Annotated in this window: 51 protein-coding genes and 1 pseudogene (1 of these 52 running past the window's edge); 25 read left to right on the forward strand and 27 right to left on the reverse strand. The window is 70.1% G+C overall.

Translation table 11 applies throughout. The annotated features are described in order from the left end of the window. On the forward strand, positions 1–700 hold a 700-nt coding region (locus IPI43_17660), incomplete at its 5' end, for a hypothetical protein (protein MBK7775927.1). A gap of 90 nt (positions 701–790) precedes the next feature. On the opposite strand, the gene IPI43_17665 is transcribed toward IPI43_17660, so the two are convergent. From IPI43_17665 to IPI43_17680, 4 genes are read right to left on the reverse strand one after another with little or no spacing between them, the layout of a single operon-like run. Beyond that, positions 791–1249 carry an SRPBCC family protein gene (locus IPI43_17665; protein ID MBK7775928.1) on the reverse strand — a complete coding sequence of 153 codons (459 nt, stop codon included), beginning with the start codon at positions 1247–1249 and terminating at the stop codon, positions 791–793. 6 nt (positions 1250–1255) lie between these two features. Further along, positions 1256–2068, reverse strand: coding sequence for a hypothetical protein (locus tag IPI43_17670; GenBank protein ID MBK7775929.1), 813 nt, complete (start codon positions 2066–2068; stop codon positions 1256–1258). Then, positions 2065–2394 (reverse strand): hypothetical protein, encoded by a 330-nt coding sequence (locus IPI43_17675; protein ID MBK7775930.1) that lies wholly within the window; start codon positions 2392–2394, stop codon positions 2065–2067. Before IPI43_17675 ends, IPI43_17670 begins: the two co-directional genes overlap by 4 nt. Positions 2395–2412: 18 nt before the next feature. Continuing rightward, on the reverse strand, positions 2413–2988 hold the full coding sequence (locus IPI43_17680; GenBank protein ID MBK7775931.1) for a hypothetical protein: 576 nt from the start codon (positions 2986–2988) through the stop codon (positions 2413–2415). A gap of 71 nt (positions 2989–3059) precedes the next feature. Here IPI43_17680 and IPI43_17685 point away from each other — a divergent pair, with 71 nt between their 5' ends. Further along, positions 3060–3755 (forward strand): SDR family oxidoreductase, encoded by a 696-nt coding sequence (locus tag IPI43_17685; protein ID MBK7775932.1) that lies wholly within the window; start codon positions 3060–3062, stop codon positions 3753–3755. Between the two features lie 21 nt (positions 3756–3776). Here the strand turns inward: IPI43_17685 and IPI43_17690 are convergent, their stop codons facing one another. Together IPI43_17690 and maiA are read right to left on the reverse strand one after the other, a co-directional pair. Continuing rightward, complete coding sequence (locus tag IPI43_17690) at positions 3777–5570, reverse strand: long-chain-acyl-CoA synthetase (protein ID MBK7775933.1); 1794 nt, start codon at positions 5568–5570, stop codon at positions 3777–3779. Positions 5571–5995: 425 nt separating this feature from the next. After that, positions 5996–6634 (reverse strand): maleylacetoacetate isomerase, encoded by a 639-nt coding sequence (gene maiA, locus IPI43_17695; GenBank protein ID MBK7775934.1) that lies wholly within the window; start codon positions 6632–6634, stop codon positions 5996–5998. A gap of 23 nt (positions 6635–6657) precedes the next feature. Between maiA and IPI43_17700 the strand changes: the two genes are divergently transcribed. Next, positions 6658–7506, forward strand: a complete 849-nt coding sequence (locus IPI43_17700; protein ID MBK7775935.1) for a hypothetical protein — start codon at positions 6658–6660, stop codon at positions 7504–7506. Between the two features lie 12 nt (positions 7507–7518). Here IPI43_17700 and IPI43_17705 read toward each other — a convergent pair whose 3' ends face one another. Then, positions 7519–8154, reverse strand: coding sequence for a hypothetical protein (locus tag IPI43_17705; GenBank protein ID MBK7775936.1), 636 nt, complete (start codon positions 8152–8154; stop codon positions 7519–7521). A gap of 100 nt (positions 8155–8254) precedes the next feature. Here IPI43_17705 and IPI43_17710 point away from each other — a divergent pair, with 100 nt between their 5' ends. Beyond that, positions 8255–9373: a hypothetical protein gene (locus IPI43_17710; protein MBK7775937.1), complete on the forward strand. Its 1119-nt coding sequence runs from the start codon at positions 8255–8257 to the stop codon at positions 9371–9373. Between the two features lie 19 nt (positions 9374–9392). Here the strand turns inward: IPI43_17710 and IPI43_17715 are convergent, their stop codons facing one another. From IPI43_17715 to IPI43_17725, 3 genes are read right to left on the reverse strand one after another with little or no spacing between them, the layout of a single operon-like run. Next, positions 9393–10154 carry a glutathione S-transferase N-terminal domain-containing protein gene (locus tag IPI43_17715; protein MBK7775938.1) on the reverse strand — a complete coding sequence of 254 codons (762 nt, stop codon included), beginning with the start codon at positions 10152–10154 and terminating at the stop codon, positions 9393–9395. Continuing rightward, positions 10151–11059 (reverse strand): alpha/beta fold hydrolase, encoded by a 909-nt coding sequence (locus IPI43_17720; protein ID MBK7775939.1) that lies wholly within the window; start codon positions 11057–11059, stop codon positions 10151–10153. The genes IPI43_17715 and IPI43_17720 overlap by 4 nt, the downstream gene beginning before the upstream one ends. A 45-nt stretch (positions 11060–11104) precedes the next feature. Next, the gene (locus IPI43_17725; GenBank protein MBK7775940.1) at positions 11105–11686 is read right to left on the reverse strand and encodes a Crp/Fnr family transcriptional regulator; all 582 of its coding nucleotides are present in this window, start codon (positions 11684–11686) and stop codon (positions 11105–11107) included. Positions 11687–11731: 45 nt separating this feature from the next. Between IPI43_17725 and IPI43_17730 the strand changes: the two genes are divergently transcribed. Further along, complete coding sequence (locus IPI43_17730; protein ID MBK7775941.1) at positions 11732–12913, forward strand: hypothetical protein; 1182 nt, start codon at positions 11732–11734, stop codon at positions 12911–12913. Here the strand turns inward: IPI43_17730 and IPI43_17735 are convergent. Beyond that, entirely contained in the window at positions 12882–13244 is a 363-nt protein-coding gene (locus IPI43_17735; GenBank protein ID MBK7775942.1) for a hypothetical protein, read from the reverse strand. The genes IPI43_17730 and IPI43_17735 overlap by 32 nt on opposite strands. Before the next feature lie 151 nt (positions 13245–13395). Here IPI43_17735 and IPI43_17740 point away from each other — a divergent pair, with 151 nt between their 5' ends. Both IPI43_17740 and IPI43_17745 read left to right on the forward strand, forming a co-directional pair. After that, positions 13396–14640: an ammonium transporter gene (locus IPI43_17740; GenBank protein ID MBK7775943.1), complete on the forward strand. Its 1245-nt coding sequence runs from the start codon at positions 13396–13398 to the stop codon at positions 14638–14640. A gap of 167 nt (positions 14641–14807) precedes the next feature. Next, on the forward strand, positions 14808–20270 hold the full coding sequence (locus tag IPI43_17745; GenBank protein ID MBK7775944.1) for an AAA family ATPase: 5463 nt from the start codon (positions 14808–14810) through the stop codon (positions 20268–20270). Positions 20271–20283: 13 nt separating this feature from the next. On the opposite strand, the gene IPI43_17750 is transcribed toward IPI43_17745, so the two are convergent. From IPI43_17750 to IPI43_17760, 3 genes are all read right to left on the reverse strand, one after another. Beyond that, positions 20284–22125 (reverse strand): hypothetical protein, encoded by a 1842-nt coding sequence (locus IPI43_17750; GenBank protein ID MBK7775945.1) that lies wholly within the window; start codon positions 22123–22125, stop codon positions 20284–20286. A gap of 24 nt (positions 22126–22149) precedes the next feature. Continuing rightward, positions 22150–23883: a lipoxygenase gene (locus tag IPI43_17755; GenBank protein MBK7775946.1), complete on the reverse strand. Its 1734-nt coding sequence runs from the start codon at positions 23881–23883 to the stop codon at positions 22150–22152. Positions 23884–23989: 106 nt separating this feature from the next. Beyond that, positions 23990–24877 carry a hypothetical protein gene (locus tag IPI43_17760; protein MBK7775947.1) on the reverse strand — a complete coding sequence of 296 codons (888 nt, stop codon included), beginning with the start codon at positions 24875–24877 and terminating at the stop codon, positions 23990–23992. A gap of 231 nt (positions 24878–25108) precedes the next feature. Between IPI43_17760 and IPI43_17765 the strand changes: the two genes are divergently transcribed. The 8 genes from IPI43_17765 (at position 25109) to IPI43_17800 (ending at position 31788) form a co-directional block, all read left to right on the forward strand. Beyond that, positions 25109–26086: a hypothetical protein gene (locus IPI43_17765; protein ID MBK7775948.1), complete on the forward strand. Its 978-nt coding sequence runs from the start codon at positions 25109–25111 to the stop codon at positions 26084–26086. Positions 26087–26091: 5 nt separating this feature from the next. Next, entirely contained in the window at positions 26092–26595 is a 504-nt protein-coding gene (locus IPI43_17770) for a hypothetical protein (protein MBK7775949.1), read from the forward strand. An 89-nt stretch (positions 26596–26684) separates the two neighbouring features. Next, positions 26685–27179, forward strand: a complete 495-nt coding sequence (locus IPI43_17775) for an SRPBCC family protein (protein MBK7775950.1) — start codon at positions 26685–26687, stop codon at positions 27177–27179. 471 nt (positions 27180–27650) lie between these two features. After that, positions 27651–28160: a single-stranded DNA-binding protein gene (gene ssb / locus IPI43_17780; protein MBK7775951.1), complete on the forward strand. Its 510-nt coding sequence runs from the start codon at positions 27651–27653 to the stop codon at positions 28158–28160. 187 nt (positions 28161–28347) lie between these two features. Further along, complete coding sequence (cyoE, locus tag IPI43_17785) at positions 28348–29229, forward strand: protoheme IX farnesyltransferase (GenBank protein ID MBK7775952.1); 882 nt, start codon at positions 28348–28350, stop codon at positions 29227–29229. Positions 29230–29297: 68 nt separating this feature from the next. Further along, positions 29298–29885: an SCO family protein gene (locus IPI43_17790; protein MBK7775953.1), complete on the forward strand. Its 588-nt coding sequence runs from the start codon at positions 29298–29300 to the stop codon at positions 29883–29885. 107 nt (positions 29886–29992) lie between these two features. Beyond that, on the forward strand, positions 29993–31195 hold the full coding sequence (locus tag IPI43_17795; GenBank protein ID MBK7775954.1) for a pyridoxal phosphate-dependent aminotransferase: 1203 nt from the start codon (positions 29993–29995) through the stop codon (positions 31193–31195). A gap of 35 nt (positions 31196–31230) precedes the next feature. After that, entirely contained in the window at positions 31231–31788 is a 558-nt protein-coding gene (locus IPI43_17800) for a hypothetical protein (protein MBK7775955.1), read from the forward strand. 19 nt (positions 31789–31807) lie between these two features. On the opposite strand, the gene IPI43_17805 is transcribed toward IPI43_17800, so the two are convergent. Then, on the reverse strand, positions 31808–33283 hold the full coding sequence (locus IPI43_17805) for a hypothetical protein (GenBank protein MBK7775956.1): 1476 nt from the start codon (positions 33281–33283) through the stop codon (positions 31808–31810). 104 nt (positions 33284–33387) lie between these two features. Here IPI43_17805 and IPI43_17810 point away from each other — a divergent pair, with 104 nt between their 5' ends. Continuing rightward, complete coding sequence (locus IPI43_17810) at positions 33388–34416, forward strand: hypothetical protein (GenBank protein ID MBK7775957.1); 1029 nt, start codon at positions 33388–33390, stop codon at positions 34414–34416. Positions 34417–34444: 28 nt separating this feature from the next. Continuing rightward, a complete protein-coding gene (locus tag IPI43_17815) occupies positions 34445–35545 on the forward strand; it encodes a hypothetical protein (protein ID MBK7775958.1) in 1101 nt (366 codons plus the stop codon). 10 nt (positions 35546–35555) lie between these two features. On the opposite strand, the gene IPI43_17820 is transcribed toward IPI43_17815, so the two are convergent. Beyond that, on the reverse strand, positions 35556–36581 hold the full coding sequence (locus IPI43_17820; protein MBK7775959.1) for a hypothetical protein: 1026 nt from the start codon (positions 36579–36581) through the stop codon (positions 35556–35558). Positions 36582–36742: 161 nt separating this feature from the next. On the opposite strand from IPI43_17820, the pseudogene bioB reads away from it, so the two are divergent. Further along, positions 36743–37817: pseudogene (gene bioB, locus IPI43_17825) on the forward strand (biotin synthase BioB). Between the two features lie 19 nt (positions 37818–37836). Here bioB and IPI43_17830 read toward each other — a convergent pair. Beyond that, entirely contained in the window at positions 37837–38877 is a 1041-nt protein-coding gene (locus IPI43_17830; GenBank protein ID MBK7775960.1) for an NAD-dependent epimerase/dehydratase family protein, read from the reverse strand. A gap of 58 nt (positions 38878–38935) precedes the next feature. On the opposite strand from IPI43_17830, the gene IPI43_17835 reads away from it, so the two are divergent. Continuing rightward, a complete protein-coding gene (locus IPI43_17835) occupies positions 38936–39619 on the forward strand; it encodes a hypothetical protein (protein MBK7775961.1) in 684 nt (227 codons plus the stop codon). Here the strand turns inward: IPI43_17835 and IPI43_17840 are convergent. Genes IPI43_17840 through IPI43_17855 form a run of 4 tightly spaced genes read right to left on the reverse strand, consistent with a single transcriptional unit; the run spans position 39616 to position 45897 of the window. Then, positions 39616–40749: a hypothetical protein gene (locus tag IPI43_17840; GenBank protein MBK7775962.1), complete on the reverse strand. Its 1134-nt coding sequence runs from the start codon at positions 40747–40749 to the stop codon at positions 39616–39618. The genes IPI43_17835 and IPI43_17840 overlap by 4 nt on opposite strands. Before the next feature lie 14 nt (positions 40750–40763). Beyond that, a complete protein-coding gene (locus tag IPI43_17845) occupies positions 40764–42227 on the reverse strand; it encodes a cytochrome P450 (protein MBK7775963.1) in 1464 nt (487 codons plus the stop codon). A 23-nt stretch (positions 42228–42250) separates the two neighbouring features. Beyond that, a complete protein-coding gene (locus tag IPI43_17850; GenBank protein ID MBK7775964.1) occupies positions 42251–42922 on the reverse strand; it encodes a DUF3261 domain-containing protein in 672 nt (223 codons plus the stop codon). Beyond that, on the reverse strand, positions 42919–45897 hold the full coding sequence (locus IPI43_17855) for a hypothetical protein (GenBank protein MBK7775965.1): 2979 nt from the start codon (positions 45895–45897) through the stop codon (positions 42919–42921). Before IPI43_17855 ends, IPI43_17850 begins: the two co-directional genes overlap by 4 nt. Before the next feature lie 422 nt (positions 45898–46319). On the opposite strand from IPI43_17855, the gene IPI43_17860 reads away from it, so the two are divergent. Continuing rightward, positions 46320–46667 carry a hypothetical protein gene (locus tag IPI43_17860; protein MBK7775966.1) on the forward strand — a complete coding sequence of 116 codons (348 nt, stop codon included), beginning with the start codon at positions 46320–46322 and terminating at the stop codon, positions 46665–46667. Positions 46668–46688: 21 nt separating this feature from the next. Here IPI43_17860 and IPI43_17865 read toward each other — a convergent pair whose 3' ends face one another. The 6 genes from IPI43_17865 to IPI43_17890 form a co-directional block, all read right to left on the reverse strand. Then, entirely contained in the window at positions 46689–47603 is a 915-nt protein-coding gene (locus tag IPI43_17865; GenBank protein MBK7775967.1) for a 1-acyl-sn-glycerol-3-phosphate acyltransferase, read from the reverse strand. Beyond that, positions 47600–48868, reverse strand: a complete 1269-nt coding sequence (locus IPI43_17870; GenBank protein MBK7775968.1) for a beta-ketoacyl-ACP synthase — start codon at positions 48866–48868, stop codon at positions 47600–47602. Before IPI43_17870 ends, IPI43_17865 begins: the two co-directional genes overlap by 4 nt. Further along, the gene (locus IPI43_17875) at positions 48865–50463 is read right to left on the reverse strand and encodes a tryptophan 7-halogenase (GenBank protein ID MBK7775969.1); all 1599 of its coding nucleotides are present in this window, start codon (positions 50461–50463) and stop codon (positions 48865–48867) included. The genes IPI43_17870 and IPI43_17875 overlap by 4 nt, the downstream gene beginning before the upstream one ends. Positions 50464–50606: 143 nt before the next feature. Then, positions 50607–51350, reverse strand: coding sequence for a methyltransferase domain-containing protein (locus IPI43_17880; GenBank protein ID MBK7775970.1), 744 nt, complete (start codon positions 51348–51350; stop codon positions 50607–50609). A 63-nt stretch (positions 51351–51413) separates the two neighbouring features. After that, a complete protein-coding gene (locus IPI43_17885; GenBank protein ID MBK7775971.1) occupies positions 51414–52052 on the reverse strand; it encodes a response regulator transcription factor in 639 nt (212 codons plus the stop codon). Further along, the gene (locus IPI43_17890; GenBank protein ID MBK7775972.1) at positions 52045–53280 is read right to left on the reverse strand and encodes a sensor histidine kinase; all 1236 of its coding nucleotides are present in this window, start codon (positions 53278–53280) and stop codon (positions 52045–52047) included. Before IPI43_17890 ends, IPI43_17885 begins: the two co-directional genes overlap by 8 nt. Positions 53281–53441: 161 nt before the next feature. On the opposite strand from IPI43_17890, the gene IPI43_17895 reads away from it, so the two are divergent. From IPI43_17895 to IPI43_17915, 5 genes are all read left to right on the forward strand, one after another. Further along, positions 53442–53948 carry a hypothetical protein gene (locus IPI43_17895; GenBank protein MBK7775973.1) on the forward strand — a complete coding sequence of 169 codons (507 nt, stop codon included), beginning with the start codon at positions 53442–53444 and terminating at the stop codon, positions 53946–53948. 116 nt (positions 53949–54064) lie between these two features. Next, positions 54065–55084 carry a hypothetical protein gene (locus tag IPI43_17900; GenBank protein ID MBK7775974.1) on the forward strand — a complete coding sequence of 340 codons (1020 nt, stop codon included), beginning with the start codon at positions 54065–54067 and terminating at the stop codon, positions 55082–55084. A 161-nt stretch (positions 55085–55245) separates the two neighbouring features. Next, positions 55246–56328 carry a ferredoxin reductase gene (locus IPI43_17905; protein ID MBK7775975.1) on the forward strand — a complete coding sequence of 361 codons (1083 nt, stop codon included), beginning with the start codon at positions 55246–55248 and terminating at the stop codon, positions 56326–56328. Between the two features lie 18 nt (positions 56329–56346). Continuing rightward, positions 56347–57549, forward strand: a complete 1203-nt coding sequence (locus IPI43_17910) for an acyl-CoA desaturase (protein MBK7775976.1) — start codon at positions 56347–56349, stop codon at positions 57547–57549. Positions 57550–57645: 96 nt separating this feature from the next. After that, on the forward strand, positions 57646–57671 hold the start of the coding sequence (locus IPI43_17915) for a tryptophan 7-halogenase (GenBank protein ID MBK7775977.1). The gene runs 388 nt beyond the window's last position; the window shows 26 of its 414 coding nt (coding positions 1–26); it begins with the start codon at positions 57646–57648; its stop codon lies off the right edge, out of view.

Consider the following 57671-nt stretch of genomic DNA (forward strand, 5'->3'; position numbering starts at 1 on the left):
CGCAGTGGACTCGGGACTCGACGCGGGTCAGCCGGCCTGTCAGCAGGACTTCGTGGTGCGCACCCTGAGCCTCCCGGACGATGTCTCGGGCGTGGGCTTCGATCTCGACGGAGGAGGCGCGGAGGTCGGGTGCGGCATGGATGGGCCGGGTGGCGTGGACAACGCCTTCGGACGGCTGGCAGGGCTCGTGCAACTCGTCGGCGTGGACATCGACCAGCTGCTCACCGCCGCCATCACGCTCCGCCTCGTGCGTCTGCGCGTGCGGCTCGACCGCTGCGGCGACACGCCCACGCTGGTGATGGTGGACGACGACGGCGCGGCCATCGGAAGTCCACGCGCCGCCGTGGTGGAGACCGGTACCGACGGGAGCATCACCTTCGAGGGCAGCGTGGAGCTCGTTCCCATCGTGCTCATGGTCCCCTTCGGACCGGGCATCCAGATCGACATCAGCCTCGACAACGTGCAGCTGGCGGGCACCTTCGCGGACACGAACTTGAGCCGATTGGTGCTTGGCGGTGAGCTGCCGCGGGAGCGCATCGTGGCGCTGGCGGAGGCCTTCGCGGGCCCCGCCGGGATGAACCCCGAGACCATCGAAGCGCTGCTGGTGACCTTGCTGGACCTGCACGTCGACGAGAATACGGGGAGCTGCACGGCCATGTCGGGTGCGTTCCTGGCCACGGGAAGAGTGCTTCGGCCGTAGCCCTCGTCCTTGGCGCCACAGCGGGAGCGCGCGGCGGGCGAAGGCCGTCGGGACTCGCAGCGGGGCCGCTGAGCCCATGGGTCCCCCGAATCACAGCGTCGGGTCTTCGGACTCCAGAATGGCCTTCAGTCGCTCCATCTCCTTCGGAACGTCTTGGGCAATCCACTTCCTCAGGAATGGCTCGGCCACGAGGCGCCACGGGGCATGGAACCGAAACCGCTCCGTGTGAACGACCTGGGTCCCCCCTGCCACTTCGGCGAGCTCGAACCCACCGTCGAACGTCAGAAACCACTTGGCGGGCCAGCTCGGGACGCTTCGATAACGCACGGAGGTCCGCCCTTCGATGGTCATCTCCAGGGACACCGGCGGGCCGGGAATGCCCCGCAGCTTCCCGTCGTGCCTCATGAAGATGCGGTTGCCTTCACGCCGTGACTCGAGCACCCGACCGATCTTCCAGTCGGCCTTCTTGTAGCGCTCGAGATCCGTGACGAAGGCGATGATCGCCTCGGGGGGCCTGCGGACGAGCGCCTCGCCAATGCCCTCGATCATGGGACTTCAGTGCCTCCGCTCGCCACGCACCATGAGCCCGCGCGCCCGCAGCGGCGCCACCACCTGCGCCTCGAGCGAGTGCTCGGCCAGCTTCAAATAGGCATCGGTCCGCATCCACCCGAGCGCGTGCACGCTGCTCTCGGGGCCCGCAGGCCGCTGCGCGATGTCGTCCCACAGCCGGTGGATGCCCTCGATGGCCGTGCGCGCCGTGCGCGCCAGGTGCGCCCTGTCCGCGTCGCTCAGCAGCGGCGCCGCCCAGTCCAGGAACGTGAAGCCGAACACGCCGTGCGCGGCCTCGTCCTTCACGATGCGCCCCAGGATGGCGCGCGGCAGCGGGTGCACCGAGGCCTGCCAGGTGCCGCGGATGAGCGGGATGGAGAGCGCCTCGCCCACGCAGAAGTTGTAGACCACCAGCTCGGCGGCGCGCAGCAGCGGCGAGAGGTTCGGGTTGGCGCGCAGGATCATCTCGTCGGGGTCGTGCAAGATCTCGGTGCCGCCTCCCAGCTCCATGGCCATGCGCGCGCACAGCTCCACGTGCACCATCTCGTCGAGCGGGAAGCGGCTGGCCACGGCGATGAGGTCGAGCGGCGCGCGCGCCTCGATCAGGCAGCGCAGCGTCTCGGCGCACGCAGCCCCGGTGCGGTGCTCTTGGAACGCGGCGCCGGTCCAGCTCTTGCGGGCGGCCAGCACCAGCTCGGGCGGGTGCTCGCTCGGGTTCAGCGTGCCCCACGGCATGGCCTCCACCTCGGGGCGCAGCTTGCGGTAGCGGCGCTCCCAGCTCCCGCCGAGCATCTCCAGCTCGAAGACCTCGTAGCTCATGGGGTGGGCGACGTGGGCGGCGGCGGGGGCGGCATCAGGTTGCCAGGCGGCGGAGGCGGCGGCGGAGGCATGAGGTTACCGGGCGGCGGTGGCGGGTTCTCCGGTTGGGGCGGCGGCGGCTCGGGCGGCATCAAGTTGCCGGGCGGCGGCGGCGGGTTCTCGGGCGGAACCGGCTCCTGCTGTGGCTCGGGCGGCGGCGGGTCCTGCGGCTGCGGCGGCATGAGGTTGCCCGTGGGCGTGGTGGGCTCGTCGGTCTTGCAGCCCGGGATCATGAGCGTGGCCACGCCCGCAGAGGCGATCAACAGCTTGCGGCGGGTGAGCTTCATGCCCACAGCCTACACCGCTCAGCGCCGCGTGTGGCAGTGGAAGCAGGTGTAGTCGTCCATGCCCAGCAGGGTGCCCATGGTGGGGGTCACCTCGTCGCGCATGAAGCGCACGGCCTCCGCCTGCGCGGCCTCCATGGCGCGCCAGCCGCTCGAGCCCGGCTCGGGCAGGCGGTAGATGGTGGCCACGGGCATGGCGTAGCTCACCTCGCGCATGTTGCTGCCGTGGCACGACTCGCAGCTGAAGCCGCTGTACTCCTGCGCATCATGCCGCGCGAAGAGCTCGTGCATGATGGGGAGCACCTTGCCGATCATGTAGAACTCGCGGTCCTCGGCGCTCATCTCGGCCCACGGCGTGTCCGGGCCGGAGATGCCCAGCTGCTCGATGGCGCTGCCGGTGTACTCGGTGCCCGCGGTCTCGGGCTCGTCCCCCCAGTCGTCTTCCAGCTCGGCGCTGCTTTCGCTCTCGGTGGTGGTCGTGTCGGCTTCGGGCTCCTCGGGCTCGGGGCCGCTGCCAGCGCAGCCCACCAGCGAGGAGGTCAGCGCCAGGGTCAGCAGGAGGAGCGCACGTACAGCGAGGGCGAGTCGCAGAGTCATCGCCCGCACTTTCGCACGAGACGCACAGCCATGGGTAGCCGCCACGTGCGCGCGGGTGGCATGCTCGCCCCATGACGAGTCCGAACGAGTTCGAAGGCAAGCCGGTGGTGGTCACGGGAGGCACGGGCGCGCTCGGCCGCTCGGTGGTGGGCGGCCTCTTGGCCCGCGGCGCGAGCGTCCACATCCCCGTCATGCACGCGCGCGAGCTGGACGGCTTTCCGTACGCGGGCCAGGTGCGCTGCCGAGAGGGCGTGGACCTGCGCGACGAGGCCAGCTGCGCGGCGTTCTACGGCAGCGTCCCGGGCGCGCTCTACGGCTCCATCCACCTGGCGGGCGGCTTCTCCATGGGGCCCTTCACGGACACGTCGCTGGCCGAGTACCAGAAGCTGGTGGATCTGAACGTGACCACCTGCTTCCTCAGCTGCCGCGAGGCGCTCAAGCGCATGAGCGGCGAGGGGCGCATCGTGAACGTGGCCGCGAAGCCCGCGCTCGTGCCCACGGGCGGCCTCGTGGCGTATGCCCTCACCAAGGCCGCCGTGGCCGGGCTCACGTTGGCGCTCGCCGAAGAGGCCGGCCCGCGCGGCGTCTGGGTCAACGCCGTGGTGCCCTCCATCATGAACACGCCCGCCAACGTGGCCGCCATGCCGGACGCCGACCACAGCGCGTGGCCCACCACCGACGACGTGGCGGCCACCATCTGCTTCCTCGCGTCGCCACTCAACCGCGTCACGCGCGGCGCGCTGGTGCCGGTCTACGGGCGCAGCTGATCGCCCGCAGCCCGTTGCCTCTCACAGGCGAATGGCGCCGGACACCAGCTGCTCGTGCAGCACCGTGGTGAGCGGCTCGTAGGCGCGCCCGTTCCAGAAAAAGAGCGGGTCGCCCTTCACGTTGGCCGGGTCGAAGCCCTGCTCCTTCAGGTCGGTCTTCACGTACTTGAAGCTGGCGGTGAGCTGCATCTCGCGCTGCACGCGAATGAACAGCGGCCGCGCATAGCCGGGCAGGTTCTTCTCCACGTGCGCGGAGAGGCCGGGCAGGTCCAGCTCGCCGTCCAGCACCACGGCGGCCATGCCCGCGCGCCCGTCGCAGCCGGGCACCTCCACGCCATACACGTTGGCCTCGCCGATGGACGGCGCGTGCGTGAGCACCAGCGCCACTTCGCTGGTGGCCACGTTCTCGCCCTTCCAGCGGTACGTGTCCCCGAGGCGGTCTTGGAACGACACGTACTTGTGCGGGTGCATGCGCACCAGGTCGCCCGTGTTGAAGTAGTTCTTCCCGTCGCCGAAGGGGTTCTCGAGGATCTTGCCCGCGTTCTTCCCCTTGTCCACGTAGCCGTCGAAGCTGTTCACTTTGTTGATCTGGCCCAGCAGGATGCCGTCCTGGCCCGGGTGCGCCTTCTCGCACAGACCCGTGTGCGCGTTGCGCCACACGTCGGCGGTGCCCTCTTCGGCGCGCGCCACCACCTGCCCGGGCATCAGGCGCCCCAGCATGCCGGGCTTCCCGTCGAAGTTCACGATGCCCACGTTGCCCTCGGTGGCGCCGTAGAACTCGCGCACTTCGGGGATGTTGAAGCGCTTCACGAACGCCTCCCAGATGTCGGGGCGCAGGCCCGCGCCCACCACCATGCGCAGCTTGTGGCGCTTCTCGGCGGGCTTCACCTCGCTGGCCAGCAGGTAGCGGCACAGCTCGCCGATGTACGCGAACACCGTGGCGCCCGTGCGCTCGCAGTCTTCGAAGTGCTGGCTGGACGAGAACTTGCGGCGCAGCGCGCACGTGGCGCCGCCCACCAGGGCCATGCCGTAGCCCAGGATGAAGCCGCTCGAGTGATAGAAGGGCAGGCCCGAGGTGTAGACCACGTCGCTCGGCGTGATGTGCGCCACGGGGCCGGCGAACACGTGCATGGCCTTCATGACCCGCTGGTTCTTCATCATGGCCGCCTTGGGCAGGCCGGTGGTGCCCGAGGTGTAGATGTAGACGAACGGGTCGTGGATGCTCTGTTGCTTGGTCTGCTCGGGGTTGTGCGCCGGCGCCGCGTCGATCACCGCGTCGAAGTCCACGGCGCCCGGGAGCTGCGCGCGGTTGTCGCCGTCACGCATCATGAGCACGCGTCCGGGCGGGACCGGCAGCTCGTCGCCCAGGCTGCGCACGTTGTCGATGTGCTCGGAGCCCAGCAGGATGAACGACGGCTCGCAGATGCGCAGCGCGTGGGAGAGCTGGATGCCCGCCACGTGCGTGTTGATCAGCGCGCTCACCACGCCGATCTTGTTGGCGCCCATGCAGGCCACCAGGTACTCGACGCGGTTGTCCATCAACACCGCCACGACCTGGCCCTTCTTGGCGCCCAGCCGCTCGAGCGCGTGGGCGTACTGGTTGGCGCGCGCGTTCAGCTCTTGGTAGCTGAGCGTGCGGTCCTCGAAGAGGAGCGCCGGGTGGTTGGGCTGCCGCGCGGCGTGGCGCTCCAGCAAGAGCGCGGGGCAGAGGTTCTGGTTGTCGCGCAGCTTGTACGCCGCGAGCCAGATGCCGTAGCCAATGGTGCGCGCCATGCGCGCGTTGCTGCGGAGCAGCTCGGTGTCGATTCGTGCCATGCGCGGGAGTGTGCGCTGGTGTGGAACGCGTTTCAATTACAGGCGGCGCCTGTGGGCGCGGCTCACCGTAGTCTGTTTGGCCGGGGATGGCGGGGTGATCGTGAGGAGGGCGAGGGGCACCCTGGTCTGCGGGGGCGGTCGCGCAGGCGCTCCCTCTGGTTGACCTCCCCCATTTCGGCGCGTCCTGCGGACGCTTGAAATAGGGCCCCCCCAAGCCCCGCTGCCCAGGGTGCCCCTCGCCCTCCGCGGTGACGTGTCGCACCGCGCGTCTGAGCGGCTGGACGACGGGCGGAGCCGCTGGGCGCCCGGGGCTCGACTGGCTCTTCCCGAACGCGCTGGGGCCTTCCCGTCTCATCGCTGGGAAGTGAGCTCACCTGGTCCCTGGTTTGTCCTTCATTCGGTGGAGCGCCGCTGCGGTACTCCCCTCAGCTCGGCGGCGCGTCCGGCTGCGCGCTCGGGTGCGCGTCGGACCAGCGCGGCAGGGCTTGGCAGCGCGCGTCGATCTCCACCAGCGAACTCAGGTCGTCGAGAGGCAGGCCCAGCAGGCGCGCGTTGAACATCTGCGGGACCAGGCACACGTCCGCCAGCGTGGGCTGGTCGCCGAAGAGGAAGGCGCCGCGTGTGGTGTGGGCGCGTTGTTCGAGTGCCAGGAGGCCGTTCAGCACGAAGTGGCGGGCCCACGCCTGCGCGTCGGCGCCGAGCGAGCTGACGTGCAGCAGCACAGACAGGTTCTGGAGCGGCTGGATGCCGGAGTTCACCAGCTCCACCAGCTCGCGCACGCGGGCGCGGGCGATGGGCTCACGCGGCAGGAGCGCGGGCTCTGGGAACACCTCTTCGAGGTACTCGAGGATGGCCACGGATTGTGCGAGCAGCACGGGCTGTTCGCCGCCCAGCAGCTCCAGCACCGGCACCTGGCCGATGGGGTTGCGCGCGCGGTGCTCGGGTGCGCGTTGCTCGCCGGTCATGAGCGCGATGGGCACGAGCTCGTGGGCGATGTCCTTGTGGGCGAGGCCGAGGCGTACGCGGTAGCTCGCGCTGCTGCGGTAGAAGGCATAGAGGCGCATGGCCCGCAGGGTACACTGTCGCGATGCGTCACCCCGTCGACGGGTTCCGGATCCCCGCGCCCATCGTGCGGCTGTTCGACTACCTGGCCGGGCTCGAGGAGGCCGAGTACCTCGAGTCGTGGGAGCTGCAGCTGCGCTTTGCGCCGCTGCTCTACGACTTCTCGCCGGACTTGCTGGCCGCGCGGAGCTGGGAGCTGCCGGACCTGCCGCGTGAGAAGTGCCAGGAGCTGGACTACCTCACCACGCCCTTCGAGCTGTCACCCGTGTCGTGGAGTGGCCTCGATGGGCTCCACTACGATTGGGTGGTCCATGCTCCGGAGCTCGATTTGCCCGACTTCCCCATGGTGTCGTACGCGCCCTCCGAGGACGCGGTGGTGTGGCTGGGCGACGACACAACGCAGGGGCTCGCTCACCTCATGGTGGCCCAGCGCAAGGCCCGGCTGAAGAGCCGCATGGAAGATCCGCTGCAGAGCCCCCAGTGGGAGCTGCTGGTCGGGCTGGTGGGGCATCGTCCGAACCCCGATGACCCGCGCATCACGCCCGGCGCGCGCAGCCGGCTCGCGTGCGTGCCGCACGTGCCCGAGGGGTACCGCTTCGAGCCCGCCTGCGATGGAGTGGGGGTGCTGGCGCCCGCGCACTTCTTCGGTGACCTCGACGTGGCGGCGCTCTCGCGCGATGAGCTGGGGCTCGACCGCGAAGCGCGCGCCCACGCCAGCGCGGGCCAGCACGGAACGGCGCTGCTGGCGCTCAAGCAGTGGCGGCCGCTTCGTCCGGAGGACCCCGGCATCATCGAGCGCATGCGCGACGCGTACGAGGCGCTCGGTCGTCCCATGCATGCGGCGCGCGCGGCGATGTCGCTCACCCGGCGCTGACCGCGCGTGCGCTCACCCCTCGGCGGCGAACAGCGCCGGCAGGAAGTGCTCGAAGTTGCCCACCTCCTCCACGTTGTGGAGCAGCCAGGCGCGCGCGTGCGCCTCGTCGAAGGCCACCGACCGGATGGCCCGCTGCACGAACGCCATGCTGCTCGGCAGCGCGGGCCCGATGGTGATGGAGTTCTCGTAGTGCGTGCCGCCCGGGACGCGCCGCCACGTGTAGTCCATGGCCGCCATGCCCGAGATGCCACCAAAGCGCGGGCGGTGCGCGAAGCCGCCTTCGTCGAGGCGCACCACGTCGGTCAGCACGTTCACGCGGTGCTTCGGGTCGCGCCCCAGCACCTCGTGGATGGCGAAGACCGAGCCCACTCCGTCACCCCCCGGGGGCGTCTTCTCGTAGCGGTGCTCCACGTGGTCGCGCGGGTGCCACACGCGGTAGCGCGGGTAGGGGCGGCCCTCGATCTCGAGCGTGCCGCGCATGTTGCGGAACCACCACACCAGCATCTCCGGGGTCACGCCGTGCAGCACGTCGTGCACGATGGACGCGCGCAGCCGGCCACGCTCGTCGAAGTCGAGGGAGGTCTCCGCCGAGCCGAGCGGCTTCATGGTCCAGGGCACGGGGATGGGCTCGGGCAGCGGCGTGGTCATGGGCCCGCATTCTACCGCCGTCGGCCACCGTGTGTGTTCCGTCTGGTATCGCGCGCTCGGCCCGTGGCACCCTCGCGCCTCCGACGTGAAGGAGGACGCCGTGCGAACACCGACCGAGACCAGCCCCGCCTCTTGGCCATGGATACGAACCGCCCCCCGGGGCAGCGCGCTCGCGCTCCTGCTGTGCCTGCTCGCCGGCTGCGGCGGCGCCTCCGCGCGCGTGGTCTACCCCGCCGAGCTGTCGGCGCGCTCGTATCCGCGCATCATCGTGGTGCACGGCAGCGAGCCCGAGGGCATCGAGTTCGCCAACCGCCTGGCGCGGCACCTCGCCACGCCGCGGGCGGGCATCCGGCCGAGCGAGGTGTTCCTCATGCACCGCATCCAGGCCACGCAGGCCGTGGCGGAGCGCACGTTCCCGCAGTCCGCGGTGATCGTAGATCTGGACTTCCAGATCACGCACACCGGGCTCATCTACGAGACACGAGACGGCTGCTACACGACGGGCTGCGCGGGGCGGCCGGCCACCACGACCACGCACTTGCTCCGGGAGGTCTCGCTGACCCTCACGCTCACCATCCGTGAGAGCACCACGGGGCGCGTGCTCGAGGTGGTCACGCAGGCCGAGCACGAAGACGGTGGCCGCCGGGACCGGAACGTGGAAGTCGTCCTTCGTCGCCTGCAGCAACGCATCTTCCCCATGTTCGACTCCCACACGCGCGGCGTGCGCCTGCGTGTGTTCGACGTGGAGCACCCGGCCGTGATCCCCGGCCTCGAGCTGCTGCGCGCGGGTCAGTGGACGGAGGCCAGCGCCAGCCTCGAAGCCGCGCTCGCGGACGAGAGCGTGCTGGCCCTGCCACCCGAGCAGCTCGCGCGCGTCTACTACAACCTCTCGGTGGCGCGGCGCTTCGACCCGGCCACCATGGACGACCTGGCGACACACTACGCCAACGCCCGCATCCTCCTGGACGGCGCCATCCAGCTGGACCCCAGCAACGAGTACTACGTGCGCGTGCGCGACCACCTGGACGCCGACGCCCAGCGCGCCGCGGCGCTGCGGGTGCAAGAAGGCGCGGCCGCCATGCACTACGGGGACGTCCCGGCTCCCGCACCGGCAGAGACGCAGCCCGTGCCATCCGGGGCTCCGCCAACGGTGGCGCCCCAGCCGCAGCCTGCCCCCGACCCCGGCGCCGTTCCCCAGCAGCCCGCGTTCGCTCCCTAGGTCTGGCGTGCGGCAGACCCTAGGCCGCGGCCTTCGTGCGCTCGCCCCGCGCGCTCGCGTAGAGCGCGTCGCGCCAGGCCAAGAGGTCCGCGAACTCGCCCACGAGCGGGGCCGCCGTCCACGCGCGCCGAAGCGCCGGCAGCAGCACGATGCGCGGGTGCTGCACGGGCTCCACCATCTGGAGGAACGTGGCCGCCATCAGGTCGACGGCGCCGAGTGAGCTCCCCTCGAAGAGGGCGCGACCGCCCAGCGCGTCCCGCAGCGCGAGGCACACGCCCCGCTGGGTGTCCACGTGGCGGTCCACCGGCGCGAGGTCGGCGCCGTACTTCTTCGCCACGAAGCGCGCGCCCTGTGCAGCCACGGGACGCAGCAGCCCGGCCAGCGGCGCCGGGCTCACCGGCAGCATGCTCTCGCGCAGCGCCTCCGGGTCCGCCAAGATCGCAGCCGTCAGGCGCGCACGCCCTGCGGCGAGGCCCTGCTCGATGCGCTCGGCCCACGCGCGGGCGCCGTCGGAGTCACTCCGCAGGCTGGGGCCGCGTCCGCACGCGTCGGCGTAGCGCATGATCGCGAGTGAGTCGTCGATGGCCCCGCCCGCGTGCACCAGCAGCGGGGCCGTGGCCTTCACGCGCAGGGTGCCGTGCGCTCGCAGGCGCAGCAGCGGCTCGCCCACCATGGGGATGTGCTCGCGGTAGCGGTACGGAATGCGGTGGTGGTCGAGCGCCCAGCGGGCGCGCTCGGTCCAGGGGGAGTAGCCCACGCCGTGCAGGGTGAGGTCACTCATGCGCTGGCCCTCCCCATCATGCTGGCCTGCCGCTCGCTGCGGGCAGGGGTGGTGGCGAGCGTGGCGCGCACGAACGCCGTGACGCGCTCTGCCGCGGGCTCCGGCGTGCGCGGCCAGCGGTTGTGTACGTTCTTCGTGGCGAGCCCACGCCAGACCTCGCGCTCGACGGTGCGCTGCCCCAGCTTGCCGAGCGTGTGCTCCACGGCCGCCTCGGGCGCCAGGTCGTCGCCCAGAACGCGCAGGGCCAGCACGGGCGCACGCCCCGCGGCCAGCAGCGCTTCACCGTCGAAGGCGCCGAAGCGGTAGGCTCCCGTGCGCGCGAGCCGCGCCCACTGCTGCATCACGCTGCGCGCTTCGCGCCCCGCGAAGCCGGCCTGCTCACCGGGGAAGTGCCCCACCACGCCCGCGAGCGCGGCGCTGAAACGTGTGCCCAGCGCGATCTTCAGCGCCGCCAGCCCGCGCCACGCGCGGTAGTACGGCGAGCCGGAAGCCACCAGGGCCACCCCCGCCGCGCCGCTCGGGTGCAGCCCGGACTCCAGCAACGCGATCTGACCGCCGATGGAGTGCCCCAGCCAAAAGACCGGCACTCCCGGCAACGCTCGCGAGGCGGCGTCACGTGCGGCGGCGGCGTGCGTCACCAGCTCGGGGTAGCCCCAGTCCACACGACGCGACGCGCGCACGGGGCTCGCGCCGTGCCCGGGGAGATCGATGGCCGCCGCATGCACTCCCTCGACCGCCAGCCGCGCCACGAGGGGAGCGTAGTACTCCGCTCGCAGCCCCAGCGCCGGCAGCACCAGCACGATGGGCGCGCGAACGGAGCGCGAGAGCGTCAGCACCGCCGACTGGGTGCCGCCGATCGTGGGAAAGTCGAAGCCTTGCGTAGAGCGATCGTCGGGTGAGTCCATGCACAGCACCCTAGCGACGGCCCCCCTGGCCTGCCTTGACATCCGTCAAGAACGACGAGCGCGCCCGCGCGCAGCACGCACCCGGCTGAGGGACTCGGGCGCCACGCCCAGGTACGACGCCACGTGGTAACCCGGCATGCCCTGCACGATGTCCGCATCCATGTGCGCCACGAAGTACTCGTAGCGCTCGGCGGCGGACTTCCACTGCAGCATGCGCAGGCGCCGCTCCATCGACAGGTAGTGCTGCTCGGCCAGCACGCGGCGCATGCGCTCCGCCAGCTCGCCCGGGTGGTCGTCCTGGAAGTCCGCGAGCCGCGAGCGATAGCCCGTCACTTCGGTCACGGCCTCGAGCGTCTCTTCGGCGGGCGTCCCACGGATGAAGCTGGCGAGCGCCAGCACCACGGACGGAGCGTTCAGGAAGCGTAGGTTCACCTCGCGGTCGTCGTGGTGGTAGTAGGCGCGCACCAGCCCCCCGGCCAGCACCACCACCTCCCGGCACACGCTGCCCTCGTTGAAGATGGCCTCGCCGGGCGCGTAGCGCACCGGGCGGCGGTATGGCGCCAAGAGGGCCTGCTCCTCGGCGCTGAGCAGCAGGTGGGGTGCGACGAGTGCGGCGACGTCGGTCATCGTGGTGCTATGCTCCGCGGCCTCTTGACGATATAGGAGCGTGCGATGGCTGGCGGCGGCGGCGGAACCACTTGGGTAAAGATTCTGGGCCTCGGGCTCGCGCTCCTCACGCTCGCGCACGGGCTGGTGGTCGCCCAGGTCGAGCTCGGCTTCGGGCACCCCGCGCTCCTCGCCGTCGGTGGCCTGATGGTGGTGTTCGGCTCCTGCGAGGCCATGATCCTGTGTGTGGAGGGTATCGCACAGCGCATGCGCTGGAACCCCTTCGTGGCCGGCACCATGGCGGGGCTCGCCGCCAATGTCCCGGAGCTCATCATGCTGGGCTTCGTGTTGGCTGCGAAGCCGCGCTTGGGCTTCATCGTGGTGGCCATGACGCTGCACGTGGGGGCCATGGCCTTCGGCCTCTACAGCGGTCTCCTGCCACGTGACGCCTCGGGCCACGCGCGGCTCCCCGAGCCCCTGGTCAAGCTCTCCACGGACCAGTTCGCGGGCGCGGGCGGCGCCTACCTGGCCACCGGGCTCATCATGCTCATGCTGCACACCTTCTCGGCTGGCAGCCACGGCGGTCAGGGCCTCGGCCCGGTGGACCTCTACACCATCGGTGGGCTGCTGCTGCTGGTGCAGGTGGTGGGCATCGTGGAGCTGGTGCGGCGCTTCGGCGGCACGGCCAAGGACGAAGAGTGGGTCGGCTCGGTGGCCGAAGCCGAGGTCGCGGCCGAGGCCCCGGTCCCCCTCGGGCGCATCCTCGGCTTCGGGGCGCTGGGCCTCACCACGTCGGTCATCGGCGGCCACGCCGTGGGCGACTTCGCCGACGCGCTGGTGGTCCGGCTCGCAGAGGCCGGCTACTCCGAGATGGTGGGCGCGCTGGTGCTGTCGGTGTTCGCATGCGCCGGCGGCTACATCATGATCGCCTCGGCCCACGTGCGCGGCATGTACGACCTCGCGCTCGCCAACGTGTCGGGCGCCATCACCCAGAACGCGGTCATGGTCATGCCCGTGGCGCTCATCCTCCTGGCCATCTTCGGTCAGCTGGGCGTCATCCCCCTGCTGCCCAGCGGCGCCATCCTGCCCATCGACCTCGAGACCACCTCGGTGGTCCTGCTCATGTTCCCGCCGCTGCTCATCCTCTGGAAGGCGGTCAAGGACGACGGGCGCGTCAGCTGGGTGGAGACTGCCTCCATGGTGGCCGTCTTCGGCCTCACGCTGTACTTCCTGGCCGAGCACGGCTGACCGCGCGCCCCGCGGGCCACCCTTGCCTCGGTCGCCTCAGTCGCCGCTGGGGGGGCAGCTGCGCAGCGGGGAGGGGGGGCTGCTCGCGGTCGGGCACCAGCAGGCAGACGCCCACCCACACGACGCTCAAGACGGCCGCGGGTACGCCGAGCGGCCAGGGGTACCCCTTGCCTCTCAGGTACGTGCAGCAGCCATAGGCGAGCGCGACGGACGCCACGACACCCACGCCGTACTGCACGACCAGGATGTCACGGCCGAAGTAGGCCAGGGCATGCAGGGCCACGCCCGCCGCCATCCACTTGTGCCCGAGGGCTTCCGTACCGGCAATCACGCCGCTGCCTATAGCACGGCGGCCCGACCGTGCGCTTTCTCCAGCGAAGCAACGATTCCGAAATCTGCCCGAAACACCGCCCCGCCAATCTCACCTTCGAACGCTAGAAACCAACGCCACCGCTCTGGTGCGCGGTGCAGGAGAAATTTGGATGACTGAGATCAACGGGGCGGATACCGCCTGGGTGCTCGTTTCGTGTGCGCTCGTGCTCTTGATGACGCCGGGGCTCGCGCTGTTCTACGGCGGCATGGTCAACAGCCGCAACGTGCTCTCGACCTTCATGCACAGCTTCATCGCGCTCGGCGTGATGACCATCCAGTGGGTCGTCATCGGCTACTCCATCTCCTTCGCACCCGACATCGGCAACGGCCTCACGGGCGGCCTCGACCACGTCTTCCTCATGGGCGTGGCGCATGACGAGGTCCGCAGCGGGCTCACCATCCCGCACATCCTGTTCATGGGCTTCCAGATGATGTTCGCCATCATCACGCCCGCCCTGATCTCGGGCGCCATCGCCGAGCGCATGAAGTTCAGCGCCTACCTGCTCTTCATCGTGCTCTGGGGCACCCTGGTCTATGACCCGCTCTGCCACTGGGTCTGGGGCGGCGGCTGGCTCGGGACCCGCGGCGCGCTCGACTTCGCTGGCGGCACGGTCGTGCACCTCAGCGCCGGCGCTGGCGCTCTCGTCGCCGCCATCGTGGTGGGCAAGCGCAAGCGCCCCTCCCCGCCGCACAACCTCACCATGACCCTCACGGGCGCGGGCCTGCTGTGGTTCGGCTGGTTCGGCTTCAACGCCGGCAGCGCCCTGATGGCCAATGGCCAGGCCTCCCTCGCGCTCGTGAACACGCACATCGCGGCAGCCGCAGCGGCCTGCTCGTGGGTCCTCGCGGAGCGTATCAAGCACGGCCGCGTCACCGCGCTCGGCGTGGCGTCCGGTCTGGTCGCCGGCCTGGTGGTCATCACCCCCGCGGCGGGCTTCGTGACGCCCACCAGCGCCCTCATCATGGGCCTCGTCGCGGGCCCCGTGTGCTACGGCGCGGTGCTCGCGAAGAACAAGCTCGGCTATGACGACTCGCTCGACGCCTTCGGCGTGCACGGCGTGGGCGGCTTCCTCGGCGCCGTGCTGACGGGTGTCTTCGCCATCTCCGCGCTCACCCCCGGCGGCGCCAAGGGCCTGCTCGAGGGCGACACACACCTCTTCATCGAGAACATCATCGGTGTGGTCGTGGCTGCCATCTTCTCGGCCGTGGTGACCTACGTCATCCTCAAGGTCATCGACAAGACCATCGGTCTGCGCGTCGACGAGGAGCAAGAGGCCGAGGGTCTCGACACGGCGACCCATGGCGAGAAGGGCTACCTCTTCGGCGGCGCTGGCGCCATGGCCACCGAGGAGTGAGCCACACGTGAGAGCGGCGGGACACGTGTTCCGCCACACCAAACACCGGGGCGCGACACCAGTCGTTGCCCCGGTTTTTCGTTGACCCCCACGCCCGCGCCCGCGCACTCTAGCGATGCTGCTGCGAGCAGGCCCAATCGTCCTGGGTTCCCGGCAGGCTGCCTCCTATGCACCTCGACTTCGCCGAGCTCGACAAGATCTACGATGCTGGCCGAACGACCGTATACGGAGGCCTGACGCTCCCCGGTGGTCGCAGGGCGGTCGTCAAGACCATCCGTGACGCCTTCCCGTCGCGGCGCCTCATCCGCGGCTTGCGCCAAGAGCAGCGCCTCCTCGAGTCGCTCAACGCCCCGGGCATCATCAAGAGCTACGGGCTGGTCAGCCAGGACGGCTGGCTCGCGCTGCTCATCGAGGACTTCGGCGGCGTGTCGCTGGCCACGGCCTGTCGGGGGCGGCGGCTCAACCTGGACACCTTCCTCGAGGTGGCCATCGGCGTGGCCGACGCGCTCGCCAGCGTCCACGAGGCTGGCATCATCCACAAGGACGTCAGCCCCGGGAACATCGTGTGGAACGTGGACACCGGCGTGGTGAAGCTGGTGGACTTCGGCATCTCGGTGCGCGCCTCTCACGACCGCGCGCTGCGCGACGTCAGCGAGCTCGAGGGCACGCTGGCCTACATCGCGCCCGAGCAGACGGGGCGCACGCACCGCCGCATCGACTGGCGCACGGACCTCTACTCGTTGGGCTGCACGCTCTACGACGCGCTGCTCGGGCGGCCGCCGTTCGACTCCACCGACATCCTCGAGCTGGTGCACGCGCACCTGGCCGTGGCCCCGCGTCCTGCGCACGAGGTGGACTCGTCCGTGCCCGTGGCGCTCTCCAACGTGCTCGCGCGGCTGCTCGAGAAGAACGGCGAAGACCGCTACCAGAGCGCCTTCGGGCTGGCCACGGACCTGCGCCGCATCCGAGCCGCGCTCGCCAAGACCGGTCACTGTGAGCCCTTCGAGCTGACCACGGCGGCGGCGCCCAATCGCCTCGAGGCGCCCGACAAGCTCTACGGCCGTGAGCGCGAGCTCGCCTGGCTGCGCGAGCGCTTCCGTGACGCGGCGGGTGAGGGCGCCAACCTGTGCCTCATCTCGGGCTACTCGGGCATCGGCAAGACCGCCCTGGTGGAGCACGCCGAGGCCGAGAACGTGGCGCAGCAGGGCACCTACGTGGCCGGCAAGTTCGACCAGTTCAAGCGCGGGGTGCCGTATGCCTCGCTCATCAGCGCCTTCGAGCAGCTGGTGGGGCAGCTGGTCGCGCAGCCGGCCGAGGTCACGCGCGTCTACCGCGAGCGCATCCTCGAGGCGGTCGAGCCCAACGCGCAGGTGCTCATCGACGTCATCCCCGACTTGCGCCTGCTGTTGGGTGACCAGCCCGCCGTGGCCGACCTGCCTGCCGCCGAAGCCGAGAACCGCCTGAACGTGGTGCTCGGCCGCTTCGTCCGCGCGCTGCCCGATCCGGGGCGGCCCTTCGTCATCTTCTTGGATGACCTCCAGTGGGCGGACCTGCCTTCGTTGCACGCCATCGGGCGCTTCGTGACCGACCCGCAGGCGCGCCACCTGCTCATCGTGGGGGCCTACCGCGAGAACGAGGTGGGCGCCGCGCATCCTCTGCGCGCGCTGATCGAGCGCGTGCGCGACGCCGGTCGCTTGAGCGACCTCCAGCTGGGGCCGCTCACCCGTGAGGACACGCACGCCCTGGTGCGCGACGCGTTCGGCGGTGCCCCGGACGCCGCCGCGGTGGCCGACATCTGCCACGAGAAGACGGCGGGCAACCCGTTCTTCCTGAACCAGTTCCTGCAGGGCCTCTACGAGCGGCAGTTGGTGCGCTTCGACTACGAAGCGGGCATTTGGCGGGCCGATCTCGCGCGGCTGCGCGAGCAGGACTTCACCGACAACGTGGTGGAGTTCATGAGCCAGAAGGTGGGGACGCTCGAGGGCCCTGCGCAGCGCGCGCTCTCGGTGGCGTCCGTGATCGGCAACCAGTTCCGCCTCGACCAGCTGGGCGCGCTCCTGGGCGACGCCGATGCCGCGGCAGACGGAGCGACCCAGGCCGAAGACCGCGCGCTCGCGGCCCTCGACCCCGCGCGCGCGCTGGGGCTCATCTACGTGGAGTCGGGCGACGTGGTGACGGGCCGCTTCTCGCACGACCGCGTGCAGCAAGCGGCCTACGAGCGCCTCGCGAAAGACGAGCGCGACGCCATCCACCACCAGCTCGGCAAGGGCCTCCTGGCTGCGTACCACGGCGGGGACGAGACCCAGCTCTTCGACGCCACCAACCACCTCAACCACGTGCCGGTCGCGGACCTGCCGCCCAGCGAGCGTCGGCCCCTGGCCGAGCTCAACCTGCGCGCGGCTCGCCAAGCGCGGGCATCCAGCGCCTATCACGTGGCCTACGCGTTCGCGCAGGCGGGCCTCGCGCGCCAGCCGCAAGACGGCTTCGAGCGCGACTACCGCCTCACCGCCGACCTGCACCTCGAGGCGGCCGAGTCAGCCTTCCTGACGGGTGACTACGCCGCCATGGAGCGCGAGCTCGACACCCTGCTCAAGGGGGCGCGCGACGTGTTCGACGAGGTGCGCGCCTACGAGATCCGCGTGGTGGCGCAGAACGCCCGCAACGACCTCGTGGGGGCCATGCAGGCGTGCCTCGACGCGCTGGCCAAGCTGGGCATCGTGCTGGACGTGAAGCCCACGCAGGGTGCCGTGGTGAGTCACCTGCTGCGCACCAAGCTGGCGCTGCGTGGCAAGTCCGTGGAGGAGCTGTCCGCCCTCCCCGCGTCCCGCGGGCGCCACGAGCAAGCCGCGTCGCGCCTGCTCATGTCGCTCATCGGGCCGGCCTACTATGCGTCGCCCAACCTGCTGCCCATCGCCGCCTTCACGGTGGTGCGCCTGGCGCTCGACAAGGGCGTGTGCGCCGAGTCCGCCACCGGCTTCGCGCTCTACGGTCTCGTGCTCTGCACGCTGTCCGACTTCGAGGGTGCCTACCGCTACGGGCAGGTGGGCATGGCCATCGCCGAACGCTTCGAGGGCACCCGCCACGCCAACCGCGCGCGCCACCTCTACAACACGCACGTGCGCCTGTGGAAGGAGCCGTGGATCCGCTCGGCCGACGCGCTCGAGCTCACCCACGAGCGGGCCTACGCCAACGGCGACTTCGAGTACGCGGCGTTCAGCGGCTTCATGCGCGGCGCGCTGCTGGGGGCCACCGGGCGCGACCTGCAGGACGTCACCGAGATCATGGCCAAGGCCGCTGCGGCGCTGGCCGAGATGCAGCAGAACACCAGCGGCCTCACGCTGGGCATCGTGCGGCAGGCCGCGCTCAACCTCCGTAAGCTCGCGCCAGGCGCGCTCCCGTACGTGCTGCAGGGCGAGGCCTACGACGAGCGCGTCTCCGTGGCGCAGCACCGCGAGGCCAGCGACACCACCAACCTCTACTGCTACCTGACCACCCGCATGCGGCTCGCGTATCTCTTCGGAGAAGACACGGTGGCCTACGCCGCAGCGCTCGAGTCGGCGCCCCTCGAGGCGGGCGCAGCGGCCACGTTCTTCGTGCCCGACGCGTACTTCTACGAGTGCCTGACGCGCCTCAAGGTGGAGCCCACGCTCGGGCCCGTGGAGCGCGCGAAGAGCCGCGCGCGCCTCCTCATGCTCCAGCGCAAGCTGGCCAAGCTGGCCGCGGCCGGGCCCATGAACATCCGGCCGCGCATCGACATGATCGCGGGTGAGCTGGCACGCCTGCGCGGCCAGTCGGGCGAGGCGCTCGAGGCCTTCGACCGCGCCGTGCGCGGCGCGCGCGAGCAGGGCTACACGGACATCGAGGCCCTCGCGCTCGAGCTGGCCGGGCGCCTGCAGCTGGAGCGCAACAACGCGCTGCTGGGCCACACCTATCTGCGCGCCGCGCGGGCCGCGTACGAGCGCTGGGGCGCGCTCGAGAAGGTCACCCGGCTGGTGGAGCAGTACCCCTTCACCGCGCACGGTCCCGGCTCCGGCTCCGAGAGCCGCACGGCCTCCACCGTCACCACGTCCAACGATCACGGCGCCGTGCTGGACCTCGAGACCGCCACGCGCGCTTCACGCGCCATCTCCGAAGAGATCGTGCTCTCGCGCCTGGTCGAGCGCCTCATGCGCGTGGTGGTCGAAAACGCGGGCGCCGAGCGCGGCGTGCTCGTGCTCTCGTCCGCAGCCGGTCCGCACGTCGTCGCCGTGCTCAGCTTCGTGGACGGTGAGCCCGTGGTGCGCCACGCCGCCGGCGACCCGCTCGAGACCTCCATGGAGCTGTCGCTGGGCATCGCGCGCTGGGTCCTCGCGGCGGGCCGAGCCGTGGTGCTGGAAGACGCCGCTCGGCGCGGTGACTTCGTGCAAGACCCCTATGTCCGCGCGCGCCAGCCGCGCTCCATCCTGTGCGCGCCCATCGAGTACCAGGGCACGTTGCGCGGGCTCATCTATCTCGAGAACAACCTGGCGCGCGGCGCGTTCACCAGCGACCGCATCCAGATGCTGCAGCTGCTCACCGCGCAGGCCGCCGTCTCCATCGAGAACGCGCAGCTCTACGACAGCCTCGAGCTCAAGGTGGCCGAGCGCACGCGCCAGCTCGAGCTGCGCAACGAGTTCATCCGCAAGACCTTCGGGCGCTACCTGAGCGACGACGTGGTGGACTCCATCCTGGACGAGCCGCGCGGCCTCGAGCTGGGTGGCGAGCTGCGCCGCGTGTCGGTGGTCATGGCCGACCTGCGCGGCTTCTCCACGGCGGCCAGCGCGCTCCCGCCCGAAGACGTCTTGCGCGTCATCAACCACTTCCTCGCGGGCATGACCGAGGTCATCTTCCAGTACGGGGGTACCATCGACGAGGTGCTCGGTGACGGGCTCTTGGTGCTCTTCGGGGCGCCCGTCTCGCGCCCCGACGACGCCGACCGTGCCGTGGCGTGTGCCATCGCGATGCAGTCCGCCATGGCCGCCGTGAACGCGCGCAACGCCGCGCTCGGCCTCCCGCAGCTCGAGATGGGCATCGGCATCCACACCGGGGACGCCGTCGTGGGCAACCTGGGCAGCGACAAGCGCGCCAAGTACGGCGTGGTCGGCACCGTGGTCAACCTCGCGGCGCGCATCGAGGGCCTCACCACCGGCGGCCAGGTGCTCATCTCCAGCGAGACCAGCGCGTTCGTGAGCGCCCCGCTCGAGCTGCGCGCCAGCACCACCTTTCAGCCCAAGGGCGCCAGCACGCCCCTCTCGGTCTTCGAGGTCACCGCCATCGGCGCGCCCTTCGACCAGCGCCTCGCGCGCGCCGAGCATCCGCTCATCGACGTCACGCCCTTCGAGGTGGAGTACGCCGTGGTCACCGACGTGGACGCCGGGGAGCGGCGCACCGGTCAGGTGGTAGCGCTCTCCGACGTGGACGTCATGGTGGTGGGCAGCGTCTGTCCCGAGCTGCTGCGCGACGTCTGTCTCGACCTCCCGGGCCTCGGCGCCGACGCCCGCATCTACGGCAAGGTCGTGTCGTGGCCCGAGCCCGGCCGCTTCGTGGTTCGCCTCACGGCCGTGCCCAGCGTCGCCGCGGTGCAGCTCGCCGAGCGTCGCGCCTCCCGCTGAGACGGGCCCTTCGCTACACCGTGATGCTCTGCGCCGTGCGGCTGGGCATCACCTGCTCGTAGGCCAGCGGACGCGTCGCGTTGCGCGCGACGATCTCGCGCTCGACCTGACGCAGACGCTCGGCGAAGCGCGCCGCCAGGTCGCGCGCCACGGGGTCCTCGAAGTAGCCCTTGCCGTAGTCTCCGAGGCGGTTCACCAACAGCCCGCTGATGGTCCAGTAGTCGGCCATCTGCCCGAGCGCCAAGTGCTGAGGCGGCAGCATGGCCAGGAAGTCTGCGTCGGTGGCCGGGCGCGCGGTGGGCGCGGGCGCGTAGGCGCCGAGCGGCATGCCCGCCACGAAGCCCATGTAGGGGAACACCGAGTAGTTGATGGCGTTGTGGTAGGTGGTGGGGCGCTCGATGATGCTGGCCACGAAACGCCCGAGCGCCTCGCGCGTGTCCACCACCGGCAGCCCCCGCACGCGGCCACCGTCCTGTGCACCCAGCTCGCGCACGAAGGCCTGCAGCTCTCGGTCGGTGCGCACCGCTTCGTCGGTGGCATACACGTGCATGACGTACCCGCGCGCGAACTCGAGGATGGCCTCCCAGCAGCTCAGCTCGTCGTCACGGAACGGGTGCACCGGCAGCGCCTCACGGTCGGCGAGGCCCAGCGCCGCGTAGCGCCGGTCGGGCGTCTCCTGGTCCCAGTCGAACCCGTCCAGCGCGCGGTGCAGGATCATGAACGTGCCCGCGAACGTGTTGGACTGGAACGTCACGGTCACGCCGCCCGGGTTGATGGTGGAGTCCTCCGTGACCTCGTTGGTGGCCAGCGTGAACGCGATGTGCGGCTCGAGCAGCACGCGCAGCGGGTGCGTCGGCGCCAGGTTGCGGAACAGGCACACCGTGACCGCCTCCATGATGATGTGGCAGAGGCCCAGGTGCCGCACGATGCCGTGGTCGTGCGTGTCGGCCACTTGCAGCACCATCTTGGCCATCTGCCACTTCACGCCGTCGAACGGCCCGAAGAGCGGCGCCTCCACCGCGTCGTGGTGTTGGAAGCACTGCACCGCGATGGGCATGAGGCCCGCCGGACGTGAGCCGTGCGCGGGCAGCCAGGCAAAGAGCCCGAGCGGTGCCCACAGGTACTTGCGGCGGCGCCCCTGGTCCCACGTGCCTGCGGGGACCCCCTCGAGGATGCGGTAGTCCGCCAGGAACAGCTGGCCCGCAGCGGCCAGGTTCGCGAGCGTGGTCTCGGGCGCGCCGAACCAGCGCAGCACGCGCGACAGGAACATGTCGTCCACCGGGAAGCGCGGCCCGAGATCGTCGAGCGACGCGCGCCGCATCACCACCGGGTTGCAGCCCGCCACGCGCTGGTAGGCGAAGAACCAGTCTTCGGCCCACACCTTCGACGCGGGCGTCTCGGCGGTGGTCACGAACAGCCGGTGGTAGTCCTCGAGCGTCATGGGCCAGCGCTGGCTGGACGGCAGGTCGGACGGCGCGCTCACCTCCGTGGCCAGCTCCGCGGCCAGCCCCGTGAGCCCTGGGCACAGCTTGTTCGCCACTTCGTACACGGCCCCTTGCGCCGACCCGGGCACCACCGCGCGAAACGCGTCGAGACCGAGCGTGGTCACGGCAGACGCCCCGTCCACCGCGCGCATGCGCGCCTCGGCCAGCGCCTGGTTCACGCCCGACTGAAGCTTCAGCTCCATGACCTTCGCGAGGATCTCGAGCGAGAACCCATCCCGCACAGGAACCTCGGCCGCGAAGGGCAGGTTCTGGAACGAGTAGTCGAAGCGGTACGTCTCGCGGGCCGCCGCGAGTGCGGCCAGGCGGCGAGCGGGCGCGGGATCGTCATCGGGAAGGGTGGGTTGCGTCACGAGGCAGGCTCCACGCAGCGGTGCTCAGATGTGAACGCTCTGAGCCACGTTGGAAGGGAAGAGGTAGGGGTACGTCACCGGCCGGCTCTGGTCGCGCCCTCGGCTGTCGGTCTCCACCTTGGCTAGCCGCTCCTTGAAGCGGCGCAGCACCGGCACCACGCGCAGGTCGCGGAAGTGGCACGGCAGGTACTCCCCCAAGTGGTTGTAGCGAATGCCCGACAGCAGATAGAGCAGGTTGATCTGCCCCGCGGCCTGCGCGTACGTGGGCAGCATCGCGATGTACTCGCGGTCGAAGTCCGCCACGCGCCGCGAGTGCGCCTGGTCCGGCAGCGGCGCGTAGGCCGCCGCCGGCATGGAGGGCACGTAGCCCATGAAGGGCCACTGCGTGTAGTTCAGCGCCGAGTGCTGCGCGCTGGCCGTGAAGATGAAGAACGTGAGCAGGTCCACCAGCTCGGTGGGCGTCTCGGGCGGCTTGATGACGCCCAAGCGCGCGCCGTCTTGCGAGCCGAGCTCCGTGGCCCAGGCCAGCAGCTCCACGTCGTCGGCCACCGCGTCCGCGTCCCGGTAGTAGAGCGCCACGTAGTCGCCCACGAAGCGCTCGATGGCGTCCCACAGGTCGAGCGCGTCATCGCGGTAGGGATACACCGGCAGGCGCGTCACGTCGTCCACGCCGCGCGCGGCGAGGTCACTCCGGAGGGCCACGTCCTTCCACGCGAAGGCGCCCAGCGTCTTGGCCACCACGCCCAGGAAGCCATTGATGGCGGGCGCGATGTATTGCTCCACCTGACCACCCGGCACGATCAGGTGGTGCTTCGCGAAGTCGTTGATGGCCAGGGTGAAGCGGCAGTGCGGCGTGAGCAGGATGTGCAGCGGGTGCCGCTCCGAGAGCTGCCGCTGCGTGGCGAGGGTGACCCCCTCCATCACCAGGTGCGTGAGCCCCAGGTGTGCGCGCGCCTCGTGCCACACCAGGTCCGCCACCTGCACGGCCGTCTTCGCCAGGATCCACTCCGACGGCTGCGAAGGGTCCACCACGCGGGCGTCGCCGGCCTGCGTCTCCTGGATGCCCACCGGCATCAAGCGCGCCGGAAAGCGGCCAATGGGCGGGAACCAGCAGAAGAGCGCGATGGGCGCGAAGAGGTACTGCGGCACGCCCAGCCACGAGCCGTTGGGCACGTCCGCGAGCAACGAGTAGTCCGCCACGAACAGCCGCCCCGCGGCGAGCGCCGACTCGAACGACGGGCCGTCATAGGACACGCCGTAGTGCTTGCGCGCCGCGCCGCGAAAGCTCGTGGCGTCGAAGCGGTAGTGCTCTGGCAGCCGCGTGAGCGCCCGCAGCACCATGGGGTTGGCCCCCGCGATGCGCTGCCAGGCGAACACGAAGTCATCCTGGTAGTTGGCCGCCACCGCCGGGCGCTCGATGGTGGCGTAGAGCTCGTTGTATCCCAGCACCGTGGCGGGCCGATCGTCACGCATCATGCGCGCGTGGTCGGTGAGCTGCGTTCCCAGGGTGGACGCCAGCTCGGCGGGGCTCAAGAGCGCGCGGCCGGCGGTCATCAGGAAGCTCAGGCGGCGATTGGCGCGCGAGTCCTCGCACCGCGCGCTCGACTGCATCCCGTTCTCGAACGTGATGGCCTGGATGCGCATGATCTCGGACACGAAGCACGCTGAGAACGCTTCGCCCGGCGGCAGATCGCGGGCGACGGCGATACCGGGGGGGTACGCGTAGTCGTAGCGATAGAGGTCTCGCTTGATGGCCAAGCCATCGCTGCGAGCGCGCGCGTCACGATCGGATTGAGGGAGGCTTGGGCCCATGCGTGCTCACGAGCCTATCCCACTCCGGGGTGATGGCAGCGAATTTTTCGGCTCAGAACCCAGGGTCACGCACGAGCGTGTGCGTCGAGCGCATGGTGCCGGTGGTGGTGCGCGGGGTAGATGGCGTGGACGTCGACATCGCGGTGGTGGTGGTGCGTGGCTCACGCGGTGTGGCGGGTGGCGGCGTGGGCCGCTCCGCGACGGCAGGCTCCGCGGCAGGGGGCGCGGTGGCCGGCGGGTCTTCGGCCATCGGCTCCTCGGCGGCGTCCACGACGGGGGGCAACTCCCCAACGGGCACGGTCGGGACCGGCGCAGCAGGCGCGGCGGCCTCCAGCTGCACCACCAGCTCGAGCTGGCCACGGGTGATGAACACCTGCCGCCACGTCTCGCGGCCCTCGGCGTGCACCTCCACCGCGTGGCGCACCCCGCTGCGCACCGTCAGCTCGCGCTCCGTCACGGGACGACCGTCCAGCTCCACCCGCGCGCCGCTAGGAACTCCGCTCAGCGTGACCGCCACGCGATCGGTGTCGGCGGGGGCCACCAAGCGGGGCTCCCCGCGCCGGGCCAGCGTCCAGGTCCCGATCACCACCGCCAGCAGCACCGCAGCGGCCAGCACCCAGCGGATGTCCACCACGTCGCGATCGTCGGCTTCATCTTCCTCTCGCCGGGCGCGGACCCGACGCTCCGACCGGGTGGCGGTCACTTCCGGATCCGGGGGAGGATCGCTGGCAGGCACCCGCGGCGGCGCGAGCGAGTCGGACGAGAGCGGGGCCAGCCGTGGCACCACCACGTGCTGCAGGGCCTCCTTGGGAGGGGGCGGTGGCGTGGAGGATGGTGAGCCGACCGCTTGGATCTCCTCGGCGTCCAGCTCGTCCACGTCGCTCAGGCTGATGCGCTCGTCCGAGTCTCGGGCGCCGGGATCTTTTGAATGTTGGGTCACGTTTGCGTACGTCCGGTTCCCGAAAGTGCGGCCTCAGGCTTGCGGTTCAGGGACCACATAGGCTACCTACGTTGCACATTGTAGGCCCACGGTGAGTGAAAAGTCACCCTCTCGTCAAAATGTGAGAGAGTTCGGGCACCGCGCCTCCGAGCGGAGATGGAGTCCATATTCGTGCACCCGGAACCCCGAAAACTCCTGCAAGTCGGCCTCCTGTGCCTTGGTCTCCTCTTCATGCCGGGTGTCGGGACCCAGGCGGCCCGTGCCCAGCAGGCGGCCCAGCCCACCGAGGCCGAGATCGAGGCAGCCCGGGCGCTCTTCGCCGAGGGCCTGGCGCTCTCGGACGCGTCGGAGTGGGAAGCCGCCGCGGCCATCTTCCATGAAGTGCTCGCGGTGGTGTCGAGCCCGCCCGTGCTCTTCAACCTGGCCCACGCGCTGGTGGAGCTGAACCAGTTCGACGAAGCCGACGAGCTCATCGAGCGCCTCATGGCGGACTCCGAGACGGCGCGTGACCTGCGCACCCGCTCCACCGCCTTGCGCACGCGCATGGACCGCAACGGCGGGCGGCTCACGCTCCAGCCCGTCGGCCTGCCGGAGGGGGCTGTGTTGCTGTTGGACGGCCGCCCGCTCGCCAGCGCGCGCGTCGGCCAGTCGCTGCGCGTCAGCCAGGGCACGCACCGCGTCACCGCCACGGACTCGGCGGGTGGCCAAGAGATCGCCTCCATCGAGGTGTACGTGGCGCGGCGTGCACGGGTCACCACCGAGGTGGCGCCTGACCAGGCCATGCTGGCCGCCAACGCGGCGCGCGCTGCCGAAGAGGCCGCCCAGCAAACGCGCGCAGCCGAAGAGGCCGCCGCTGCACGGGCCGCCACCGATGCCGAGCTGGCCGAGCTGCAGCGCCTGCATGCCGAGTGGGAGACCGAGCGCGCCGCAGGCCGCGTGCCCGACGGCGAGAACCCCTTCGAGGTGCGTCGCCAGGAGCTCGAGCACGAGCGCATGCTGCAGCTGGAGGAGGCGCAGCGCGCTGCCGAGGCCGCCGAGCACCAGCCGCGCGAGGTGGTGCCGCTCCGCCGCAACTGGCGCTTCTGGACGGTGGTGGGCTCCGTGGCCGCGCTGGCCATCGGTGTGGGCGCGGCCGTGGCCGCCACCAATGACAGCCAGCCCAACCGGGGCGTGCTGGGCAACTTCTCGCCGGGCCGAGTGGAGTTCTGATGCCAATGACCAAAGCACTTGGGCTCTTGCTGCTCTCGCTCTGCGCCGTGCTCGCCGCAGGCTGCGGTGGCTCCACCGAGCTCACGCAGGTGGTGCTCGAGGTAGACACCGACATCGCCGCGCCGGCCACCATCGACGAGATCCGCGCCACCATCCGCAGCCCCTCGGGCGAGACGCGCATCGCGTCGGCGGTGCTGGGCTCCTTGCAGCCCTTGCCACCGCGCACACTGGCCATCACGCACGGGGGCGACGTCCTCGAGGGCTACGAGGTGGCGCTCGAGGGTCTATCGCGCGGCGTGGTCGTCGTCTCGCGCCAGGTCACGTTCGACATGACCGCCGGCGAGATCCGCAAGGTCATCGTCTCGCTCGACCAGGCCTGCGTGGGCGTGCCCTGCGCCGGCGACACCACCTGCTCGGCAGGCGTCTGCGTGGCACCCGCCATCGAGACGGTGCCGCTCACCACTCCCACGGTCGACGCCGGCATGACCCTCGACGCGAGCGCCATCTAGTACGGCTCCGCTCCGTTGCTGTTCACCGTTGTCGTTGTCCTTGGCGTTGACGGCGACGGCGACGGCGACGGAACCACCTGAAAGATAGTATGAAACCTCTCCACGACTGCACGGTGGTCGGCCTCGACTACCTCGTCTCCGCCCCCACCTCCATCACGGTCGCCGTCACGGCGCGCGCCACCCCGGCGCAGGTCTTCGCCGCCCTCGAAGACGCCGCGGCCTGGCCCAAGTGGGCGCCCGCCATCAAGAAGGTCACCTGGACCTCGCCCAAGCCGTTTGGCCTCGGCACCACGCGCACGGTCGACCTGGTGGCCGGCATGGTCGCCGAGGAAGAGTTCATCGGCTGGGAGCCCAACCGCCGCATGGCCTTCTACTTCACGCGCACCAGCATGCCGGCCGATGCGTTCGCGGAGGACTACGTGCTGAGTGACATGGGTGACGGCCGCACGAAGATCGCGTGGACCATGGCCATGACGCCCGAGAAGGGGCGCAAGAACCCGAAGGTCGTCGATGCGTTGATGGCGAAGGGGAACGCGTGGATGCTGGGGCGGTTCGCCAAGCTGGTGGAGCGCGGGGGTCGCTGAAGGGGGCGTGATCGCGGGGAAGGAGGCGGGCACCCTGGTCTGCGGGATCGCTCGCGCTGGCGCTCGCTCTGGTACCCCCCTGGAAACGGCACTTCGCGCTGCGCGCTGCGTTTGTTTCCGGGGGCCCCCCAAGTCCCGCTGCCCAGGGCGCCCGCCTCCTTCCACGGTGGCGTCTCTGAGCGCTCCGCATGACTCCGGCGGGGACGTGTCGAACCCGCATCACACGTCGGGGGTGCTCGGCGGGGGCTCGCCGAAGCGCGCCGGGCCTGGGGCGCCGGAACCTCAGCCGTCCACGCCGCCACGGCTGGTGAATGTCGCATGGTGCGAGTACGGTGCGGCCTGTTGAGTGCTCTCACGCAACACGGTCTGGTGGTGGCCGACAAGCACCCCGAACTCGGCTGGCCAGCTCCGCGGCTGCTCGCGGTGCAGAGTGTGCCGGTCGTCAACGCTCGATAGAAACAGGATATCCCCATGGCAGAAGGCCTCAATCGCGTCACTCTCATCGGCAACCTCGGGCAGGACCCGGAGCTGCGCCACACCCAGGGCGGCGGCGCCGTGCTCACGCTGCGCATCGCCACCACCGAGTCGTTCTCCAACCGCGCCGGCGAGCGCCAAGAGCGCACGGACTGGCACACGGTCAAGCTCTGGGGCAAGCGCGCCGAGGCGCTGGCCGGCATCCTCTCGAAGGGCCGGCAGATCTGCGTCGAAGGGCGCATCCAGTACTCCCAGTGGGAGGACAAGCAGGGCCAGAAGCGCACCTCCACGGAGATCAACGCGCAGAACATCATCCTCATCGGCGGCCGGCGTGACGGCGGCGGCGACGTGGGCGGTGGTGGCGGTGGCGGCGGTGGTCGCTCGGGTGGCGGCGGCGGTGGTGGCGGGGGCTACGACGACGGCGGCTACGACGGCCCGAGCGGCGGTGGTGGCGGCGGCGGTGGCTTCCCGTCCGACGACTTCGGCGACGACGACATCCCGTTCTGAGCACTCCTGGTCAGACCAAGGGCTTGCCGGCCGGGTTCTGGGTGGCGACGCGGCGGACGCTTGACGTGCCCGCGCGTTGCCGCCACATTCCCGCATCAGTTCACGCTTCTGCACGGCAGCCCGGCTAGCCGCGCCACGTCGAACCCCTCACGAGCCCCCCAGAGCCACCCGGGCTCCTCGAAGACCGATGCAGACCGCTGCCCTCACGCCCACGTTCAGCGCCACGCTCCGCGACCTGGCCGAGCTCGCCAAGCCGCGCATCACGCTGATGGTCGCCATCACGGCGGCCGGCGGCATGCGCCTCGCTCCCGGCACGGTGGAGCCCTGGCGCGCGGCGGTCATGCTGATCACCACCTGCATGGTGGTGGCCGGCGCCAACGCCCTCAACTGCTACCTCGAGCGCGACAGCGACCGCCTCATGCAGCGCACCGCGCGCCGGCCGCTCCCGGACGGGCGCATGCAGCCGCGCATGGCGCTGATCTTCGGCCTGTTTCTCGGCGCCGTCTCGGTCCCCATTCTCACCCTGGCCATCAACCCGCTCACGGGCTTGCTGGGGGCCTTCGCGCTCATCAGCTACGTGGCCATCTACACGCCCATGAAGCAGTACACGCCCACGGCGCTGCTGGTGGGCGCCGTGCCGGGCGCGCTGCCCCCGCTCATGGGCTGGACGGCCATCACCAACGGCCTCGAGGCGCCGGGCCTGGTGCTCTTCTCCATCCTGTTCCTGTGGCAGGTGCCGCACTTCATCGCCATCTCCATCTTCCGCCAGGAAGAGTACGAGCGGGCCGGCCTCAAGGTGCTGCCCAGCGTGCGCGGCCTGCAGGCCAGCAAGATGCAGGCGCTGTTGTGGACGGGCGTGTTGTTCATCACCAGCCTGCTGCTGGTGCCCATGCGCGTGGCGGGCCTCGGCTACGCCATCACCGCGCTGGTCATGGGCGCCATGTTCCTGGGCGTGGCGTTCATGGGCCTGCGCGAGTCGGCCGGCGTCAAGTGGGCCAAGCAGCTGTTCGTGACGTCGCTCGTGTACCTCACGGTGCTGTTCACGGCGCTCATGCTCGACGCGGCCTGAGGGGCGCTGCGTTGGTGAACGCGAGCCAGCACCGAGTGAGCGTTGGGCCGGCCTGGCGACACGTGGGCGTGCCTGCCGGGCTGCTCGTCATGTGCGCCGCGCTGCTGAGCGCCGCCGTGCTGGGCTGCGAGCCCGAGCGCCCACTGCCGCCCGTGCTGCACGCCCTCCCGGACTTCCGCGCCCAGGACCAAGCCGGGCAGGCGTTCACGCTCGCGGACATGGACGGCAAGGTGTGGATCGCGAACTTCGTCTTCACCGACTGCCCTAGCGTGTGCCCCATGCTCACCGCGCAGATGAGCAACCTGCAGCGCCGGCTCGCCCCCCAGGCCCCCGAGCTGCGCTACGTCTCCATCAGCGTGGACCCGGTGCGCGACACGCCTCCCGTTCTGGCCGAGTACGCGGCCCGGCACAACGCCGACCTCTCCACCTGGCGCTTCCTCACGCTGGGCGACCACGCCGCCACCACGCGGCTCTTGATGACCGGCTTCCGCGTGCGCATGGGCGAGCGCGAGGCCCAGCCGGCCGGGGGCTACGACATCATGCACGCCAGCCACTTCGTGCTGGTGGACGGGCAGCACCGCGTGCGCGGGTACTACAGCACGGACGCCGAGGGGCTCGGCAACCTCGAGCTGGACGCCCTGGCCCTGCTGCGCTGACCCAGGCGCCCGCAACTTCGACCACGCCACGTGAACGTCCACGCGGAGGGTTTGGCTTCTGTCGGGGTCTTCGTGACGGATCGCGCGCTTTGGGCTACGACGCCCGCATGCCTCTCTCCCTGTCGAAGCGGCTGGACGTCATCGAGCCGTCCGCCACGGTCGCCATCTCCACCCGCGCGAACGAGCTGAAGGCGTCCGGAGTGGACATCCTCTCGTTCAGCGTGGGCGAGCCGGACTTCAACACGCCGGCGCACATCAACGACGCCGCGAAGAAGGCCATCGACAACGGCGCCACGCGCTACACCGCGGCGCGCGGTATCATCGAGCTGCGCAAGGCCATCTGCGCCACGTCCAAGGCGCGCCGCGGCGTGGAACACACGCCCAGCGAGGTGGTGGTCTCCGTGGGCGCGAAGCACACGCTCTTCAACCTCGCGCTGGCGCTCTACGAGCCCGGCGACGAGGTCATCGTGCCCACGCCCTACTGGGTGAGCTACCCCGAGCACGCCAAGCTCGGCGGCGCCACGCCGGTCATCGTCGAGACCACGGCGGCCGAGGGCTTCCGCCTCACGCCCGAGAAGCTGCGCGCCGTGGTCACCCCCAAGACCAAGGCGCTGGTGCTCTGCTCGCCCAGCAACCCCACCGGCGCGGCCTACACCGGCGAGCAGCTGCGCGCGCTGGCCGACGTCATCGCCGAGGGCGACTACTGGGTCATCGTGGACGAGATCTACGCGCAGCTCGTGTACGGCGGCTTCCAGCAGAAGTCGCTCCTCGAGGTGGCGCCCGAGCTCAAGAGCCGCACCATCATCGTGGACGGCGTCAGCAAGACCTTCGCCATGACCGGCTGGCGCATCGGCTGGATGCTCGCCCCCGCGCACGTCTGCACGGCCTGCGACACCATCCAGGGCCAGGCCACCACCAACCCCACCACGGCAGCTCAGTGGGCCGCCCTCGCAGCGCTGACCGGCCCGTGGGAGCCCATGGAGGCCATGCGCGCCGCGTTCGAAGAGCGCCGCAGCATCATCGTGGACGGCCTCAACGCCATCCCCGGCTTCGAGTGCTTGCTGCCCGAAGGCGCGTTCTATGCGTTCCCGAGCGTGCAGGGCCTCATGGGCAAGACCGCCGAGGACGGCGTGGTCATGACCGACGACGTCGCGTTCTCGAAGTACCTCCTCGAGGTGGCCAAGGTGGCCGTGGTGCCGGGCAGCGCGTTCGGCGCCCCGGGCTTCCTGCGCATGAGCTACGCGGCCAGCAACGAGCAGATCCGCGAGGGCCTGCGCCGCATCGCCGAAGCCGTCGCCAAGCTGAAGTGAGCTGACCGGGCCCGGTTCGTGGTAGCACTGCGGGCATGCCATCGGACGTGCCCCTGGTCGCTGGGTCGAATCTGCAGGTGTCCCGCAGGGTGGCGCGCCAATTCGTCGGCGACGAAGCCTTCGAGCGCGGCCTCCTCGCCCTCACGCCCGAGGAGCGCGCTGCCTACATGGACAGCACCGTGCTCTCCTGGGTGCCCGTGGCCATGATCGACCGCGCCATGGAGGAGATCGCGCGCGCCGCGCGCATTCCCGCCGAGGAGCTGGTGGTGCACGTCACGCGCGTGTCGCAGGAGGAGATGCTGCACACCATCTACCGAATCCTGATGCGCATCACCACGGACGAGGCGCTCATCGGCCGCACCAACACCTTCTACTCGAAGGTCTACGACACGGGCTCTCTCAGCAGCGAGTTTCCGTCGCCGGGGCGCGCCAACGTGACGCTCACCGGCTGGCCCAGCATTCCGTCGCTGCAGATCACGGCGCTGGGCGCGGGCATCGAGACCACGCTGCGTTGCGCGGGCCGCAAGGAGGCGCGGGTGCACGGCAAGCGCACGGCAGACGGCGCGGTCTACACGTGCACGTGGAAGAAGTAGCGCAGCCGGCCTCCGGCGATCACGACCGGCGCCGGCGCCGCCAGGCCACGCCCACCACCAGGGCGAACGCGAGGCCGAGCGGCAGCGTCTGACCTTCGCGCGAGCCAGCAGCCGGCACGCGGCAGCCACACGCGCCGCCCGCCAGCGATCCGGGCACGATCACCGCACCGTCGGGCAGCAGGATGGCGCCGTCGGGGAGGACCACCGCGCCATCGGGGAGGACCACGCCGTTGTCCACCAGCGCGCCGTCGGGCGTGACGCCGTTGTCCACGATGCCCATGTCCGGCAGGGGCGGGAACGGGGCCGTGCCGCGCAGGTCGAGCGTGACCGTGGGCGCGTCCGGGTCGTTGGTCTCCACCATGGCCAGCGCCAGCGCCTCGCCCGGGACGGTGGGCGAGAACGTGAGGTTCACTCGCTGAAAGCTGCCCGGCGGGATGACCAACTCATCGGTCACCGCGTCGAAGGGCGCGGGCAGCGTGCTCATGTCCACGTGCAGCGTGGCCTCGCCGAAGTTGCGCACGGTGGCCTGCAGCATGCTGCTGCCGCCCACCTCGGTCTCGGGGAAGTTGTAGATGGTGGAGATGAAGCGCACGTCGGGCAGCGGAACATGCGCCGGCACGGTGGCGAACGCGGCCGGCCCGTCCGACTCGAAGGCCTGGAGAGCGAAGCTGGTGATGTCGAAGCTGGCGAGCTCGAAGGTGAAGAACTCGACGGTGATCACGGGGATCAGCTCCACGCTCACCGCGTACTCGAAGGAGCCGACCGGGCGGGTGGGGATGTTCTGGAACGCCCCGAAGCCGGCCGTGGCGTTGACCGGGCCCACGAGCGTGCCCTGCGTCTCGGCCAGCACGGTCACACCATCCACCAGCATGTTGTCGGTCTGGTAGGTGGTGTCCATGCGGCCGCGGATGTCGAGCCCGCCGCCCACGGAGAGGCCCACGATGACCGGAACGGAGAAGTTGGCGACGCGGATGCGCGACGTCGTGGTGGTGAGCGTGACTGGGCGCCCGGCCTGGCCTGGCAGCAGCAGGGGCGCGAAGGTCTGCGTGCCGCGGAACGCGAGGTTGGTGGGCAGCCCAACGGGGATGTCGAACGTGCGGTTGATGTCTCCCAGCGCCGTGTCGATATCGAGCTTCAGCTGAACCGAGAACACCAGGCCGAAGTCGATGTTGAGCTGGCCCATGCCCTGGTCGCCGGTCAGGTGCACCGTGAGCGGTGAGGGCCAGTCCGCGCGCAACATGCCACGCATGTCCACGGTGGTGCGGCTCAACAATCCGAACGCCACGCGGATGGAAACGTCCGAGCCATTCGGAATGAAGCCCGTGTCGAAGCCGATGTCGTTGAACAGGCGCGCCTCGCCACGCCAGTTCACGGGCACGTTCTGGCAGCGGATGTCGTCCCCCGCGCACAGCTGGGCGGACGCGGACGACGCGTTCAGCGCGAGAAAGGCCACCACCACGCCCACGAAGGACAACCGGCTACGCGAGCACACCATTGGCATAGAGTGCCAAATTGGCCCCCTGGCCGTCAATGTCTGGGCCGCGAAAGTGTGTACTTCCCGGACAGCGTCAGCTCCGTCTGGGCGTGTAGACTGCCCCGGTGAGCCAGCGCGCGACCTTCCACCTCTTCGCCCTGCTGACCCTCGTGGGCATCGGGGCCAGCGCCCAAGGATGTTCCTCCCCCGACGTGAACCACGCGCGCTGGATGAGCGATGTGGTGGCGCGCTACGACCACGACGGCGTGTTGACGCTCCGCGACGTCTGCTGGCCGCGCTCGCACGACACCGGCACGTACATGGAGACCATGTGTCGCAGCCGCTTCTCGAGCGCGTGCAACACCCAGACGCAGCACCTCACCATGGCGGGTCAGCTCGAGGCGGGAGCGCGCGCGTTCGACGTGCGGCCCGAGGTGTTCGAGGGCGACTACGTGACGCACCACACCACGACGTGCGGTGGCCTCGGCTGCCTGGGCACGCCGCTGACCCAGCTTCTGGGCGAGCTGCGCGCGTTCCTGGACACGCACCCGGAGCTGGTCTTCATCGAACTGGGCGCCTACTGCGGCACGGGCCCGGACGACCAGGGTTTGATCGACCTGGTGAGCAACACGCTGGGCGAGCGCCTGTATCGCGACCCTGAAGGCGAGACGCGGCCGCTGGTGGAGCGGCCTCTCGGCAGCTTGATGTCGTCCGACGGACGGAGCGGCCACGCCATCATCGTCTACGAGGGGCTCGCGGACACGGTCGAGCTGCGCCGCGCGGGGCGCTTCGCGCGGAGCCAGCTGCCCGTGGAAGGTGGCTGGAGCAACGTCACGGACGTGGAGCTCCTGCGCGCGGATCAGGTGGCCCGCTTCGAAGCCTTCGACCCGAGCGGCGACACGCTCTTCGAGCTGTCGTGGACGCTCACGCAGGATCAGGCGCTGGCGGTGAGCTGCATCGGGCCGCCCGAGGAGGCCACGTCCATCCGGGAGCTCGCAGAGCTGGCCAACCCCCAGCTGGCGCCCACCCTCACCGCGCTCATCGACAGCGGCGAGATCCGCGCGGGCCGCATCCCGAACGTGATCTCGCTCGACTTCGTGGACACCTTCGTGACCGACGAGTGCCTGCGACTCACGCACCTGCACCTTCGCTGACCCGCGCGCCGGGGGCATACTGTGGGGCATGCAACGCAGCCCCTCCCGCTTCGCGCTCGCGCTCGTGCTGACACTCCTCGAAACCCCTGTGGCACGCGCCGATCAGCCCGCCGAGCCGGCGGACCCGGCGAGGCCCGTCAACCGCTGCCAGATCGCGGGCCAGCACGTGTCGGGCGTGGTCTCCGTGGACTTGGGCGATGGGCGGCACGCGGAGCTCACGCTGGTGGACGTGGGCGCCATCGTGGCCATGGCCCCTGCGCTGAACGACGTGCTCGTCTACGTGAACGCGCCCATGAGCTTCTCGGGGCGCTTCGTCTCGCGCGACCTGGGCGGGCCCGCGGCCTATGTGGCGCGCACCTACCGCTCGCCCGATGGCGGACTGCAGCTCGCGCCCAGCGTGCCGTTCGAGATCACGCTTGGGAGCGACCCGTCCATGGCCAGCGTGCGGTTGCCCGCGCCCTTCGGCGACGGGGCGCTGCTCATCACCGTGCCGTGTGCGGAGCTGCGTGCTGGTGCCCCCCGCGCCAACACCCGGCCGCGCCCGGTGGAGGCTCGCCCTCGTTTGCTCACGTTGCTGCCCGGCACGCGCATCCTCTCCGAGCCAGGCACTGCGGGCACCGAGCTCGCGCGCGTGGAACGTACGGCTGGCGCGCCGCAGCCGGTTCAACTCGTCGGCCGCGTGGGCTCCGCGCGAGACGGGTTCGTGCGCGTCTCGCTGAGCGTGGGCCCGGCTCGCATCCACGGCTTCGTGCCCGAGGGAAGCGTCAGCTCGCTGGGGGTGGGCCTCGGCCCCGCGGCGTTCGCGGGCGACCACGCCCTGCAAATCGAGACCCTCAGCAGGACGACGCGGGTGCGTCTGCCCGTGGGCACGCCCATCTTCGCGAGCTCCACCGCCACGCGCGGCTGGGCCAGCGTCACCGCTCCCCTGCACGTCTTCCTGCGCGCGCATCGCACGGGCGAGCGCCCGGCCATCACGCTGGGGCCCGAGCTGTTCGACAACCACCCTTGTCGCTACGACGGTGTGGCGGGGCGGCTGTCTTGCGGCGACGCGCGCGCGGTGCCCAAGCTGAGCCTGCGCTCGTGCACCGGCTCCACCTGCGTGGACGTCGCCTACGTGAACCCGCCCTGAGGCGGCCCACTCAGGCGGGCAGGCTGCTCTCGCCGCCACGCACGGGCATCCCGAAGGCCTGGCGGCCGAGCGCGTACCAAACCAGCAGCGCCAGCGCGAGCGCCTGCACCACCATCATGCCCACCGAGCGCGGCAGGTGCCCCGCGCACAGGGCCAGCAGCAGCGCCACGCCGCCCATGCGCTGGCTGGCGCTCGGACCCGTGGCCGCCGACAGGCTGGCGCCCAGCACCATCCCCAGGATGGGTGCGTACAGCACGATGGTGCTCCCCTTCAGCGCGTCCAGCTGGAACACGCCGTAGAACACCGCCGCGTAGTCCTCGTCCAGCACCCACTGCCAGGTGAGCAGCGTCACCGCGATGACCACCGCGAACACCAGCGTGCGCACCCGCCCCCGCGCGTCGAAGGCGCCGAAGGCCGGCGCGAAGGCCATGGGGATGAGCAGCCAGGCGCCCTCGTTGAACGTCTTGACGCTGGCCGTGAGGCGCGGAACCTGGCCCACCTCCAGCACCAGCACCACCAGCGACGAGAACACCATGGCGGCCCACAGCGACAGCCCCAGCTGCATGCCGCGCTGGCGGGCGCGCAGGCCCACCACGGCCAGGAGCGACATGAGCATGTAGCCACCCGAGCGCCCCAGCATGAGCTTGGGCTGCAGCTCGCTGCTGGGCGGCTCGGTGAGCGCCACCGTGAGCGTGGCGATGAACACGCCCGTGAAGATGGCCAGCGCCAGGCGCGCGACGATCGGCACGGCGTCGCTCCGGCGGGCGATGCGCGCCACCATGACGAACAGCGCGATGGCTCCCGCGATGGTGGCCAGGTTGAAGCCCAGCGTGGACCAGCGCAGCCACATGGCGCGGCTCTCCTGGGGGATGCCGTCCCCGAGGGTGAGCAGCGTGGCCCGCCCGAACAGCAGGTCGTAGAGCACCCCGCCCAGGGCCATGAGCGCGAACACGGGCACGCGAATGATGGGCCCGGCGTTCGGCGTGCTCGCGGCGGGCGGGTGGGGCTGGGGCTCCTGGCTCGGGTCGTCTCGCACGAGGCCGTCACGCTACGTGGTTGCGGGCACGGTGTCCACACGGGAAGGCGCGCGCGAGGCGGGCCGTGGCATGTCCGAAAGCCAGCCCCAGGCAGGGCGTCTGTCGGTTTGCGCTCCGGCTCGGAGCGTACATCCTGCTACCTCCCACGAGGCCGAAGACGATGGACGACCAGAGCACCCCCGATATCCGCCACGACTGGACCCAGGCCCAAGCGCAGGCGCTCTTCGACCTGCCGCTCACGGAGCTGCTGTTCCGCGCCCAGGGCATGCATCGCCGGCATCAGCCGCACGACGCGGTGCAGCTGTCCACGCTGCTCTCCATCAAGACGGGCTCGTGCCCCGAGGACTGCGGCTACTGCTCGCAGAGCGCGCGGAACAAGACGGGCCTCGAGTCCGAGGCGCTGCTGAGCGTGGACACCGTGCTCGAGAAGGCGCGGCAGGCCAAGGAACTCGGCGCGTCGCGCTTCTGCATGGGCGCCGCGTGGCGCAGCCCCAAGAAGGACAGCCGCCAGTTCGACCAGGTGCTCGAGATGGTGCGCGGCGTGCGCGCGCTCGGCATGGAGGCCTGCGTCACCGCCGGCATGCTGGACCGCGAGCAGGCCGACCAGCTCAAGCAGGCGGGCCTCACGGCCTACAACCACAACATCGACACCTCGCGCGAGCACTACGACAAGGTCATCACCACGCGCACGTTCGACGACCGCCTCGAGACCATCAAGCACGTGGCCGACGCGGGCATCCACGTCTGCAGCGGCGGCATCCTGGGCCTGGGCGAGGGCGACACGGACCGCGTCAGCATGCTGGTCACCCTGGCCACGCTCACGCCGCACCCCGGAGAGCGTGCCCATCAACGCGCTGGTGGCCATCAAGGGCACGCCGCTCGAGGACCAGCCCCCGGTGGACCCGCTCGACATCGTGCGCGTGTGCGCGGTGGCTCGCATCATGATGCCGGGCGCCATGGTGCGACTCTCCGCCGGCCGCGGCGAGATGGGCCGCGAGGCGCAGATGCTGGCCTTCATGGCCGGCGCCAACAGCATCTTCTACGGCGACCAGCTGCTCACCACGGGCAACCCGGCGCACGAAGAAGACCTGGCCCTGCTGAAGAAGGCGGGCATGCGCGCGCTGGTGCCGGCCGACCGCGAAGCCGGGCGTGTCGCGGCCACCACCGAGAAGCTCCCGACGCCTGCTGCCCACTCGGGCTGCGGGGCGGGCGGCTGCCAGCCCAGCGCCTCCTGACGCCCCGAGAGCGGACGGCCTACGCCGCCGCGTAGAGCTCGCGGATGTAGGGCATGGAGCGCGCCATGCCCTCCGCGTGATTCACCAGCGGGCGCCACTCGAGGTCGCGGCGCGCGCGGTCGATGTGCACCCAGTTCTCCTCCACCAGCTTGTGGGCCTCCATCACGGTGGTGAAGGGCCACGGGCCGCCCGCCAGGTGCACCACCTCGGATGCCCAGGCCAGCCCGATGAGCACGCGGCCCGGCAGGTTGAAGCGCGGCATCTTGTGGCCCAGCGCCTCCACCGCGGGGCGGAAGAACTCGAAGTAGTGGCGCGGCTCGCCGTCGGTGATGAAGTAGGCCTGCCCGCCGATGCGCGTGCCCTCGCCCAGACGGTCCGCCGCGTGGAGGTGCGAGCTCACCAGGTCGTCGATGTAGATGTTGTCGGCGCGCGTCTTCCCGTCGCCCAGGCCCACGATCATCTTGCCCGCCTTGAGCTCTTTGATGAAGCGCGGAAAGTGGTGCTCCTCGCCGGGCCCGTAGATGCCGCCTGGCCGAAGCGCGCAGGTGCGCAGGCCGCGCGCGCCGTCGGTGGCCAGCACCATGCGCTCGGCGGTGGCCTTGGTGCGCGAGTACAAGTCCGCGAAGAGGCCCAGGTGGTAGCGCCGCGTCTCGTCGCCGCCGTCGGTGGGCACCGGCACCACGTTGATGGAGCTGGTGTACACCAGCCGCCTCACGCCGTGCGCGAGGCACGCGTCCAGCACGTTGCGCGTGCCCTGCACGTTGATGGCCTCCACCTGCTCGCGCAGCGCGCGGGGCGCGATGGTCAGCGCGCAGATCATGGAGGCCGCGTGGAACACCGTCTGGCAGCCCGCGACCGCACGGTCCACGTCGGCGGTGCTGCGCAGGTCGCCCACCACGCACTCGACGTTGGGGTGGCTGGCCAGCGCGCCGCGCGGCACGTGCCGGTCGAAGATGCGCACGCGGTCCCCGCGCTCCACCAGCGCCAACGCCAGGTTGCGGCCCAGGTAGCCGGCGCCGCCGATGATCAGGATGGGGGAGGGGGCCGGGCTCATGGACATGGGACGGAGATACACGTCGCGCTGGAAAAGGCAAAGAGGGCGCGTGTAGCCTGCGCGAATGCTCACACGCGTCGCCGAGGGTCTCCATGTGGTCGCTGCACCGCAGCGCTTCCTGTTCTTGGAGCTGGGCACCCGCATGACGGTCATCGAGCTCGAGGGCGGCGGCGTGGCGCTGCACTCGCCCGTGCCGTTCGACGCGCACCTGGCCGACGAAGTGGCCCGCATCGGCGAGGTGCGCTGCGTGATCGCGCCCAACGTGTTCCACCACCTGCACGTGGGGCCCTGGCTCGCGGCGTCTCCCGGCGCCGTGCTGTGCGCGCCCGAGGGGCTCCGCAAGAAGCGCCCCGACCTGCGCATCGATCACGCGCTGCGCGGCGATGGGGCCGTGCCCGAGGTGCTGCGCGGCACGCTCGAGGGGCTGCACATCAACGGTTGTGACCTCGACGAGACGGTCTTCCTGCACGCGCGCACGCGCACCGTGGTGAGCTCGGACCTGACCGAGAACTTCGGCACGTCGCCCCACCTGCCCACCAAGCTGTACCTGAAGGCCGCGGGCCTCGAGCACCAAGTTGGTTGGAGCCGCCTGCTGCGTGTGGTGTATCGCGACCGCAAGGCCGCGCGCGGCAGCGTGGAGCAGCTGCTCGGGCGCGACTTCGACCGCATCGTCATCGCGCACGGCAACCTCATCGAGCGCGGCGGCAAGGACGCGGTCCGCCAGACGTTCGGGTTCCTGGGGCTCTAGCTTACGGCGGCGTGGGGCGCGCTCGCGGGGCGACCCATGAACCACAGCGCCCCCACGCCCGGCAGGCGCGTGGTCCCGGTCAGGCCGCCTTCGAGGGGGTGGCCCGCCAGCAGCGCCTTGGTGCTGTCGCTCATGCCGAACTTGTAGAGCGACACCCCGTGGAGCTGCGCGAAGAGCGGCGCGCGGATCAAGGTCGCGATGCCCTCGTCGGTCATGGCGTTCGAGTCGATCCACAGCCCGCGCAGCTTCGGCAGCGAGGCCTCGGCCAGCGCGTGCGCCGATGCATCCGTGAGCTCGCAGCTCGAGATCCACAGGTCCTCCACGCAGTCGAGCGCGCCCGCCTTCAGCAGCGCCAGCAGGCCCGCGTCGCGCATGGGGTTGCACGACAGGTGCAGGCGACGGGCCTTGCGGAGCTTCGGGGCGAGCGTCGTGATCGGCAGACGTCCCAGTCGAGCGTCGCGCAGGTTGACGTGCTCGAGCTCGCCCAGCCGCTCGAAGAGCCCCTGCGCCCCCTGCGAGTCGAGCGGGCTGCCCGTCAGGGTCAGGTCCAGCAGATGCGGGATGCATGCCGCCTGGGCAAGCGCCTCGAGGTCGCTGCGGTCGAAGCAGGAGCCTTGGAGCTCGAGCCCCAGCAGATGGGGAAACGCCTGGCCCAGCTCGCGTGCCACGGCCACGCGGGTGGCCGGGCTGAAGCGCGCCCCCGGTAGGGAGAGGTCACGCCACGCACGCGTCGGGCCAATCCACTCGAGCGCGCGCGGGTGCAACAGGTGGCTGGGCAAGCACAGGGCGCTCAGCTCGACGCCCCAGCGATCCACACCCGGGAACGTGCTCAGCATGCTGGAAGCGAGCGTGTCGATGCCCCACAGCGACAGCGCGCCCGCGTAGCGCACGCGCGGGTCTGGCTGCTCGAGCCAGCCCGTGAGCTGCGTGTGCTCTGTGACCACCTCCTCCTGCATGTCCCTGTCGAAGTGACCGCGCTTGTCCACGCGCGAGGTGGCCACCCAGCCGAGCGGCACCTCCCGCGCGCCCGCCGGGAACGAGTGCAGTAGCGCCAGATCCTCTGTGTCGAGCTCGGCCTTGGCCTGGAGGCGCCACCAGTCGTGGCGGGGATCACCCTTGGTGTAGAGCACGCACCCAGGATAGCTCAGCTCTCCTTGGGGACTCGAATGAGAACTTTCCGCTCGTGAAACCGAACACGCACGCCTTCCGGTTGCATGGTGAACGCGAGCACCTCTCGGACGCTGGCAGGGTCGACCGCCTCGAGGTCGAAGCGGCGCACGATCATGGCGAGCACCATCGCCGCTTCGAGCAGCGCGAGCCCGCGACCAGGACAGACGCGTGGGCCCGAGCCAAAGGCCATCAAGGCACGAGGGTTGTGGGGGCGTGTGTCTTCCGGAGCGTGTGAGAGCCAACGCTCGGGTCGGAACGAATCGGGGTCGCCGAAGTTCGCGGGCGACGTCGAGATGAGGCGGGTCAAGACCGACACCATCGCGCCCTTCGGCACCATGACGCCTCCGATGACGGTGTCTCGCGTCGTCTCGAGCCCCGCGAACGGCGCAGGTGAACGCAGTCGCAGACTTTCGTGGACGATCGCGTCGATGTACTGGAAGTGCTTCGCCTGTTCGAGCGTCGGCACGAGCGCGTCGCCGAGCGCGGCGTCGACCTCCGCGCGCGCATGCGCGAACACGTCGGGACGTGTCGCGAGGTAGTGCAGCGCCCAAGCGACGGTGTTCGCAGTCGTATCCTCTCCTGCGAGCAGGACCGTGAACACGTTGGCGATGATCTCGTCGTCCGTGAGCGGATGCTCGGCTCCCTCTTCGTCATGCGCGCGAATCATCGATTCGAGCAGGGTCCTCGAGCGGTGGCCGGGGGCGGGCGGCGAGTCGTGCAATTCCGCGCGTCGCTCCTCGACCAACGTCTTCATGAACGCGTGCATCTCGGTCACCGCGCGGTTGAACGACCGATCCAGGAACGGGAGGTACCTCCAGTAGCGAATCGGCGAGAAGAGCCGACGATTGATTCCGCGGAAGACCTCTCCCAGCTGCTTCTGCAGCGTCCCGTCACCGGCGCCAATCGAGTCGAAGTCGCGTCCGAAGGCGACGCTCGTGGTGATGTCGACCGTGTAGCGCATGAGCTCCGCGACGACATCGAGCACGTCGCCTCTCGCGGCGGCGTGGCTCAAGTGATCCGAGAAGCGCGCCGTCACGCGCTCGATCGCTTCGGCGAACGAATCGAGGTGGGCGGCGTGAAAACTCGGATTGATCAGCCGCCGTTGCCGGCGCCAGTCCTTCCCCTCGGCGGCGAAGACGCCGAGAAGACCGATCGCGCCCAGCTCCTCTTCGATCGCCATGAATCGACGGATCGCGTCGGGCCGGTCCTGGAAAACGCTGCGCGCGACCTCTGCGTCCACGATGCCGATTCCGGGCCGCCCGAGAAATCGATATCCGAAGTTGCGACCGTGACGCAGGGCTATCGCCTCCAGGTCGAGATGCGCACGCTCGGGCTTGAGGCTCAGCACAATCCCGAAGTACGGAAGCCCCGGCTCCTGCGGCAGGTCGGAGAGGCGCCCTGCGCTCGACGCGACCAGGTCGGTTCGTTCGGTGCCCATGGAGCGCTAGCGTAACAGCTCTCTCAGAGCGCTTCCCAGCTCAGCGTGCGCACCCGGCCCGTGTAGCCGAACCAGCCGTTCTCGAACGTGGTCTCGTCGGGAGGGCGCGCCGTGTGCGGAGCGCCCGCAGCGAGCCCCTCGCCATAGCGCACCACGATCGCGCCCGCGGGCGCGCCGTCCAGCCGCTCGAAGCGCCGCTCGGTCACGCCGCTCGGGCCCACGTGCTCGCGCACGCGCTCGCCGTCGCGCTCCACCTCGCGCCAACCCGCAGCATCAGGCTCGGCGCTGCCCGCGCCCTGGAACCACGTGCGGTGGATGTCGTGCAGGATGTAGCGCGGCGGGAAGGGCAGCTCCTCCGGCATGAAGCTCTCGAAGGTGATCTCGTCGCCACGCTGGGTGAGCACGAACGCGCGCCCGCCGTGCGGGGCGAGGCCCAGCAGCACCAGCTCGTCGCCGCGCTTCTGCAAGATGGCGCGGAAGGTGTTCTCACCCTCGGCGTGGGTCATGGTGACCTCCTGCTCCATCATGAAGTCTGGGCCCAGCGCGGAGGGCGGCTGCAGCACAGTGGGGTACGCGTTGGCCAGCTGCTCCGGCGTGGCCGTGGCCACCGTGGGCGGCGCGCAGCCCGCTGCCAGGAGGCCTGCCAACAACGAGGCGACCGCGAGACTCGAGGCCGTGGAGAGAGCGTGGCTCACGGTAGACCCAGCACTGCGACGGGAGTCGTGGTTCGCACGGCATGCGGGACCCCGAAGTCGCCGTGGCCCCAGCAGCGGGCCGTCCCGCCGGCCAGCAACGCGCACGCGCCCCCGTTTCCCAACACAACGTCTTGGATGGTGAGGCCCGCTGGGAGCGCGGTGACCAGCGTTGGGCTCTCGCGAGGTGCGCTCGTCCCATCACCCACCTCGCCTTGGCGATTGAGGCCCCAGCACACCAGTCGGTTGTCCGTGCGGAGGGCGCAGACCGTCTCCGTCACCCCCGACGGGTCTCCGAACACACGCGTGGCCGTCAGACCGGGGATGGTGACCACACCTGCGGCGCTCCCGGGCCCGTTCCCCAAGAGACCAGCCCCGTCGTTGCCCCAGGTGACGACCGCTCCGCCGCCCACGATCGCGACACCGCCACCGCTGCGCAGCGCGAGATCGGTGATGCCCGTGGGCATCGTCAGTGTGATGGGCGTCGTGGTGTAGGAGACCCCGTTCATGGGGTCGTTGACGCGACCCCAGCAGCTGGCCGAGCCGGACACGCGCGCGCAGGCGACGTCGTATGCCTCGACCAGCTGCTGCGCACCCGTGATGATGGACTCCGGGGCCGCCACGCCGTCGCAGCAGGAGCTGCCGAACTCACGGCTACCCCAGCGGTAGACCGTGCCGCCGCTGGTGAGCGCGCCCCGGGCGTTCGAGGACCCAACCAGTGTCGTGACACCCGACGCCAGGCCGGAGACGTTCACCCATCCGCTGGACAGTGTTCGCGGTTCACCGTTGCCGAGCTGACCTTGGTCGTCGCCACCTTGGCAGCGCACTCCGCCTCCAGTGGTGCGGTGGCAGACCCCGCCCGCTGCCAGCGAGAGCACATCGGTGGCTCCGTCCGCGCCGCTCTCGATCACCGTGGAGGAGATGTGGTAGACGCGTCCGCCCGCAGTGACGAAGTTCGAAGGGGAGATGTGAGTGATGCCCGTCAGCGGAACCTCGACCGCAGTCGCACGAATTGGGCTCGTACCCCCGCCCGTGAAGTAGAACGAGCCCCAACACGAGACGTCGTCGCTCGCGTCGAGTGCGCATGCCCAGGTGGGACCCGAAGCAACCTGGACGGCATCATCGAGGCCCACCACGGCAACGGGCGAGGACCTGTTCGTGGTCGTGCCATCGCCCACCTCCCCCGAACCGTTGGCGCCGACACAGAGCACCTCGCCGCCGCCTGTCACCGCACAACGCTCAGACCCTTGTGCTCCGCCGGTGTAGCCCGTCACGGTGCTTCCGCACACCATTTCGCCCGTGGGGCGTAGCCCGCAGCCCTTGTCGTCCAACCAGCGAAACGGTGCAACCGTGGTTGTCAGTGTCGGCGTCGCGCTGGTGTGCGAAGACCAACAGACCCGGCTGCCCGTCGCGAGCAGCGCGCAGACCTGAGCACCACTGCTACCGAGCTGGATGGCCGTGGTCACGTTGGTGATCGTGCGGGTCATGGTGCCGATCTGGACGAGCGCGCCAGCGGTCGTCAGCACGTAGTGATTCCACCCACTCGACCCGTCCCAGGCCGCCACGCCGTGACGTACATCGGTGCGGCCGAGGTCGGTCGCGAGGTACGTTCCGTCCGCGCTCGCCTCGATTCGATATGCGCGCCCGGCGCTGGTGACGACGAGATTGCCGCGGATCTCGACGGCCCCGACGATGCCCGCGACCGGCGTGGCGGTCTGCCGGAAGCGCCCCCAGCAGTGGACCGCTCCGGCCCGGATCACGCAGGTGAAGCCGTGGCTGCCGCTCAACCGGAAGGTGGGTTCGTACGCCGTCGCGATGCGCTGCGGTCCCGTCTCGGTTCGGCACGCGCTCTCACTACACACGAGACTTGTCCCACACGCAAACCCACAAGCGCCGCAGTGCGCTGCGGTGATGCGGAGGTCGACCTCACATCCATTGGTCGGCGTCGAGACGTTGTCGCAGTCGTCGAACCCGGTTGCGCAGGTCGCCGAACACGCCGCAGCGCCCGTGCAGGTGGCGCTCGCCGGCACCACGTTCGGTGCTCCGCCACAGTGCACGTCCGGGCCGCTGCCCTCGTCGGTCGAGCCGTCGCAGTCGTTGTTCCGCCCGTCACACAGCTCTGCGGCAGACGGGAAGACGTCCGCGCGCGCGTCATCGCAGTCGGTGCCGCCGCCGCCTGGGCAGGCGATGTCGGGGTACCCGTCGAGGTCGTCGTCCTCACCGCCAGACCCCGCGATCGCAAAGTCACGCAGCCCATTGCAGTCGTCGTCCACCGCGTTGCAGGACTCGGCTCGCCCAGGGTTCACCGTCGCCGTCGAGTCGTCGCAGTCGTACAGCCCGCGCTGCGGCGCGTAGCCCGCAGGCTCCATGCAGGCCTCGATGGAGTCGCCCATGACGCCGTAGTCATCTCCGTCGACGTCACGGTAGTACGTGATGCGAGCAAACCCCTCGTCGGTGTCGCCGTTGCAGTTGTTGTCGAGGCCGTCACAGTCCTCGCCGCGCGCGGGGTTCACCGACGACCGCGAGTCATCGCAGTCGAGGTTGTCGTCCGAGTAGCCCGGAGGCCGCGAGCAGTCTTCGCGCGGCGTGCCGTTCGGGTTTCCATACCCATCCATGTCGGAGTCCGGCCAGTACGGGATGCGTCCGCCCTCGTCGACAGCGCCGTCGCAGTCGTCGTCGATCAGGTTGCAGGGAACCTCGGCGACGTTCGGGCTCACCCCGCTCTCGGTGTCATCGCAGTCACCGCCCACCACCTCGCCCGGCAGCACCCGCACTCTCGTCCCGCACGAAGGCGCGGGGCCACGATAGATGTTGCCGCACGTGCTGGCGTTGAAGCCATCCCCGTCGGAGTCGGCGTCCCCCACGGTGCAGAAGTCGCAATCCTCGTCCACGCCACGGGTGTCACAAACGTCGGTTGCACCGGGGAAGCGCGCGGAGTCCATGTCGTCGCAGTCGCTTCCACCACACTCGATGGACACGATCCCGTCGCTGTCTGCGTCCGTCTCGCACGTCAGGACGCACTCGTCCGCGTCCTCATCGCACTCTCCCGTGCAAGCCGGACGCGCGGCAACGCACCCGTCCTCATCGGCGTCCGGGTGCTCCGGGTCGCATGTTTCCACCCCATTGCAGAACAGCCCGTCTTCGCAGGCTGAGCCGCAGGCGCCCGCGTCGGGCCCGGGGGTCGGGTCTCCGCCGCACCCCACTCCTCCAACCATCAGGACCGCGAGCAACCAGTAGCGACTCATAGACTCGTGCTCCCCACGTTCGGACAACCGCGCCAGAATGGCGTGCTCGCCACGCGAGTGCAAGCCACAGCCCTCGTCTGTCTCGGGCGCTCGTCGGGCATCGCGACGGTCACGAACCGCTTGCCCATGCGGCGTTCGCCCCGCAGCATCCCGGCATGTTCGACAGCGAGTTCGAGTTCGGGGAGCTGAGCTGGGAAGCGGCAGACACCAGCGTGCGCGTCTCCGTGGGTGTCCCCGCCACGCTGCGCTACTTCGACGGGCACTTCCCGCACGACCCCATTGTCCCCGGCGTGGCGCAGCTGGGTCCCCTCGCCGAGACTCAGGCGCGCCGTGCTTGGCCCGAGCTCGGCGCCATCGGCTCGGTGAAGCGCCTCAAGTTCATGCAGGCGCTGCGGCCCGGTGACGCGCTCACGCTCACGCTCACCCGCGCTGGCGACAAGGTCACCTTCGGCCTCTTCAACGGAGACCTCGAGTGCACGCGGGGCACCCTGGTCTTCGCCTGAGCGCGGCCACGCGACCGAGGCTCAGCCGCCGGTGCTCTCGGCCAGCCGCAGCACCTCACGCCGCTCGATGCAGCCCGCCCAGCAGGCAGCCAGGTCGTCGCGCACGCGCGTTCGCAGCAGCTCGGGGTCGCTGATGCCGCCCAGGGCCGGGTCGGTCTCGATGACCTCGCGCACCTCGAAGCGAAAGTGCGTCTTGCCTTCGGGCACCTGCCAGAAGTGATGCGTGCGGTCCAGGATGGGCCGGTTTACGTCCACGAAGACCGACACGATGGGCACCTTCGCCCGCACGGCGGTCTCGAAGGGGCCCCGGCGAAACCGGCGCAGCCCGTGGCGGAACGAACGCGAGCCCTCGGGGAAGCAGACCAGCGGGTGCCCGGCCTGCACGTGCGCCACCATGCGGTCGAGCGCGGGGGTCTCGGTGTCGTCGCCGTCTTTCGCAGGCGCGCCGTCGGCGGGGATGTAGTTGGTGGAGCGCAGCACCAGCGCAAACGGCCCGAAGTTGTACCACTCCCACTTCACCATGCTGGTCAGGCGCGGGAACGAGTGCAGCATGAAGGGCACGTCGATCATGGTGGGGTGGTTGGCCACCACCACGTAAGGCCGCCCCTCGAGCCCCTTGGGCGGCACGGGCATCTCGTAGGTGACCAGCTGGATGAGCTTCAACCAGAAGAAGTACGCGCCGAAGCCGCGGGCTACGAAGGCCGTGCAGAGCGCCCGGTAGCGCTTCACGTTGAAGAGCACCAGCGGAAGGAAGAGCGGGACGAACAGCAGGCCCAGCAAGATGCTGCCCGTGAAGAACATGCCGAACGACACGAACGTGGCCACCGTGCGGATCGCCTGCCAGAAGCGCGCACCCGAGCGCCGTGTTTGCTTCCCCGGCCCCACGGGCGTCTCGCCGGCGGGCGTCCGCGCCGCGAGCGCGTTGCCCTCGCTCACGCGCTCACCGCCTCGCTCACGGGGGCGGGCCCCAGCAAGATGGACGTGTTGATGCCGCCGAACGCGAAGTTGTTGGTCATCACGATGCGCGGGCGCTCCTCGCGCACGCTGGTCACGTAGTCGAGCCCCTGCGCGCAGGCCGGGTCCACCTCGGTGAGGTTCTTGTTCGCGGCCATGAAGCCGTCGCGCATCATGGCCAGGCACCAGGCCGCCTCGATGGCGCCGCACGCGCCCAGCGTGTGCCCCACGTAGCCCTTGAGCGACGCAAACGGCACGGCGCGCTGGAACACGTCCCAGGTGGCCTGGCTCTCCGCCACGTCGCCGATGTCGGTCCCGGTCCCGTGCGCGCACACGTAGTCCACGTCGCCTGACGCCACCCCCGAGTCGGCCAGGGCCAGCTCCATCACGCGCTGCATGCCGCGCTTGTCGGGCGCCGTGAGGTGCGCGCCGTCGCAGTTGCTGGCGTAGCCCAGCACCTCGGCCAGGATGTGTGCCCCGCGCGCCTTGGCCGAAGCCAGCGACTCCAGCACCAGCGCGCCGCCGCCTTCGCCGATGACCAGGCCGTCACGCGCCTTGTCGAAAGGCCGCGGCGACTCACCCGGGCGGTCGTTGTACTTGTGGCTGGTGGCCATCAGCAGGTCGAAGGTGACGCCGCTCATGTAGTGCATCTCTTCGGCGCCGCCGCAGATCATGATGTCTTGCACGCCCGCGCGGATGAGCTCGTAGCCCCGGCCGATGGCCTGCGAGCTGCTGGTGCACGCGCTGCACGTGGACTCCACCCGGCCCTGCACGCGGAACACGTGGCCCACGTTCACGGCGCAGGTGTGCGTCATGAGCCGGAAGTACGAGTTGGACTCGAGGCCCTTCATGTTGTTGTTGGTGACCAGCGGCATGCTGAACGCTTCGGTCTCGCTGCCCGAGCCGCTGGTGCTGCCGAAGGCCACCCCCACGCGGGGCGAGCGCAGCTCCTCGGCGCCGAGACCAGCCTGCGTGACGGCCTGCTCTGCCGCGTGCACCGCCAGCATGGCCACGCGGCCCATGGTGCGGCGCTTCTTGCGCGAGTAGAGCGCCTCGAAGTCGAGCCCCTCGACGGTGGCGCCCAGCCGCCCCAGCATGTCGGTCACCTTGTCCCACTCGGGCATGAAGCGGATGCCGCTGCGCATGGCGCGCAGGCCGGCCACCGACTCTTCCACCGAGTTGCCGATGGGAGTCGTGGCGCCCATCCCCGTGACGACCACGCGCTGCGCGTCCGAGCGCGCGCTCATTCGTCTTCGGTCCCGAGCTGCGTCCAGGCGTCGAACAGGTCGCGCTCGCCCTTCAACATCTCGTCCAGGAAGTCGGCCTTCCCGCCGAACAGCTCGCGCAGCATGGTCTGCGTCTTGGCGAAGACCTCTTCGCTGCGCGCGTTCACCTGACGGCGCTTGCGCATCTGGCCCACGGGCTCGAGCACGCCGAAGGTGGAGCGCCCGTCCAGCGAGTGCTTGCCTTGGTTGCCCTTGAAATAGTCACCGCGCGCGTGCAGCTCCTTCGCGGCGCCCCGGAAGAGCGCGCGGAAATTCTGCATGGTCTGGATGCCCCACTCCTTGCGGCGCAGCTCCCCGCGCAGCCACTTCTCGTCGAGGTGCAGGTCCGACACGTACGCGTCGAAGATGAGGTTGTAGTACAGCGCCGTGTCGAAGAAGATCTTGGCCCGGAAGAGGTCGTAGCTCCCGAAGGTCTCGTACATCTGGTCGTAGATCGCCATCGTGGTCTCGAAGCGATACTTGATGAACGCGTCGTAGAGGTCCGAGCGCGAGTGCACGGCCTCCGTGGTCTCTCCCTTGAAGTCGCGCGTGATGAGGTCCGCCGTGAAGTCGTTCCCCAGCGCGATGAAGTCGCTGCCCGGGCTGTAGAACGGGTCGGTGAAGGCGCCCGCGTCGCCCACGCACGCCCAGCGCTCGGCGCCGGAGTAGAAGCGCTTGGTGCGGTAGGCCAGCTGGTTGTACGCGCCGATGTCGATCATCTTCGCGTTCTCGATCATCTTGGCGGTGGCCTTGTGCTTGTTGATGAAGGCGCGGAAGCCCTCCTCGCGGGCCATGCCGCGGTCCCACTGACTCTTGTCGCACACGATGCCCACGGACGTGATGCCCTCGCGCAGCGGGATGAACCAGATCCAGTAGCCCGGGTACATGAAGTGCGTGGTGGAGAGCATGCGGCTCGTCCAGCGCGCGCGCTTCTGCCACGCCGGCGCGTCGATGGCGTCCATGTCCAGCACGTCGGTCATGCGCGCCCAGCTAGCGGCGATATGGTGGCTGGGCTCGGGGATGCGCAGGTCGCGTGCCTTGGCGATCAGCCCGGGACGACCGGTGGTGTCCACCACCCAGCGCGCCTCCCACTGGCTCTGCGCGGGCGAGCCGGCCTGGTCCTCGGTCACGCGGAAGCGGTGCGGTCCGCCGTCGCTCGCCAGCTCGAGATCCGACACCTCGGCCGGCATGTGCAGGTCCACGCCGGCCGCGCGGTTCATCTCGATGAGGTCACGTTCGAGGCGCGCGCGGTCCAGCTGGAAGCTGGGGTACGGGGGTAGAGAATCGACGCCGATCTCGCTCATCTCCGTGAGCTCCGAGTCGCGCTCGGGCGTGTCGAAGAAGAAGCGCAGGCCGTTCTTGGGCAGGTGCTCCTTGTAGGTGTACGTGGACAGCCCCATGCGGCGGATGAGGTAGTGCGTGGCCACCTCCACCGTGGACTCGCCCACTTTGTAGCCACGCGTGGTGGACTTCTCGAAGACCGCTACCGAGACACCGGGCGTGTGCTTGCGCAGCTGGAGGGCAAGCAGGTTACCAGCCAGGCCACCACCGAGGATGGCGACGTCGACCTTGGGCATGAAGGAAACTCTCCTGAGGAGGGGGTGACCCGGTTCATAGCGTGCCCTGCGGCGAGCGTCCATGCCGCCGGGGCGGGCACTTCTTGGCACTCCTCGGAGTAGCTGACGGTGAGGTGGATCAATCGCCGGGGCGGGGCAGGCCTCTAGCCGCCCGGCCGGGTGCCGACCACCGCGTACTGCCGGCTGTTGCCATAGGGCGACAGCGCCACCTCGAACCCAGCGCCCTCCAGCGCCTCCATCACGCGCTCGGGCGGCATGCGAAAGTGCATCGGCGGGCCGTCGGGAGCGTCCAGGCGCGTCTCCACGATCAGCACGGATCCACCCGGGGCCAGCGCACGGAGGAGGTTCTGTGCGTAGAGCCCGCGGTGCTCGATGTGGTGGAAGACGTTCACCATCACGGCGCGGTCGAGCGAGCCGTCCGGCACACCGGGGCCGGTGGTGGGCGCGAGCAGCGGCTCCACGTTGCTCCATCCGCTCGTGCGGGCGCGCTCGGCCACCCAGTCCACCATGGAGCGCTCCACGTCGATGGCATACACGTGTCCGCTCGGGCCGGCCGCCTCGCTCAGGTAGCGAAGCAAGTAGCCCGTGCCCGTGCCCACGTCGGCCACACGCATGCCCGGCTCGATGCCCATGTTGGCCACGAGCACCGCCGGTTGCTGCCAGGCGTCCCGCTCGGGGCTCTCCCACGCCGCAGCGTAGGCCGCGGGGTCGTCGAAGTGGTGCTGGTGGCCGTGCTGCGGGTGGCCATGCTGCGGGCGGCCATGCTGCGTGGGTTCGGCGTGGTGGTCCTCGGGAGGCGCCGACGCGCCGCAGCCCGCCCCCAACGTGGGCGACAGCGCTAGGGCCAAGAGACAGACGGGGCCCCGCGATGACGTGCTCGATGCCATGGGGTCACTGTGCCACGGGGTCGCGGGCTGCGCTGTCCGCTCGCGAGGTTGCAGTCCACTCGCCTAGCGACGAAGTCCCCAGCGCTCGGCGTAGCGCACCACATCCACCAGCGTTGCGGCGCCCAGCTTGGCCTTCACCTTCTCCACGTGAGCGTAGACCGTGCTCGGCGCGAGGGAGAGCTCGAAGCCAATCTCTTTCGGGATCTTCCCGTCCACCAGGAGCTCGAAGACCGCGTTCTCGCGCTCCGTCAGCGACTCGTGCGGCGCAGACAGGTCACCCACTCGGTTGGCGAGCGCGCGCAGCGAGTCGCTGATCCACTCCTTGTCCGCGCACACGGCCAGGATCGCGTCCAAGAGGTCCGTCACGGAGTCCGACTTGGACACGTACCCGCGCGCACCCGCGCGGACCATGCGGGCCACGTAGTCGTCCGGGACCTGGTGCGTGAAGAGCACCACCTGAGGCCCGCGCGCTCGCACCTCGCGGACGGTGCCCGCGCCCTCCATGCCAGGGATCTGCACGTCGAGGACCACCACGTGGACGCGCGGCGTGTGGCGTAGCGCCACCAACAGCGCGTCCACTGTACCCAGCGTGCCCACCACCTCGATCCCCGCGTGGGGCGCCAAGTAGCGACGCACCCCCTCGGCGACGATGGGGTGGTCATCCGCCACCAGCACGCGAATGGGCTGCGGAGGCTCAGACACCGCGCGACCTCCTCACAGGTAGCTGCGCCGCGATCGTCGAGCCGCCCGGTCCGGATTCCACCGCGATCACGCCGCCCACCGACTCGACGCGCTCGTGCATGCCCAAGAGCCCGAACCCCGCCTTCCGGCTGGCCACGTCGAAGCCCTTGCCGTCGTCGATGACGCGCACCACGAGGTGCTCGTCCTCGTCGTAGACGCTCACCTCCACGGTGGTGGCCGATGCATGCTTCAGTGCGTTGGTGAGCGCCTCCTGCACCACGCGGTAGATCACCTCGCCTTGCTCGGGGGACACGGCAATCGGGGCAATGCGGCGGACGCAGCGCACCGACGCGCCCCGCTCGAGCAGGATGCACAGGCGCTCGAGTCGCGCCGCGAGCGACGCGTCCTCGGGGGCCTCCCGCAGGGTGCTGATGATGCGTCGCGAGGAGAGGTCGAGGGAGCCCAGGAGCTCCTGCAGGTAGTCGATGTCACCCCCGACGACGCGGCCCTGGGCCGCCCGATGCTCGAGGCTCTTCGCCTCCATGCGGGCCGCGGTGGTGAGCTGCGCGAGGTCGTCGTGCAGCTCGCGCGCGATGGACCGCCGCTCCGCCTCCCGGGCCTCGTCGAGCACCCGGCGCTCGAGCTCCATGGCGAGCGCGTAGCGCTCCATGGTGGTCTGGTAGCCCGCGTGGCCGAGGATGATGCTGATCACCACGTCGGCCGTGAGCGAGACCAGCGGGATGTGGATCATCGGGTAGGAAAAGTAGTGTGGGAACGCCACCAGGTAGGTGAGCGCGAACGCGAGCGGCGGCACCACCGCCAGGAAGACCCGCGCATGAATGCGGCAGGGCATGATGGTGGTCACCGGTGGGAAGAGATACGCGGCGTAGAAGTAGGGGCCGTCGAAGCCTCCGAGCGAGCCGAGGTGGATGGCCACCGACGAGGCCAGCGGGATGAGGAAAAAGCCGACCACCACGCTCGGGTGCCTTCGTGCCGCGGGCAGGTAGCGCATGGTCGCCGCCGTCGCGAGGCCTATCCCCATCTGCACCGGTATCCAGCGCGCCCCCACGGCGTTCTCCGGCCGGCCCGCCAGCACGATGCGGCCGATGATCCATCCCACGGTCAAGATCGCGATCAGCACGTACGCCGCCAGCTCGATGCGGCGGCGCAGCGTCTCTCTCATGACGTCCTCGAAGCCCGGGGGAGGCGAGGCACGTAGCGCGGCGGGTACGCTGGCGGTGACGGTCATCGGTGGTGCCGAGTATGCGTCACTCGTTCCTTCCCCGCGCAGTCACCGGAATTATTCCTATGGCCCTGCGGACGCCCGCTCCCGATATTTCGAAGCTCAACCTCCCTGGAGTGACGATCAAGATGAAGACGACCAAGCGACTCTTTCTGATGCTTTGTGTGATGGCTGCCCTCGGCTGCGGCGGAGGCTCTGCCGCGTCGTCCGAGACCGAGAGCGACGAGACGTCCGGCGGCGAAGAAGAGGAGGCCGTCGACCTCTCGCCCGAGACGCTGCTGTCGCGCTACGAGAGCAACGGCCGCGCGCTCCAGCGCGATTGGTCACCCGGCTCGGAGGTGGCCCAGCACGCCGATGACGCCATGTCCGTGCTCCGCACCTATGCCGACGGGCGCGGCTACGTCGAGACCTTCCTCACGCTCGAGGTGGTGTCGGCAGACTGGTCGGTGGGCCGCCATCGTGCGACCGGCATCGTGACGAATCGGAGCATCAACGCCATCGTCATCGCGCGCTTCCCGGACGGTCACTGCATGCAGTACGCCGGCAGCTTCTTCCAAGAGGCCGTGGGCGACGACTTCGCCGATCAGCTCACCACCCAGGGGCTCGGCGGAGGCGTCCGCGTGCCCTGCGAGATGGCCGACGTGGTCGCGCAACGGGACCACATCGCGCAGTGACGCACGGCGCGGAGGCGTCGCGCTGCCGGCTTATCGAGCGGACGAGGTGGGTGTCCGAGCCATGCTATGTTTCACCTCGTGCCCGCGCACGGCGCGGCATTCGAGAGGGACCGCTCATGAGAAACGCCTCGTTGCTCGTCGCCGCCTTTGCGTTTCCGTACGCGCTCGCAGGCTCCCCGTCCGTGGTGCTCGCATGCTCCGGGGTGTTGTGCAGTGCGCCCTCCGGGCACCCGGCCACCGCGACGCTGCCCGCCAACGCCGGCGGCGTCTTCCTGAATCCCGGCGGCGGCACGCTCGCCGAGCCGTTCCCGCCGCCGTCGCTCCGAATCACGCCTCTCGGAGGCGCCCCGGCCGACGCGCCCACTTCGGTGCAGGACCAAACCATCGGACCCTTCCACCGTGTCGCCGTGCGCACCTCGGACACCCTACCGGTCGGCGCCACGCTCACGCTGCGAGCCGCCGACCGATGCAACGAGTCGTCACCGGACGCGGGGACGCTCGAGCTCGCCGACCTTCGAAGCTGGACGGTCACGAGCGCGGTGCCCCTCCCGACCGAGCTCGGAACCATCGGCGTCGACGTCACGCCATCCGGCACGGTTCCGCAGGCGACCACAGCAGGGTCGTGCGACGAGCCGGTTCGAACGAGTTACGCGTCGGTGACGCTCGCGCTCGCATCCGGGGCAGCGCCCTGGGGCGATACGTTCGTCTACGAAACGCTCGTCGATGGGATTGTGTTCTTGCCCGTCGTGACGCTCTCGCCGTTCAACTCGTACTCGTCCCAGTCGCAGCTCTTCGGATCTTCCTGGGTGGGGCGCGGCGTCGATCGCGTGTTCGCGCGCTGCGGCGACATGCTGACGGGCGTCGAGGAGGGCTCCCACACCATCGCGATGCGCGGCCTCCTCCCCGACGGCACCGAGGTCGTGACACCCTCGGTGCAGGTCACCCTGAGCTGCCCACCGGACGGGGGCACTCCCTATCCCGACTCCGACGCCGGCATGACGACGATGCCCCAGGAGTCGAAGGGGCTCTGCGCTGTTGGCGGAACAGGCGCTCGAGATCGGAGTTCGATCGTGGGTCTCACGTTGGCTGCCCTCGTGTTGCTCCGCAGTCGCCGACGCAGGGCGCGCCGCGCGTAGGGTCTCGCAACGGCCTTGCGCCGTAGCCGGCCCTGGGGTGACCATGGCGGGCTCCCTGCGGTGACGCACCACGACAAAGCCCGACGACAGAGTGCTTCCCACCCGGAAGCAGGGAGTTCGATGTGACCCACGGCCGACCCGACGCGCCGCCCCCGCGTTCCCTGCTCTCCGTCATCTCACGCATCACCGATCTGTTCGCCTATCCGCTGCGCACCTCGCACTACGTGGAGCTGGTCAACCCCTTGTGGACCAGTCACCAGCTGCAGGCGCGCGTGGTGTCGGTGTGGGACGAGACCCGCGACGCCCGCACCATCACGCTGCGGCCGGGTCTGAACTGGCGCGGCCATCGTGCCGGCCAGCACGTGCGCCTGGGCTTTGCGGTGGGTGGCCGCCACTACACGCGGACCTACACCATCTCGTCTGCGCCCGAGCGCCCGGATGGCTGCTTCACCATCACCGTGAAGGTGGTCGACGGCGGGCGCATCTCGCGGAACCTCGTGCGTGATCTGCAGCCTGGCGACTACCTCCCCATCGGCCTGCCACAGGGGGACTTCTACCTGCCCGACGCACAGCCGGTGAAGCCGCTGTTCATCACGGCCGGAAGCGGGATCACGCCGGCGATGAGCATGGTGCGCAGCCTGATCGCGCAGGAGCGCCTGCCGGATGCGGTGCACATCCACTACGCACCGCATGCGTTCGACGTGATCTTCGGCAAGGAGATCGAGAAGCTCACCGAAGAGCATCCGCGCTACCAGTTCAAGCCGGTGTACACCCGCGAGCTCGGGGAGGAACGTCGGGTGGAGCGCCACTTCAGCGCCGCGCAGCTCGAGGAGCTCTGCCCGGATTGGCGCACCCGCGAGTGCTACGCGTGTGGTCCACAGGGGTTGCTCTCCTCGGTGGAAGAGCTCTACGCGGAGGCGGGCCTTGCGCGTCACCTGCACGTGGAGCGCTTTCAGGCCGCATATGCCTTGGTGCCCGACGGCGCGGTGGGTGGCGCGGTCTTCTTCCGCAAGGCCGGCGTCACCGCGCAGGCCACCTCGGTCACCCCCTTGCTGCGTGTGGCCGAAGACGCCGGCATGAACCCCGCGCACGGCTGCCGCATGGGCATCTGCCACGCCTGCGACACCACGCTGCTGTCCGGTTGCGTGCGCGACCTGCGCAACGGCCAGGTGATCCACGAAGCCGGCACCATCGTGCAGCCCTGCGTCTGCGCCGCTGCCGGTGACTGCGAGCTGGACCTTTGATTCGATGAGGACGACACCATGAGCGCGAACCCCCTGCCCATCTCCCTCACGCCCGCACAGATCGACGAGTTCGGCCGAGAGCTGGATGCCATCCGCGACGAGGTCATGGACTCGCGCGGGGAACGTGACCGTCGCTACATCCTGCGGCTGATCAAGACGCAACGCAGCCTGGCCCTCAGCGGCCGCGTGCTGATCTATGCCGCGCTGTTCTTGCTGCCCGCGTGGGGTCATGCCTTCGCTGGCTGGGGGGCTTCCCTGGCGGTGATGGGGCTGGGCACCTTCATGCTGGGCATCGCGAAGATCCTCGAGAACATGGAGATCGCCCACAACGTGCTGCAAGCGCAGTGGGACTGGATGAAGGACCCGGAGATCCAGTCCAACACCTGGGAGTGGGACAACATGAGCCCCTCCGACCGCTGGATGCACTCGCACAACGTGGTGCACCACACCTGGACCAACGTCATCGACAAGGATCTCGACGTTGGCTACGGCATCCTGCGCGTGACGCCAGCGCAGCCCTGGCAGCCGAAGTTCCTGGCTCAGCCCCTATACGCCTTCCTGTTGATGCTGCTGTTCGAGGAAGGCGTCGCGCTGCACGAGCAGGCGCTCATCGACGTGGCCGAGAAGCGCAAGACGCCGGAAGAGGTCCGGCCGCTCATGCGCCACATCTTCCGCAAGATGGGCCGGCAGGCCCTCAAGGACTACGTCATGTGGCCGCTCGCGGGGCTGCTGGTGGCGCTGCCGATCTCCGCGTTCGTCGACTTCTCGCCCCTGCTGGTCTTCGGCTTGGTGGCGGGTGCCAACGCCATCGCCAACATCATCCGCAACATCTGGGCGTTCATGATCATCTTCTGCGGCCACTTCCCGGCCGGCGTGCACACCTTCACCGCCGCCCAGGTGGACGGCGAGACGCGCGCCCAGTGGTACATCCGGCAGCTGCTGGGGTCCGCGAACATCGGCGGCGGCAAGCTGTTCCACATCCTCTCCGGAAACCTCTCGCACCAGATCGAGCACCACCTCTTTCCGGACATGTGCAGCAATCGCTACCCGGAGGTATCGCCGCGCGTGCGCGCGCTGGCCGTCCGCTACGGGCTGCCCTACAACACGGGTTCGCTGACGCGGCAGTTCGGCACCACGGTGTGGAAGATCGTGCGCTACTCGTTCCCAGGGGGGAGCGACATGATCCCCGTGGGTCTCACTCCCGGTCCCGGACGGCCGTGACGGAGCACGTCATCGAGGGCTCCCAGGAGCGTTGACCCGGGTCACACCCCCGGAGATTGCAGCCGCCCTCCGGCCACATTACGTTGTGGTCCCCATATGACCCCCACAGCGAGCCCCTCCCA

The organism is Sandaracinaceae bacterium, from assembly GCA_016706685.1.
Lineage (GTDB): Bacteria > Myxococcota_A > Polyangia > Polyangiales > Houyiibacteriaceae > JADJJE01.

Bases quoted from the DNA above. Each gene is read 5' to 3' on its own strand.
- IPI43_17665 (MBK7775928.1), bottom strand. From the start codon at position 1,249: ATGATCGAGGGCATTGGCGAGGCGCTCGTCCGCAGGCCCCCCGAGGCG.
- IPI43_17670 (MBK7775929.1), bottom strand. From the start codon at position 2,068: ATGAGCTACGAGGTCTTCGAGCTGGAGATGCTCGGCGGGAGCTGGGAG.
- IPI43_17675 (MBK7775930.1), bottom strand. From the start codon at position 2,394: ATGAAGCTCACCCGCCGCAAGCTGTTGATCGCCTCTGCGGGCGTGGCC.
- IPI43_17680 (MBK7775931.1), bottom strand. From the start codon at position 2,988: ATGACTCTGCGACTCGCCCTCGCTGTACGTGCGCTCCTCCTGCTGACC.
- IPI43_17685 (MBK7775932.1), top strand. From the start codon at position 3,060: ATGACGAGTCCGAACGAGTTCGAAGGCAAGCCGGTGGTGGTCACGGGA.
- IPI43_17690 (MBK7775933.1), bottom strand. From the start codon at position 5,570: ATGGCACGAATCGACACCGAGCTGCTCCGCAGCAACGCGCGCATGGCG.
- maiA (MBK7775934.1), bottom strand. From the start codon at position 6,634: ATGCGCCTCTATGCCTTCTACCGCAGCAGCGCGAGCTACCGCGTACGC.
- IPI43_17700 (MBK7775935.1), top strand. From the start codon at position 6,658: ATGCGTCACCCCGTCGACGGGTTCCGGATCCCCGCGCCCATCGTGCGG.
- IPI43_17705 (MBK7775936.1), bottom strand. From the start codon at position 8,154: ATGACCACGCCGCTGCCCGAGCCCATCCCCGTGCCCTGGACCATGAAG.
- IPI43_17715 (MBK7775938.1), bottom strand. From the start codon at position 10,154: ATGAGTGACCTCACCCTGCACGGCGTGGGCTACTCCCCCTGGACCGAG.
- IPI43_17720 (MBK7775939.1), bottom strand. From the start codon at position 11,059: ATGGACTCACCCGACGATCGCTCTACGCAAGGCTTCGACTTTCCCACG.
- IPI43_17725 (MBK7775940.1), bottom strand. From the start codon at position 11,686: ATGACCGACGTCGCCGCACTCGTCGCACCCCACCTGCTGCTCAGCGCC.
- IPI43_17730 (MBK7775941.1), top strand. From the start codon at position 11,732: ATGGCTGGCGGCGGCGGCGGAACCACTTGGGTAAAGATTCTGGGCCTC.
- IPI43_17740 (MBK7775943.1), top strand. From the start codon at position 13,396: ATGACTGAGATCAACGGGGCGGATACCGCCTGGGTGCTCGTTTCGTGT.
- IPI43_17745 (MBK7775944.1), top strand. From the start codon at position 14,808: ATGCACCTCGACTTCGCCGAGCTCGACAAGATCTACGATGCTGGCCGA.
- IPI43_17765 (MBK7775948.1), top strand. From the start codon at position 25,109: ATGCCGGGTGTCGGGACCCAGGCGGCCCGTGCCCAGCAGGCGGCCCAG.
- IPI43_17770 (MBK7775949.1), top strand. From the start codon at position 26,092: ATGACCAAAGCACTTGGGCTCTTGCTGCTCTCGCTCTGCGCCGTGCTC.
- IPI43_17775 (MBK7775950.1), top strand. From the start codon at position 26,685: ATGAAACCTCTCCACGACTGCACGGTGGTCGGCCTCGACTACCTCGTC.
- ssb (MBK7775951.1), top strand. From the start codon at position 27,651: ATGGCAGAAGGCCTCAATCGCGTCACTCTCATCGGCAACCTCGGGCAG.
- cyoE (MBK7775952.1), top strand. From the start codon at position 28,348: ATGCAGACCGCTGCCCTCACGCCCACGTTCAGCGCCACGCTCCGCGAC.
- IPI43_17795 (MBK7775954.1), top strand. From the start codon at position 29,993: ATGCCTCTCTCCCTGTCGAAGCGGCTGGACGTCATCGAGCCGTCCGCC.
- IPI43_17800 (MBK7775955.1), top strand. From the start codon at position 31,231: ATGCCATCGGACGTGCCCCTGGTCGCTGGGTCGAATCTGCAGGTGTCC.
- IPI43_17805 (MBK7775956.1), bottom strand. From the start codon at position 33,283: ATGGTGTGCTCGCGTAGCCGGTTGTCCTTCGTGGGCGTGGTGGTGGCC.
- IPI43_17815 (MBK7775958.1), top strand. From the start codon at position 34,445: ATGCAACGCAGCCCCTCCCGCTTCGCGCTCGCGCTCGTGCTGACACTC.
- IPI43_17830 (MBK7775960.1), bottom strand. From the start codon at position 38,877: ATGTCCATGAGCCCGGCCCCCTCCCCCATCCTGATCATCGGCGGCGCC.
- IPI43_17835 (MBK7775961.1), top strand. From the start codon at position 38,936: ATGCTCACACGCGTCGCCGAGGGTCTCCATGTGGTCGCTGCACCGCAG.
- IPI43_17845 (MBK7775963.1), bottom strand. From the start codon at position 42,227: ATGGGCACCGAACGAACCGACCTGGTCGCGTCGAGCGCAGGGCGCCTC.
- IPI43_17860 (MBK7775966.1), top strand. From the start codon at position 46,320: ATGTTCGACAGCGAGTTCGAGTTCGGGGAGCTGAGCTGGGAAGCGGCA.
- IPI43_17870 (MBK7775968.1), bottom strand. From the start codon at position 48,868: ATGAGCGCGCGCTCGGACGCGCAGCGCGTGGTCGTCACGGGGATGGGC.
- IPI43_17875 (MBK7775969.1), bottom strand. From the start codon at position 50,463: ATGCCCAAGGTCGACGTCGCCATCCTCGGTGGTGGCCTGGCTGGTAAC.
- IPI43_17880 (MBK7775970.1), bottom strand. From the start codon at position 51,350: ATGGCATCGAGCACGTCATCGCGGGGCCCCGTCTGTCTCTTGGCCCTA.
- IPI43_17890 (MBK7775972.1), bottom strand. From the start codon at position 53,280: ATGACCGTCACCGCCAGCGTACCCGCCGCGCTACGTGCCTCGCCTCCC.
- IPI43_17895 (MBK7775973.1), top strand. From the start codon at position 53,442: ATGGCTGCCCTCGGCTGCGGCGGAGGCTCTGCCGCGTCGTCCGAGACC.
- IPI43_17900 (MBK7775974.1), top strand. From the start codon at position 54,065: ATGAGAAACGCCTCGTTGCTCGTCGCCGCCTTTGCGTTTCCGTACGCG.
- IPI43_17910 (MBK7775976.1), top strand. From the start codon at position 56,347: ATGAGCGCGAACCCCCTGCCCATCTCCCTCACGCCCGCACAGATCGAC.